52 protein-coding genes (1 of these 52 running past the window's edge) are annotated in these 56,154 nt (G+C 75.4%); 32 read left to right on the top strand and 20 right to left on the bottom strand.

Annotated elements, in window-relative coordinates; genetic code table 11:
• Positions 1 to 145 precede the first annotated feature (145 nt).
• Together HOP40_RS09455 and HOP40_RS09450 are read right to left on the bottom strand one after the other, a co-directional pair.
• Positions 146 to 1,447, bottom strand: a complete 1,302-nt coding sequence (locus HOP40_RS09455; protein ID WP_172156766.1) for an amidohydrolase family protein — start codon at positions 1,445 to 1,447, stop codon at positions 146 to 148.
• Positions 1,444 to 2,073 (bottom strand): NYN domain-containing protein, encoded by a 630-nt coding sequence (locus tag HOP40_RS09450; RefSeq protein ID WP_172156765.1) that lies wholly within the window; start codon positions 2,071 to 2,073, stop codon positions 1,444 to 1,446. The genes HOP40_RS09455 and HOP40_RS09450 overlap by 4 nt, the downstream gene beginning before the upstream one ends.
• Before the next feature lie 43 nt (positions 2,074 to 2,116).
• Between HOP40_RS09450 and paaI the strand changes: the two genes are divergently transcribed.
• On the top strand, positions 2,117 to 2,551 hold the full coding sequence (paaI, locus tag HOP40_RS09445; protein WP_172156764.1) for a hydroxyphenylacetyl-CoA thioesterase PaaI: 435 nt from the start codon (positions 2,117 to 2,119) through the stop codon (positions 2,549 to 2,551).
• A 48-nt stretch (positions 2,552 to 2,599) separates the two neighbouring features.
• On the opposite strand, the gene HOP40_RS09440 is transcribed toward paaI, so the two are convergent.
• Both HOP40_RS09440 and trmB read right to left on the bottom strand, forming a co-directional pair.
• Positions 2,600 to 3,730 (bottom strand): nitric oxide synthase oxygenase, encoded by a 1,131-nt coding sequence (locus HOP40_RS09440; RefSeq protein WP_172156763.1) that lies wholly within the window; start codon positions 3,728 to 3,730, stop codon positions 2,600 to 2,602.
• A 92-nt stretch (positions 3,731 to 3,822) separates the two neighbouring features.
• Positions 3,823 to 4,533 (bottom strand): tRNA (guanosine(46)-N7)-methyltransferase TrmB, encoded by a 711-nt coding sequence (gene trmB, locus HOP40_RS09435; RefSeq protein ID WP_240157766.1) that lies wholly within the window; start codon positions 4,531 to 4,533, stop codon positions 3,823 to 3,825.
• A gap of 540 nt (positions 4,534 to 5,073) precedes the next feature.
• Here trmB and HOP40_RS09430 point away from each other — a divergent pair.
• From HOP40_RS09430 to HOP40_RS09405, 6 genes are all read left to right on the top strand, one after another.
• Complete coding sequence (locus tag HOP40_RS09430; protein WP_172156760.1) at positions 5,074 to 5,469, top strand: hypothetical protein; 396 nt, start codon at positions 5,074 to 5,076, stop codon at positions 5,467 to 5,469.
• Complete coding sequence (locus HOP40_RS09425) at positions 5,459 to 5,734, top strand: hypothetical protein (RefSeq protein WP_172156758.1); 276 nt, start codon at positions 5,459 to 5,461, stop codon at positions 5,732 to 5,734. Before HOP40_RS09430 ends, HOP40_RS09425 begins: the two co-directional genes overlap by 11 nt.
• A gap of 68 nt (positions 5,735 to 5,802) precedes the next feature.
• Positions 5,803 to 7,707, top strand: a complete 1,905-nt coding sequence (locus HOP40_RS09420) for a DUF2339 domain-containing protein (protein ID WP_172156756.1) — start codon at positions 5,803 to 5,805, stop codon at positions 7,705 to 7,707.
• 41 nt (positions 7,708 to 7,748) lie between these two features.
• Positions 7,749 to 9,254: a TldD/PmbA family protein gene (locus HOP40_RS09415; RefSeq protein WP_172156754.1), complete on the top strand. Its 1,506-nt coding sequence runs from the start codon at positions 7,749 to 7,751 to the stop codon at positions 9,252 to 9,254.
• Positions 9,251 to 10,627, top strand: a complete 1,377-nt coding sequence (locus HOP40_RS09410; protein ID WP_172156752.1) for a metallopeptidase TldD-related protein — start codon at positions 9,251 to 9,253, stop codon at positions 10,625 to 10,627. Before HOP40_RS09415 ends, HOP40_RS09410 begins: the two co-directional genes overlap by 4 nt.
• A 235-nt stretch (positions 10,628 to 10,862) precedes the next feature.
• A complete protein-coding gene (locus HOP40_RS09405; protein ID WP_172156750.1) occupies positions 10,863 to 11,201 on the top strand; it encodes a hypothetical protein in 339 nt (112 codons plus the stop codon).
• A gap of 1,011 nt (positions 11,202 to 12,212) precedes the next feature.
• On the opposite strand, the gene HOP40_RS09400 is transcribed toward HOP40_RS09405, so the two are convergent.
• Entirely contained in the window at positions 12,213 to 12,758 is a 546-nt protein-coding gene (locus HOP40_RS09400; protein WP_172156748.1) for a TetR/AcrR family transcriptional regulator, read from the bottom strand.
• Positions 12,759 to 12,841: 83 nt separating this feature from the next.
• On the opposite strand from HOP40_RS09400, the gene HOP40_RS09395 reads away from it, so the two are divergent.
• A complete protein-coding gene (locus HOP40_RS09395; protein WP_240157598.1) occupies positions 12,842 to 14,392 on the top strand; it encodes an MFS transporter in 1,551 nt (516 codons plus the stop codon).
• Here the strand turns inward: HOP40_RS09395 and HOP40_RS09390 are convergent.
• Both HOP40_RS09390 and HOP40_RS09385 read right to left on the bottom strand, forming a co-directional pair.
• Positions 14,373 to 15,836 (bottom strand): TIGR03560 family F420-dependent LLM class oxidoreductase, encoded by a 1,464-nt coding sequence (locus HOP40_RS09390; protein ID WP_205347137.1) that lies wholly within the window; start codon positions 15,834 to 15,836, stop codon positions 14,373 to 14,375. The genes HOP40_RS09395 and HOP40_RS09390 overlap by 20 nt on opposite strands.
• Before the next feature lie 4 nt (positions 15,837 to 15,840).
• Complete coding sequence (locus HOP40_RS09385) at positions 15,841 to 16,290, bottom strand: hypothetical protein (RefSeq protein WP_172156744.1); 450 nt, start codon at positions 16,288 to 16,290, stop codon at positions 15,841 to 15,843.
• A 327-nt stretch (positions 16,291 to 16,617) separates the two neighbouring features.
• Between HOP40_RS09385 and HOP40_RS09380 the strand changes: the two genes are divergently transcribed.
• The 4 genes from HOP40_RS09380 (at position 16,618) to HOP40_RS09365 (ending at position 22,703) form a co-directional block, all read left to right on the top strand.
• On the top strand, positions 16,618 to 18,435 hold the full coding sequence (locus HOP40_RS09380) for a phosphoenolpyruvate carboxykinase (GTP) (protein ID WP_172156742.1): 1,818 nt from the start codon (positions 16,618 to 16,620) through the stop codon (positions 18,433 to 18,435).
• Positions 18,436 to 18,618: 183 nt separating this feature from the next.
• Positions 18,619 to 18,906, top strand: a complete 288-nt coding sequence (locus tag HOP40_RS09375; protein WP_172156740.1) for a DUF3311 domain-containing protein — start codon at positions 18,619 to 18,621, stop codon at positions 18,904 to 18,906.
• The gene (mctP, locus tag HOP40_RS09370; RefSeq protein WP_172156738.1) at positions 18,903 to 20,546 is read left to right on the top strand and encodes a monocarboxylate uptake permease MctP; all 1,644 of its coding nucleotides are present in this window, start codon (positions 18,903 to 18,905) and stop codon (positions 20,544 to 20,546) included. Before HOP40_RS09375 ends, mctP begins: the two co-directional genes overlap by 4 nt.
• 255 nt (positions 20,547 to 20,801) lie before the next feature.
• Complete coding sequence (locus tag HOP40_RS09365; RefSeq protein ID WP_172156736.1) at positions 20,802 to 22,703, top strand: hypothetical protein; 1,902 nt, start codon at positions 20,802 to 20,804, stop codon at positions 22,701 to 22,703.
• On the opposite strand, the gene HOP40_RS09360 is transcribed toward HOP40_RS09365, so the two are convergent.
• Entirely contained in the window at positions 22,688 to 22,990 is a 303-nt protein-coding gene (locus HOP40_RS09360) for a DUF3024 domain-containing protein (protein ID WP_172156734.1), read from the bottom strand. The two genes, HOP40_RS09365 and HOP40_RS09360, sit on opposite strands and share 16 nt — an antisense overlap.
• Positions 22,991 to 23,025: 35 nt before the next feature.
• Here HOP40_RS09360 and HOP40_RS09355 point away from each other — a divergent pair, with 35 nt between their 5' ends.
• The 3 genes from HOP40_RS09355 to HOP40_RS09345 are packed head-to-tail and all read left to right on the top strand — an operon-like array spanning position 23,026 to position 25,109.
• On the top strand, positions 23,026 to 23,610 hold the full coding sequence (locus HOP40_RS09355; RefSeq protein ID WP_172156732.1) for a peroxidase-related enzyme: 585 nt from the start codon (positions 23,026 to 23,028) through the stop codon (positions 23,608 to 23,610).
• Between the two features lie 13 nt (positions 23,611 to 23,623).
• Positions 23,624 to 24,244, top strand: a complete 621-nt coding sequence (locus HOP40_RS09350) for a hypothetical protein (protein WP_172156730.1) — start codon at positions 23,624 to 23,626, stop codon at positions 24,242 to 24,244.
• Between the two features lie 28 nt (positions 24,245 to 24,272).
• Entirely contained in the window at positions 24,273 to 25,109 is an 837-nt protein-coding gene (locus tag HOP40_RS09345; protein WP_172156728.1) for an alpha/beta fold hydrolase, read from the top strand.
• Here HOP40_RS09345 and HOP40_RS09340 read toward each other — a convergent pair.
• The 3 genes from HOP40_RS09340 to HOP40_RS09330 are packed head-to-tail and all read right to left on the bottom strand — an operon-like array spanning position 25,075 to position 27,513.
• On the bottom strand, positions 25,075 to 25,899 hold the full coding sequence (locus tag HOP40_RS09340; protein WP_172156726.1) for an amino acid ABC transporter ATP-binding protein: 825 nt from the start codon (positions 25,897 to 25,899) through the stop codon (positions 25,075 to 25,077). The two genes, HOP40_RS09345 and HOP40_RS09340, sit on opposite strands and share 35 nt — an antisense overlap.
• The gene (locus HOP40_RS09335) at positions 25,896 to 26,702 is read right to left on the bottom strand and encodes an amino acid ABC transporter permease (protein ID WP_172156724.1); all 807 of its coding nucleotides are present in this window, start codon (positions 26,700 to 26,702) and stop codon (positions 25,896 to 25,898) included. Before HOP40_RS09335 ends, HOP40_RS09340 begins: the two co-directional genes overlap by 4 nt.
• Before the next feature lie 7 nt (positions 26,703 to 26,709).
• Entirely contained in the window at positions 26,710 to 27,513 is an 804-nt protein-coding gene (locus HOP40_RS09330) for a transporter substrate-binding domain-containing protein (RefSeq protein WP_240157597.1), read from the bottom strand.
• A 215-nt stretch (positions 27,514 to 27,728) separates the two neighbouring features.
• Here HOP40_RS09330 and HOP40_RS09325 point away from each other — a divergent pair, with 215 nt between their 5' ends.
• From HOP40_RS09325 to HOP40_RS09310, 4 genes are all read left to right on the top strand, one after another.
• On the top strand, positions 27,729 to 28,100 hold the full coding sequence (locus HOP40_RS09325) for an antitoxin (RefSeq protein WP_172156722.1): 372 nt from the start codon (positions 27,729 to 27,731) through the stop codon (positions 28,098 to 28,100).
• A gap of 190 nt (positions 28,101 to 28,290) precedes the next feature.
• On the top strand, positions 28,291 to 29,481 hold the full coding sequence (locus HOP40_RS09320) for a thiamine pyrophosphate-dependent dehydrogenase E1 component subunit alpha (protein WP_172156720.1): 1,191 nt from the start codon (positions 28,291 to 28,293) through the stop codon (positions 29,479 to 29,481).
• A gap of 1 nt (position 29,482) precedes the next feature.
• A complete protein-coding gene (locus HOP40_RS09315; protein WP_172156718.1) occupies positions 29,483 to 30,457 on the top strand; it encodes an alpha-ketoacid dehydrogenase subunit beta in 975 nt (324 codons plus the stop codon).
• A gap of 23 nt (positions 30,458 to 30,480) precedes the next feature.
• Complete coding sequence (locus tag HOP40_RS09310; RefSeq protein ID WP_172168114.1) at positions 30,481 to 31,950, top strand: dihydrolipoamide acetyltransferase family protein; 1,470 nt, start codon at positions 30,481 to 30,483, stop codon at positions 31,948 to 31,950.
• A gap of 40 nt (positions 31,951 to 31,990) precedes the next feature.
• Here HOP40_RS09310 and HOP40_RS09305 read toward each other — a convergent pair whose 3' ends face one another.
• Positions 31,991 to 32,626, bottom strand: a complete 636-nt coding sequence (locus HOP40_RS09305; RefSeq protein WP_172156716.1) for a hemerythrin domain-containing protein — start codon at positions 32,624 to 32,626, stop codon at positions 31,991 to 31,993.
• A gap of 96 nt (positions 32,627 to 32,722) precedes the next feature.
• Here HOP40_RS09305 and HOP40_RS09300 point away from each other — a divergent pair, with 96 nt between their 5' ends.
• From HOP40_RS09300 to HOP40_RS09280, 5 genes are all read left to right on the top strand, one after another.
• Positions 32,723 to 33,082, top strand: coding sequence for a GNAT family N-acetyltransferase (locus HOP40_RS09300; RefSeq protein WP_172156708.1), 360 nt, complete (start codon positions 32,723 to 32,725; stop codon positions 33,080 to 33,082).
• A 31-nt stretch (positions 33,083 to 33,113) separates the two neighbouring features.
• Entirely contained in the window at positions 33,114 to 36,392 is a 3,279-nt protein-coding gene (locus HOP40_RS09295; protein WP_172156707.1) for an ATP-binding protein, read from the top strand.
• Between the two features lie 119 nt (positions 36,393 to 36,511).
• Positions 36,512 to 37,078 (top strand): DUF4333 domain-containing protein, encoded by a 567-nt coding sequence (locus HOP40_RS09290; protein ID WP_172156706.1) that lies wholly within the window; start codon positions 36,512 to 36,514, stop codon positions 37,076 to 37,078.
• Positions 37,075 to 38,436 (top strand): FAD-binding oxidoreductase, encoded by a 1,362-nt coding sequence (locus tag HOP40_RS09285; protein WP_172156705.1) that lies wholly within the window; start codon positions 37,075 to 37,077, stop codon positions 38,434 to 38,436. The genes HOP40_RS09290 and HOP40_RS09285 overlap by 4 nt, the downstream gene beginning before the upstream one ends.
• Before the next feature lie 57 nt (positions 38,437 to 38,493).
• Positions 38,494 to 38,979, top strand: a complete 486-nt coding sequence (locus HOP40_RS09280; RefSeq protein WP_172156704.1) for an FxsA family protein — start codon at positions 38,494 to 38,496, stop codon at positions 38,977 to 38,979.
• Positions 38,980 to 38,998: 19 nt separating this feature from the next.
• Here the strand turns inward: HOP40_RS09280 and HOP40_RS09275 are convergent, their stop codons facing one another.
• Together HOP40_RS09275 and HOP40_RS09270 are read right to left on the bottom strand one after the other, a co-directional pair.
• Positions 38,999 to 39,418, bottom strand: coding sequence for a hypothetical protein (locus HOP40_RS09275; RefSeq protein ID WP_172156703.1), 420 nt, complete (start codon positions 39,416 to 39,418; stop codon positions 38,999 to 39,001).
• Between the two features lie 30 nt (positions 39,419 to 39,448).
• A complete protein-coding gene (locus HOP40_RS09270; RefSeq protein WP_172156702.1) occupies positions 39,449 to 40,060 on the bottom strand; it encodes an SIMPL domain-containing protein in 612 nt (203 codons plus the stop codon).
• A gap of 87 nt (positions 40,061 to 40,147) precedes the next feature.
• Here HOP40_RS09270 and HOP40_RS09265 point away from each other — a divergent pair, with 87 nt between their 5' ends.
• From HOP40_RS09265 to HOP40_RS09245, 5 genes are all read left to right on the top strand, one after another.
• On the top strand, positions 40,148 to 40,984 hold the full coding sequence (locus HOP40_RS09265) for a DUF1206 domain-containing protein (protein ID WP_172156701.1): 837 nt from the start codon (positions 40,148 to 40,150) through the stop codon (positions 40,982 to 40,984).
• A 122-nt stretch (positions 40,985 to 41,106) separates the two neighbouring features.
• Positions 41,107 to 42,297, top strand: coding sequence for an ATP-binding protein (locus HOP40_RS09260; protein ID WP_172156700.1), 1,191 nt, complete (start codon positions 41,107 to 41,109; stop codon positions 42,295 to 42,297).
• 219 nt (positions 42,298 to 42,516) lie between these two features.
• Positions 42,517 to 42,810, top strand: coding sequence for a GroES family chaperonin (locus HOP40_RS09255; RefSeq protein ID WP_172168112.1), 294 nt, complete (start codon positions 42,517 to 42,519; stop codon positions 42,808 to 42,810).
• Positions 42,811 to 42,878: 68 nt separating this feature from the next.
• Entirely contained in the window at positions 42,879 to 45,632 is a 2,754-nt protein-coding gene (locus tag HOP40_RS09250) for a VanW family protein (protein ID WP_240157596.1), read from the top strand.
• A gap of 95 nt (positions 45,633 to 45,727) precedes the next feature.
• A complete protein-coding gene (locus HOP40_RS09245) occupies positions 45,728 to 46,153 on the top strand; it encodes a CBS domain-containing protein (protein WP_172156698.1) in 426 nt (141 codons plus the stop codon).
• Positions 46,154 to 46,194: 41 nt separating this feature from the next.
• Here HOP40_RS09245 and HOP40_RS09240 read toward each other — a convergent pair whose 3' ends face one another.
• The gene (locus tag HOP40_RS09240) at positions 46,195 to 47,172 is read right to left on the bottom strand and encodes a sigma-70 family RNA polymerase sigma factor (RefSeq protein ID WP_240157595.1); all 978 of its coding nucleotides are present in this window, start codon (positions 47,170 to 47,172) and stop codon (positions 46,195 to 46,197) included.
• 55 nt (positions 47,173 to 47,227) lie between these two features.
• Here HOP40_RS09240 and HOP40_RS09235 point away from each other — a divergent pair, with 55 nt between their 5' ends.
• The gene (locus HOP40_RS09235) at positions 47,228 to 47,668 is read left to right on the top strand and encodes a nuclear transport factor 2 family protein (RefSeq protein ID WP_172156694.1); all 441 of its coding nucleotides are present in this window, start codon (positions 47,228 to 47,230) and stop codon (positions 47,666 to 47,668) included.
• On the opposite strand, the gene HOP40_RS09230 is transcribed toward HOP40_RS09235, so the two are convergent.
• Positions 47,665 to 49,497: an acyl-CoA dehydrogenase gene (locus HOP40_RS09230; RefSeq protein ID WP_172156684.1), complete on the bottom strand. Its 1,833-nt coding sequence runs from the start codon at positions 49,495 to 49,497 to the stop codon at positions 47,665 to 47,667. The genes HOP40_RS09235 and HOP40_RS09230 overlap by 4 nt on opposite strands.
• Positions 49,498 to 49,719: 222 nt before the next feature.
• Between HOP40_RS09230 and HOP40_RS09225 the strand changes: the two genes are divergently transcribed.
• Positions 49,720 to 50,694, top strand: a complete 975-nt coding sequence (locus HOP40_RS09225) for a peptidoglycan recognition protein family protein (protein WP_172156682.1) — start codon at positions 49,720 to 49,722, stop codon at positions 50,692 to 50,694.
• Between the two features lie 29 nt (positions 50,695 to 50,723).
• Here HOP40_RS09225 and HOP40_RS09220 read toward each other — a convergent pair whose 3' ends face one another.
• The 3 genes from HOP40_RS09220 to HOP40_RS09210 all read right to left on the bottom strand — a co-directional run bounded on the left by HOP40_RS09220 (position 50,724) and on the right by HOP40_RS09210 (position 52,660).
• Positions 50,724 to 51,521: a glucose-1-phosphate cytidylyltransferase gene (locus HOP40_RS09220; protein WP_172156680.1), complete on the bottom strand. Its 798-nt coding sequence runs from the start codon at positions 51,519 to 51,521 to the stop codon at positions 50,724 to 50,726.
• Complete coding sequence (locus tag HOP40_RS09215) at positions 51,521 to 52,219, bottom strand: IspD/TarI family cytidylyltransferase (protein WP_172156678.1); 699 nt, start codon at positions 52,217 to 52,219, stop codon at positions 51,521 to 51,523. Before HOP40_RS09215 ends, HOP40_RS09220 begins: the two co-directional genes overlap by 1 nt.
• An 84-nt stretch (positions 52,220 to 52,303) precedes the next feature.
• On the bottom strand, positions 52,304 to 52,660 hold the full coding sequence (locus HOP40_RS09210; protein ID WP_172156676.1) for a hypothetical protein: 357 nt from the start codon (positions 52,658 to 52,660) through the stop codon (positions 52,304 to 52,306).
• A 24-nt stretch (positions 52,661 to 52,684) separates the two neighbouring features.
• On the opposite strand from HOP40_RS09210, the gene HOP40_RS09205 reads away from it, so the two are divergent.
• Positions 52,685 to 54,844 carry a helix-turn-helix domain-containing protein gene (locus HOP40_RS09205; RefSeq protein WP_172156674.1) on the top strand — a complete coding sequence of 720 codons (2,160 nt, stop codon included), beginning with the start codon at positions 52,685 to 52,687 and terminating at the stop codon, positions 54,842 to 54,844.
• A 9-nt stretch (positions 54,845 to 54,853) separates the two neighbouring features.
• Here HOP40_RS09205 and HOP40_RS09200 read toward each other — a convergent pair whose 3' ends face one another.
• Positions 54,854 to 56,154: the 3' portion of a dynamin family protein gene (locus HOP40_RS09200; RefSeq protein ID WP_172156672.1), read on the bottom strand. Its footprint extends 166 nt past the window's final position; only the last 1,301 of its 1,467 coding nucleotides appear in the window; its start codon lies beyond the right edge, outside the window; the stop codon is at positions 54,854 to 54,856.

Below are 56,154 nucleotides of genomic sequence, written 5' to 3'. Positions count from 1 at the left end.
GCGGACCGCACGCACGACCAGGGGCCGGTGGCCCGCGGGGAACGGCGACGACGGACCGCCGTGCACCCCGCGGGGCGCCGGCCTCCGTGCGTCCCGGGGCTCCGCGCGTCCCGGGCCCGGGCCCGGGTTCGGGGGCCGCACCCCCTCAGGGACGCAGGCGCGCCGCCACCCCGCGGATCGCGGCCGTGGTGTCCGACCGCCGCACGCGCGTCGGCTCGCCGTCGGCCACGACCTGCTCCCCGGCCACCCACACGTCCCGCACGAGCCGGGAGCCGCCGGCCCACACGAGGTTCGACAGGAGCTGGGCGTCGTCGGCGGGGTCGGTGAAGACGGGGTCGTCGAGGTCGACGTGCACGAGGTCGGCGTGGCGGCCGGGTTCCAGCGCTCCGAGGTCGTCGCGGCCGATCGCGGCGGCGCCGTCGCGGGTGGCCATCAGCAGCAGCTCGGACGCGGTGAGGGCGGCGGCGTCGCCGCTCGTCACGCGTGCGAGGAGGCCGGCGAGGCGGGCCTCGGCCCAGACGTCGAGGTCGTCGCCGGACGCGGGCCCGTCGGTGCCCAGCCCGACGCGCACGCCGGCGCGGCGCAGCGCGGTGACCCGCGCGACCCCGGCCGCGAGCTTGGCGTTGGAGCCCGGGCAGTGCGCGACGGCGGTGCCGCGCGCGCCGAAGAGCGCGATGTCGTCGTCGGAGAGCTGGATCGAGTGCGCCGCCAGGACCCGGCCGTCGAGGACGCCGAGCGAGTCGAGCAGGGCGGGGACCGAGCCGTGGGAGGCGCGGGCGGCCGCGTCCTCCTCCGCCGCCTCGGCGACGTGCACGTGCAGCAGCGCGCCGCGGGCCCGCGCGTGCTCGCCGATCGAGGCGAGCGCCTCGGGCGGCAGCGTGTACGCCGAGTGCGGGCCGTAGCCGAGCTCCACCCGCCCGTTCACGAGCCCGTCGGCGTCGATCCGGGCGGAGATGTCGTCGCGCATCCGCTCCCAGGAGCCGAGGCGGTCCCAGCCGGGTGCGGCGATGACGCCGGGCGTCAGCAGGACGCGGGAGCCGACGGCGTCGACGGCGTCGAGCACGGCCTGGGTGTGGAAGTACATCTCGACGCTCGTCGTGCAGCCGGTGCGCAGCATCTCGACGCCGCCCGCGGTCATCGCGACGCGCACGTCGTCGCCGGTGAGGCGGGCCTCCATCGGCCACATGACCTCGTGCAGCCAGCGCAGCAGCGGCAGGTCGCCGCCGGCGCCGCGCAGCGCGAGCATCGGGGTGTGCGCGTGCGTGTTGACCAGCCCGGGCAGCAGGGCCCCGGACAGCGCGCGCACCGCGTCACCGGTCGGCGGGGCGTCCGCGCGCGGGCCGACGAACGTGATGCGGCCGGCGTCGTCGACGTCGACGACCCCGTCGCGCAGCACCGAGCACGCCGGGTCGCAGGGGAGCACGACCGGCGCGGTGAACCGGGTCACCTGCGGGGCTCGAGCAGCGAGCGCAGCGACCGGAACGGGGGCAGCCAGGCGCCGCCGTCGGGCAGCGAGTCGAGCGTGATCCGCGGGAGGGGCTCGCGGAAGACGCCGTCGATCTCCTCGAGGTCGACGAACTCCATCACGTCCGACGCCACCGCGAACGTCGCGTGCTCGCGGAACCCGATGACCGTGACGTACGTGCCCTTGGCCCGCAGCTCCTCCAGCGGCTCGCGGAACGCGCGGCCGTCGCCCGAGGCCACGACGACGTGCTCGAGCAGGCCCTCGTCGGCGCGCAGGCGGATGTGGGCGAGCATGTCGTCGTCGACGTCGGAGTCATCGGTGATCTTGGGCTTGGCGAAGACCGCGAAGCCGACGTTGCGCAGCGCCTCCACCCACGGGCGGACGACCTCGGTGCTGCCGGGCACGACGTTGGTGAAGACGGTGGCCTCGGCCAGCGCGTCCGGCCCGGCGAGGTCGAGCAGCCAGCGGCCGACCGCGTCGAACCGCGGGCGGAACGCCGCCGTCGGCCGGGCACCGAGGAGCGAGCCCAGGCTCATGTCCATGTTGGGCGCGTCCCAGACCAGCAGCACCCGGGGTGCGGGCGGCGAGGTCGGCGCGGGGCTCGTCATGGCCGCGACCCTATCCCCCGGCCCGGGATAGGGTCGCGCCACGATGGACGATCTCCCCGACGCCGCCGCGGTGGCCCGCCGCACCGCCGACGCGATGGCCCGCAACGACTCCGCCGCGCGCGGGGCGGGGGTCCGGCTCGTCGACGTCGAGCCGGGTGCGGCGAGCGTCGCGATGGTGGTCACCGAGCAGCACCTCAACGGCCACGGCATCTGCCACGGCGGGTTCCTGTTCCTGCTCGCCGACGCCGCGCTGGCGTACGCGGCGAACAGCCACGGCGTCTCCTCGTTGGCCCAGGGCGCCGACATCGCGTTCCTGCGGCCCGGGGCCCTGGGCGAGGAGCTCGTGGCCACGGCCGTCGAGCGGGCGGTGTCCGGGCGCTCCGGGCTCTACGACGTCACGGTGCGGGCGGGCGACGCGGTGGTCGCGGAGCTCCGGGGCCGGACCCGCCAGGTGCCGGGGCTGGCACCGCCCACCTGACCCGTGAGCGGATACGGGTGCCGGAGCACTCGTAACCACTCACGGGGCTCAGGGGGTGAGGTAGGCCGGGCGGGTCGCGGGGTCAGGCTCGTCGTAGTACCGGTGGTACACCGGCGTCAGGCCCCCGCTCACCGGCGGCACGATCCAGCTCCAGTCGGCGGGGCACTTCCGCCCCGCGTTCTCCTCGCGCGCCACGTGGGTGAGGAAGCGCTGGGACTCGGTGTGGTGGTCGGCCATCGTCACGCCGGCGCTGTCGAACGAGTGCTGGACCGCCCGGACCATCTCCACCATCGCGCGGTCGCGCCACAGCGTCCGCTCGGAGCTGGTGTCGAGGCCGAGGCGGTCGGCGATGGCGGGCAGCAGGTCGTAGCGGTCGGCGTCGACGAGGTTGCGGGCGCCGATCTCGGTGCCCAGGTACCAGCCGTTGAACGGGGCGGCGGGGTAGGTGATGCCGCCGACCTCCAGCGGCATGTTGCTGATCGCGGGCACCGCGTGCCAGCGCAGGCGCAGGTCGGCGAACCACGCGTGGTCGGGGTGGTGGAGCGGCACCTCGAGCACGGCGTCGGCGGGGATCTCGTGCAGCTCGGGCTCGGCGTCGCCGCGGGAGACCACCAGCGGCAGCACGTCGAAGCGGCCGAGCGGGTCGGGCCGCTGCCAGCCCATCGCGACGACCCGGTCGGTGAAGTCGGCGTACCGGCCGTCGCCGCGGACCTGCCCGCTCGCCGTGCGGTGCCCGGCGTAGCGGATGAGCTGCTCGTTGTGGATGCGCGGCCCGGGGTCGCCGGGGCGGTCCGGCGCGAAGACGGTGAGGGTGGAGCGGATGCGGCCGTCGCGCCCGGCGTCGCGCAGGTGCGCGACGCACTCGGCGGCGACCTCGGCGGGCTCGGTCACCGTGCGGCGGTCCCGGACGCGCAGGCTGTTCCAGTAGAGCCGGCCGATGCAGCGGGCCGCGTTGCGCCACGCCACCCGGGCGCCGAACGTCAGCTCGTCGGTGGTGTGGACGTAGGTGCCGGTGTCCTCGATCTCGCGGCGCACCTCGTCGAGGCGGCCCTCCAGCGTCTGGGCCGGGGTGGTCTCGTCGTGGAACTGCGCCAGGAACGTCGTCGCCGCCTCGACCAGCGCCGACTCCGCCAGGGGCTCGGACGCGTGCCTGACCGGGCAGGTCCGCGGCGCCGGCACAAGGGTGTTCCCATCCACCAACGCCGTCACGCACGCCCCGCTCTCGCTCTAGCCCGTTCCCCCGTACCGGGGCCGTTGACCTTCCTACACGGTCACGAAGCGTGATCGCCAGTGCGCTCGGCGCAACGACGCCTATAGACGAGGTCGTGCACGTCGCGGCCCTCCTGGTGCGCACGGTGCTCGAACTTGGTCACGGGGCGCCAAACCGGGCGCGGCGTCCACCCACCCGGCTCGGCCGCCGCGGTGTTCTCCAACAGGTGTTCGCCGTCACACACCGTGCGCATCTGGGTGGCGTAGTCGTCCCAGTCCGTGGCCAGGTGCAGGGTGCCGCCGGGCACCAGACGGGAGGCGACGAGCGCCGCCACCTCGGGCTGCACGAGGCGCCGCTTGCGGTGCTTGCGCTTGGGCCAGGGGTCGGGGAAGAAGATCCGGACGGCCGCGAGCGACGCCTCCGGCACCCGCGTCCGCAGCAGCTCGACGGCGTCGCCGCGCAGCAGCGCGAGGTTGGTGAGCCCCAGCTCCTCGACCCGCATGAGCAGCTGCGCGAGGCCGGGCTCGAACACCTCGACGGCGAGGTGGTCGCGCTCCGGGGCCGCCGCGGCCAGTGCCGCCGTCGACTCGCCCATGCCGGAGCCGATCTCCAGGACCAGCGGCGCCTCGCGGCCGAACCACGCCGCCGGGTCGTAGGCGACGGTGCCCGCGACGAGGTCGGCCACGTCGCGGCCGAGCACCGGCCACGAGCGGTCCCAGGCCCGCTGCTGACCCTCGGTCAACCGCGCGCGGTGGTGCACGAAGCTCGTGATGCGGGCGGTGGGCCGGGCCTCGGTGGGCGCGCCGGTCGGCGGGCGCGTGGACACGCGGGCTCCTTCGTGACGGGGCGGGGGGCCGTTCACGATCGCACACCGTTCTCCCGATCGGCCCCGCGCCGGTCCCCGCCCTGCCACCCTGCCCGCCATGCCCGACCGCTTCGCCGACGCCGTGCGCGCCCGGCGCCGGGAGCTGCGCGAGCGCCTCGCGCTGCTGACCCCCGCCCGCGCCGATCTCCGGGACGCCCTCGCCGCCGCCCGCGTCACGACGCTCGCGCAGGCCGCGGCCGATCTCGCCGACGTCCGGCGCACCCTCGACGGGCACCCCGCCGCCGCGGTGGCCGCCGCGGCCCGCGCCGTCGAGGTCGCCGCCTGTGCCGACTGGTCGGCGCGCGCCGTGGCGGCCGAGCGCGGCACGGCCGCCGACCGGGGCGTCGCGCTGCCGGCGCCGCCGGAGGACCCGCTCCCGCCGCGCACCCCGGACCCGCCGGCGCCGCCGCGCACGCGCGTCGTCGAGGTCCTCGCCGACGCGGGCACGTGGCGGCGCCGGCGCCGCCGCGCACGCGCGTCGTCGAGGTCCTCGCCGACGCGGGCACGTGGCGCCTGGCGGTGCTGCCGCTCGCGGTCGCGCCGCTGTCGGGGTTCGCGGGGCCCGCGGTGCTGCTGCCCGCTGTCGGGGCGGCCGTGCTGGTGCTCGTCGCCGTCGTCCGCGCGCGCCGCGCCGCCGCCGACCGGGCCCGGCTGCACCGCTGGGGCACCGACCTCCTGGCGGCTGCGCACGCCCGCCTCGACGCCGAGCTCGCCCGCCGCACCGCCGTCCGCACCACGGCCGCGGCCGCCCGCCTCGACGCGGCGCTGGCCCGGTGCCGCGCGGAGGCCGGGGCCGAGCTCGCCCTGCTCACCCCCGCCCGGGAGGCCGCCGATGTCCCGTGATCCCCGTTCGGTCCCGGACGACGAGCAGCCGCCCTGCGCCGACGTCACCGACGGCCTCGACACCGACGGCGACGGCGATGCCGACTCGGTGTTCACCGAGCACCCGGCGGGTGACCTGCTGCTGCACGTCGACCTCGACGCCGACGGCCTCGCCGACCGCACCTTCGCCCTGCGCGCCGACGGCACCACCGGCGTCCGCGACTGCGACGACGAGCCGCCGAGCCTGGTCGACGTGCTCCTGCGCCTGCTGCCGCGGTGGCCGTGACCGATCCGTGACCACGGGCGCGTAGCCGTACGCATCCCCTCGCGCCCGCACGGACCGATCATGGCGCCATGACCAGCACACCCGACCTCGCCGCGGAGCTCGCGAGCCTGGGCCGGCGGCTCGACAGCGTCGAGGCCCGGCTGCAGGCGTTCGGCGTGCCGGAGGCGGGGCCGAGCGCCCCCGTGGGGGCCGCCGACGCTCCCTCCGACGCCCCGGCCGGAGCGTCCGCCGACGCCGTTATGAGCGTGCTGGAGCGCCCGGCCGCGCCCACCGCGCCCCGGGGAACGCCTGCGGCTCCGGCGTGGGGACCGCCGTCCGGGGCTCCGGCGTGGGGACCGCCGCCCTCCGCGCCCTGGGCGCCCCAGCCGCAGCCTCAGCCGCAGCCGGCAGCGCCCTGGTCCACCGGCCTGCCCGCCGGGTGGGGCCGCCCGCCCGTCGCCGCGCCGGGCGCCCCCGCCCCGGCCTCGCGGGCCACCGCGGGCGGCGCCCGGCTCCTGGCCTGGACCGGCGGCGCGATGACGCTGCTGGGCGTGGTGCTGTTCCTGGCCCTGGCCGCGTCGCGGGGCTGGGGCACGCCGGCCGCACGCGTGTGGTCGGGCGCCGTGCTCGGCGTGGTGCTGGTGGCGTTCGGGACGTGGATGCACCGCGTCGAGACGCGCCGCGGCGGGGCGCTGGCGGTGGCCGGCACCGGGTTCGCGGCCCTGTACCTGGTGGTCGCGGCCGCGAACCGGCTGCTCGGGCTCGCCGAGCCGCTCGCCGTGCTGCTGGCCCTGGTCGTCGCCGCGGCCGGGCTCGCGCTGGCCGACCGCTGGCGCTCGGCGCTGCTCGCGTCCGGCATCGTCGTCGGGGGTGCGGTGCTCGCGCCGGTGCTCGTCGAGGGTCCGCTGCTCGTCGCGCTGCTGCTGGCGCTGCAGGTCGCGGTGGCCGCCGTGGCGCTGCGCCGCGGCTGGTCCTGGCCCGCCCTGCTCGCCGCGGCGGGTCCCGCGCTGACCGCGTCGGTCGTCGTGTTCGACAGCGACCCGTGGCGGATCCTCGCGGTCCTCGCCACCGCGCTGCTCGGCCTGGCCGGCGCCGCCCTCGCGGTGCGCCGTCTGCCCGACGGCGTGGTCGGCGGGCTCGTCGCGCTGGCCGTGCTGCCCGCGCTGGTGCTCGGCCCCGAGGTCGACGGCTGGGGCGGCGCGGGCATCGCGGCGGCCGCCGGGCTGCTCGCCCTCGCCCTGCTGGCGGTGCCCGGAGTCGGGTCGCGGCTGCGCGCCGCGCTCGTCGCGGTCGCCGCGGTGGCCGTCCTGGAGGCGGTGCTGGTCGCCCTCGACGGCCCGGTCGCCACGGGCACGCTGCTGGTGGTCGCGGTCGCGCTGGCCGGCACCGCCGTGGCCGTGCGCGACCGGCTGCCGTTCGTCGTCGCCGGTGGGTTCTGGCTGGTGGGGACACTGCTGGCGATCGCCGTCGACGCCCCGATCGCCGCGCTCGTCGACTTCCCCCAGTACCCCTACCTCGTCGACGGCCGGGGGCAGACGGCCGAGCTCGTCGGCGGGATCGTGGTGTCGCTGCTGGTGCTGCTCGCCTCCGTCGCGCTCACGGTGGCCGGCGGGCGGCTGCGGCTGGTGCGCCCCGACTCCGCGACGGCCGGGATCTGGGTGCCGCTCGGCGTCGCCGGCCTCTACGGCACGGCCGGGCTGATCGTGACGCTGGCGCTGCTGGTCTCGCCCGAGCGCACCGCGTTCACCGTCGGGCACGCGATCGTCACCGTGTCCTGGACGGTGGTGGCGCTCGTGCTGCTGGCCCGCGGCCTGCGCCGCCCCGCGCTGCGGGTGACCGGGCTGGTGCTGGTGGCCGGCGCCGTCGCCAAGCTGGTCCTGTTCGACCTGGTGGTGCTCGACGGGCTGGCGCAGGTCGCCGCGTTCCTCGGCGCCGGGCTGGTGCTGCTGGCCGCGGGCACCCGCTACGCGCGGATGGTCGCCGAAGCGGGATAGGGCCGGGGCGGGACGGGTCCGGCGCCGGATAGGTTCGGGGCATGCCAGACCTGGACCCGGTGTTCGCGGGCCTCCCGCTCGCCGCGCTCGCCGACGCCGCCCTCTCCCGCGCCCGCGACCTGGGGGCCCAGCACGCCGACCTGCGGGTCGAGCGGATCGTGTCGCAGTCGGTCGACCTGCGCGACGGCCGCGTCACCGGCGTCGCCGACGACGTGGCCGTCGGGCTGGCGGTCCGCGTGATCGTCGACGGGGTGTGGGGCTTCGCCTCGCACGGCGACCTCACCCCCGACCGGGCCGCCGCCACCGCCGAGCGCGCGGTGGCCGTCGCGCGGACGCTGGCGCCCGTCGCGATCGAGCGGGTGGAACGGGCCGACGAGCCGGTGCACGCGGGCGTCGAGTGGATCTCCGCCTACGACGTCGACCCCTTCGACGTCCCGACGCGCGACAAGGTCGGGCTGCTCACCGAGTGGTCGCAGCGGCTGCTCGCCTCCGACGGCGTCGACCACGTCCACGCGGGCGTCGCGCAGGTGCGGGAGAACAAGTTCTACGCCGACCTCACCGGCACCCGCACCACCCAGCAGCGCGTGCGGATCGCGCCGGCGTTCACCGCCACCGCCGTGGACCGCGGCGCCGGGGCGTTCGAGACGATGAGCAGCCTCGCCCCGCCCGCGGGCCGCGGCTGGGAGTACCTGACCGGCACCGGGTGGGACTGGGACGCCGAGCTCGCCGAGGTGCCCGCCCTGCTGGCCGAGAAGACGAAGGCGCCCAGCGTCATCGCGGGCGCGTACGACCTGGTCATCGACCCGACGAACCTCTGGCTCACCATCCACGAGTCGGTCGGGCACGCCACCGAGTACGACCGCGCGATCGGCTACGAGGCCGCCTACGCCGGCTCCAGCTTCGCCACGCCCGACCTGCTCGGCACGCTGCGCTACGGCTCCGAGCACATGCACGTCACCGGCGACCGGACCGTCCCGCACGGGCTCGCCACCGTCGGCTACGACGACGACGGCGTCGCCACCACCGAGTGGGACCTCGTGCGCGACGGCGTGCTGGTCGGCTACCAGCTCGACCGCACGTTCGCCCCGCGCCTGGGGCTGGAGCGCTCCAACGGCTGCGCCTTCGCCGACTCGCCGCACCACGTGCCGATCCAGCGGATGGCGAACGTGTCGCTGCAGCCCGATCCCGTGCGCGACACGTCGACCGAGGAGCTCGTCGCGGGCGTCGAGCGGGGGATCTACGTCGTCGGCGACAAGTCGTGGTCGATCGACATGCAGCGCTACAACTTCCAGTTCACCGGCCAGCGGTTCTACAAGATCGAGAACGGGCAGCTGGCGGGGCAGCTCCGCGACGTCGCCTACCAGGCCACGACCACCGACTTCTGGGGTTCGCTCGACGCCGTCGGCGGCCCGTCGACCTGGGTCCTGCACGGCGCGATGAACTGCGGCAAGGCCCAGCCCGGGCAGGTGGCGGCGGTGAGCCACGGCTGCCCGTCGGCGCGCTTCCGCGGCGTCACCGTGCTCAACACGCAGGAGGAGGGCTCGTGAGGGCGCAGGAGATCGTCGAGCGGACGCTGGCGGCGGCCGCGCACCTGCACGGGTGCGCCGTGCTCGTGCAGGAGTCGAGCGAGGCCGTGCTGCGCTGGGCCAACTCGACGATGACGACCAACGGGCACACGACCGCGGCGCGCGTGAGCGTGGTCGCGCTGGTGGCCGTCGAGGGCGGCACGGCGGCGGGCGTCGTCAGCACCGGGGTGACGATCACCGACCCGGCCCGGCTCGACGAGCTGGTGGCCGCCGCGGAGGCCTCGGCGCGCGACGCCGGCCCCGCGCAGGACGCCATGCCGCTGCCCGGGCCCACCACCACCGACGCGGCCTGGGACGACCCCGCGGTCGAGACGTCGATCGGCGTGTACTCGGCGTTCGCCGAGGGCCTGGCCGAGGTGCTCGCCGGGCCGGAGCGCCAGTACGGGTTCGCCAGCCACGAGCTGACGACCACCTGGCTCGGCACCTCGGCCGGCGTGCGGCGCCGCTGGGTGCAGCCGACGGGCTCGGTGGAGCTCAACGCGAAGACGCAGGACCTGTCGGGGTCGGCGTGGGTGGGGGCGTCGACGGCCGACTTCACCGACGTCGACGTCGTCGACCTCGCGGCGCAGGCCGCCCGCCGCCTCGAGTGGGGGAAGCGGCGCGTCACGCTGCCGGCGGGGAAGTACGAGACGCTGCTGCCGCCGTCGGCGGTGTCGGACCTGATGATCTACCTGGCGTGGTCGATGGACGGGCGCCCGGCGCAGGAGGGCCGCAGCGCGCTGTCCGGCCCGGACGGCCCGCGCGTCGGCGAGCGCCTGACCGACCTGCCGCTCACCCTGGCCTGCGACCCCGCCGCGCCGGGCCTGGAGTACGAGCCGTTCGTGTCGACGACCCGCTCCGGCGACGCGGTGTCGGTGTTCGACAACGGCGCGCCCGTGCGGCGCGTCGACTGGGTCCGCGAGGGCGTCATCAGCGAGCTCGGCTACTCCCGCGCGGAGGCCGCCGAGTTCGGCACGACGTTCACCCCGGGTGGCGACAACCTCCTGCTCACCGGCGGTTCGGACGCGTCGCTGGAGGACATGGTCGCCCGCACCGACCGCGGCCTGCTGCTGACCTGCCTCTGGTACATCCGGCTCGTCGACCCCGCCACGCTGCTGCTCACCGGCCTCACCCGGGACGGGGTGTACCTCGTGGAGGGCGGCGAGATCGTCGGCGAGGTCGACCACAACTTCCGCTTCAACCACTCCCCGCTCGACGTCCTGCGCTCGGCCACCGAGGTCGGCGCCACCGGGCGGACGCTGCCGCGGGAGTGGAAGGACTGGTTCACGCGCGCGGCGATGCCGCCGGTGCGGGTCCCGGACTTCACGATGTCGTCGGTGTCGCTGGGCCGTTGAGTCACCGGGCCGGTGAGACATCGGCCGGTGAGCGGTCCCGCCGACGGGGGCCACCCGTCCGGCGATCCGCCCCTCACCCGACCAGGCTGACCGGTTGCACACAGCGCGTGATGGACACCATCGGGCGACGATCGGCGTGCCGGAGGCGACCCGGGCGGGGTCGGTGTCGTTGACTGTGCGAGCGCGCCGACGACGTCGCGGGAATCCCGGTTCGAGCCCGAGAGGGGCCCTGCCCGTGTCCTACGAGATGGTCAGCGCCTACACGCTGCTGGTCGGCCAGACCGACGGCGAACCCACCGTCAGCGTGCACACCACCGCCGACGACGCCTGGCGCACGCTGGACCGCGAGGTCCGCGAGCGCTGCGGCATGCGCCCGCGCCCCCGCCGCCGGGCCGACGCCGACGCCATCGCCCGCCTGGCCAACGCGTGGCGGGCGGGCGACCCGGAGAGCCGGTACTGGAACGTCACGACCCACCGCCTGCCCATCCCGGTGCCGGAGATCGCCCGGCGTCCGGTGCCGGTGGAGCCGGCCCCGTCCCTGGTCCGGGCGACGTCGAGGTGGATCTTCGGGTAGGGCGCGCCCGCGACCCCCTTCCCCCCGCCTCGGCACCTCCTCCCCACCTCGGCACCCCCTCCCTACCGCGCCCCCCGCCGCACCCGCTCGGGCCCGCACGCCCCTGGGCGCCGCACCCCCGCCGAGCGCCGCATCCCCTTGGCCGCCGCACCCCTGCCGCGCCCCGCACCCTCCTGGCCGCCGCGCTCCTGCCACGCCCCGGGCGGCCGGTGATCAAGGGCGGATGGTCGCTCGTTGATCTCCGACCGCGACCATGTGCCCTTGATCGCGGGGCTCGGCGGCGTGCGCGTGGTCGACTGGTGGGACGGGTCGGCGAATCGGGGCGACGCGCGGGCGACGGGGCGCGAACTGCGCAGCAGCCTGCATCCCGCGCTGACGACCGACGGTCGTGCATGCAGCGAGCCTCAGCGTGGGCGTCGGCGCGCGATCCGCGTTCCGCGGAACGCCGCGAACCGCGCACCAGCCGGCATTCGCGCAGGTGGTGGCGCCCCGCGCACGTGCGGACGTGTGCGAGCAGCCAACAGGTGCGCAAGCCACTGGTGGGCGTTGAAAAACCACGAGTGCAGACCGTGGCTCGCACGACTGTCGCTGTGCGATCGCGTTCCGCGGAACGCAGCGAACACGCACCTGCCGTGACCCGCGCAGGGCGTGGGGCCCGCGTACGCGCTTCTGATCAACCGGTGCGCGAACCGCCGGCGGGTGCGCGGCCGGGAGGCTGCGCGCGGGTGTCACGCACGACCGCGTTCCGCGGAACGCCGCGAACTGCGCACCAACCCGCCGTCCCGCGCATGTCCGGACGTGCGCGAACGGCCAACAGGGAGGCGCGAAGCCCGGTCCGCTCCCGCTGCGCCCGCCCCACTCCCGGCCCGTCCCGCCCCGGCGCTCATCAAGGGCGAAAGGCCGCGTCCGGAGATCATCGAGCGACCATCTCCCCTTGATCACCGGTTGGGCAGGGCGGGCGGAGCGGGGGCGCGACGGGACGGAGGCGCGACGGGCGGGTGGGGGCGAATGTCAGGCTTCCGCCGCCGGCAGGTACCGCCGCATCCTCGCCAGCAGGTCCTCCACCCCCAACCCGGGCGGTAGGGGGGTGCCGGTGAGGGTGCGCAGGTACAGGCCGTCCCCCACGAGCTGGGCGAGCCAGGCCAGCACCGGGTCCTCGAGCTCGTCCCGGAGCGCGGCGAAGGCGTCGGCGTCCACCACCGCCAGCGCGTCGCGGACCTCCTGACCGGTGGAGCTGCCGTCGGAGATGCGCAGGACCGCGAGGTAGGTGCGCGTGACGCCGCCGGGGGTGCCGCCGCCGGGTGCGGAGGTGCGCAGGTAGTAGGCGACGGCGCCGTCGGGGGCGCTGCGGATCGCGTCGGCGTCGGCGGCGCTGCGCTCGCGCAGGCGGTCGAGCAGGCCGGTGACCAGCGCGTCCTTCGACGCGAAGTGGTAGAGCAGCCCGCCCTTGGAGACCTCCGCCGCGGCGGCGACGGCGTCGAGCGTGGCCGATCCGGGGCCGTGGTCGATCAGGAGCGTCTCGTAGGCGTCGAGCACGCGGTCCCGGGCTCCGGTCATCGTCGGAGTCTAGGAGGGGTGGGGTGCGCCACGACGGCGCCCGGCCGGGAATGTCTATACCGTCCAGACGGTACAGTCCTGACGTGACCGCCACCGTCCTCTCCCCCGCCGCGCCGCCGCGCGCCGGTGCACGCGCCTGGCTCGGCCTCGCCGTGCTGTTCCTGCCCACGCTGCTGGTGGCGATCGACAACACCGTCCTGGGCTTCGCCCTGCCCGCGATCAGCGAGGCGCTCGCGCCGTCGGCCGTGCAGCAGCTGTGGATCGTCGACGTCTACCCGCTCGTCCTCGCCGGCCTGCTCGTCACGATGGGCACGCTCGGCGACCGCATCGGGCGCCGCCGCACGCTGCTGATCGGGGTCGCCGGGTTCGGCGCGGTTTCCCTGGCCGCCGCCTTCTCCACGGACGCCGCGCACCTCGTGGCCGCGCGCGCCCTGCTCGGGTTCTTCGGCGCCATGCTCATGCCGGCGACGCTCGCCCTGCTCCGCACGCTGTTCCCCGACCGCGGGCAGCGCCGCCTGGCCGTCGCGATCTGGGCCACGGGCTTCGCGGCGGGCGCGGCCGTCGGCCCGATCGTCGGCGGCCTGCTGCTCACCCACTACTGGTGGGGCGCCGTGTTCCTGGTGAACGTGCCGCTGATGCTGCTGATCCTGGTGCTCGGCGCGGTGCTGCTGCCCGAGTCGCGGATGGCCGCGCCGGGGCGGCTCGACCCGCTCGGCGTGCTGCTCTCGCTGCTCGCGATGGGCCCGGCCGTGCTGGCCGTGAAGACCGTGGCGCACGACGGCATCACCGCGACGGCGGTGCTCGCGCTGCTCGTCGCCGCCGCCTCGGCCGTGCTGTTCGTCCGGCGGGCGAGGGCGCGGATCGCGGCGGGCGAGGAGCCGCTGCTCGACGTCACCCTGTTCGCGTCCCCGGTCCTGCGCCTGTCGGCACTGGCCAACGCCACGACGATGTTCGCGCTGACGGGCCTGCTGTTCTTCTCCGCGCAGCACCTGCTGCTCGTGGCCGGCCTCGACCCCCTCGACGCCGGGCTGGTCCTGCTCCCCGGCTTCGCGACGACCATGGTCGCCGGTCTGGTGGCCAGCCGGCTCGCCCGGCGCTTCCCGCTGCGCGTGCTCGTGCCCGCGGGGCTGCTGCTCGCCGCGGCCGGCTACCTGCTGGCCGCGACGCCCGAGGTCGGCCTGCTCGCCGTCGCGGCGGTGCTCGTGGGCGCCGGGATCGGGCTCTCGGAGACGATCACGAACGACGCCATCCTCGCCGCCGTCCCGGCCGACCGCGCGGGCTCGGCGTCGGCGGTGTCGGAGACGGCCTACGAGATCGGCGCCGTGCTCGGCACCGCGGTGCTCGGCAGCGTGCTCGCCGCGGCGTACCGCGCCGGCGTGGTCGTGCCGACCAGCATCGGCCCGGACGGGGCCGACGCCGCCCACGAGACGCTGGGCGGGGCGGTCGGCACCGCCGCCCGCGTGCCCGGCCACGACGGGCAGGCGCTGCTGGACTCGGCCCGCGCCGCGTTCGACGCCGGGGTCGGCGTCACCGCGCTCGTCGGCGCGGCGGTGATGGTCGCGGTCGCCGCGGTGGTGGCGCTCGGCCTGCGCCCGGGGGTCAGCAGGACGGGGGTCAGCGGAACGCCGCGATGACCGGCGCCATCCGCTCCAGCGGCGCGGCGTCGACCAGGCCGGGCAGCCGCACGACCACCTCCCCGACGCCCGCCTCGGCGAGCTCCCGGAACCGCCCGACGTGGTCCTCGACGGTGCCCGCGTGCACCGAGGCCGCGTAGCGGGCCGGGTCGGCGCCGCGCGGGCGCAGCCGGTGCACCAGCGCGTCGACCTCGGCGGCGTCGGTGCCGACCAGCGCCGTCGACAGGTGGGAGAGCGCGACCTCGCGCCCGCTCTCCGCGCAGTGCGCGCGCAGCACCGCGGCCTTGCGGGCGACCGTGGCGAGGTCGCCCAGCACGTTGGCGACGTCCGCGTGCTGCGCGGCGAGGCGCAGCGTGCGCCGCTCGCCCCCGCCACCCAGCACGATCGGGACGCGCTCCTGCAGGGGGCGCGGGTACGCGGCGGTGTCGGGGAGGTCGAGCACCCGCCCGCGGAACGGCGCGCCGCCCGGGCCCCACAGCACCGGCAGCGCCCGCAGCGCGTCCTCCAGCAGCGCGTAGCGCTCGGCCACCGGCGGGAACGCGTAGCCGTAGGCGCGGTGCTCCGCGGCGAACCAGCCGAGGCCCAGCCCGCACACCGCGCGCCCGCCGCTGAGCACGTCCAGCGTCGCGACGATCTTGGCCAGGAGACCGGCGTTGCGGTGCGTGACGGCGGTGACGAGCGTGCCCAGCCGCACCCGCTCGGTGCACGCGGCCAGCCAGGCGAGCGTCGTCCAGCTCTCGCAGAAGTCGTCCCACGCGCGGCCCACCTGCGGGATCTGCCGGAAGTGGTCCATCACGTACACCGCGTCGAAGCCGACGGCCTCCGCGGCGACGGCGATCTCGCGCAGCCGGGTCCGCAGCGTCGCCGCGCCGCCCCCGAACTCGCCGAGGTGCAGGGCGAAGCGCAGCTCGACCGGCCGCTCGGCCTGCCGCGCCGCGGCCTCCCCGCTCCTCGCGAACGCCGGCGGCACCACCCGCACGGGCTCCGGCGCGAGGACGTCGTCGAAGCCCTCGGCCCCCAGGGCGTCGCGGACGGCGGGCCAGGCGCGCAGCTGCGCGGTGAGCGCGGCGGCCGGGACGGGGTGCGGACGGGCGCGGTTGCGGGCCCGGCACACCGCGGCGGGGGTGTCGAAGGCGACGGCCACGCACGCCGTGCCCCGCGCCCGGGCGAGGTCGCGCCAGCGGGCGCGGCGCTCGGCGTCGAGCCCGGTCGTGTCGACGACCGTGGTCAGCCCGCGCGCGACCCGGCGGGCGACGACCTCCTCCAGCAGCGCGAACGCGTCGGCGCTGGCCGCGATGTCGTCCTCGCCCGCCCCGACGACGGCGCGCAGCCGGTCGGAGGACACGACCTGGTCGACGGGGAAGTGCGCCGCCGCCCACGTCGACTTCCCGGATCCGGGCGGCCCGGCCAGCACCACCAGGCACGGCGCGGGGAGCCGGACCACCGGCTCAGATCTGGCGCTTCGGGATCACCGGCTGGGTGCTGATCTGCGGCTCGACGACGGGCCGCGGGGCGGGCGCCGAGCGCTCGGCCAGCCGCTCCTGCACCTGCTCGGAGACCTGGTCGGCGCGGCGGCGCTCCCGCACGCGGATGAGCACGAGCATCGAGATGCCGTAGGCGATGCCCAGCACGAGCAGCACCACCCCGAGCTTGACGACGAACGTCTGCAGCGGCTCCTCGCCGTCGGCGAAGTCGGCGACCGAGATGATCGCCAGCACGCCGAGGGTGATCAGGTGGAACAGCACGGACAGCAGCAGGTTCACCGACCGCGTGACCTTGGCGTCCTGGAACACCTCCTGCAGGAAGGGTTCGCCCGCCGTGACCAGGAGCCGGCCCACCAGGAACGTGAGCGCGATGGACACGACGAGCAGCGTGACGTACATGCCGGTGTCGCTCATGGTGTGCGCGCTCCCTCGGTGCGACCGGATACGCACGAAACGCTACGCGGGGCGACGGCGGCGGTCCACACGGAGCGCGCACGGCGGCGGCACCGCCACAACGTCGCGCTCGTCACTACGGCGCCATCGGGAATAGCGCGCTGACCACTTCTGAATCGATTAGTTGATCGGTCCTGTGAGTCAATCGACATCGGCCAGCGGTGGGGAAAGCCGGACACCGCCGGTACCGTCGCTATTCATCTTCGACAGGCACGTCCGACCCGTTCCGGCTCGGGCGTGCGCAGCGTTCCCGCAGAACCCGGTCCGCCGGTGAGGAGACAGGACGACATGACAGCAGCCACCGTGCCAGGGCTCGACGAGGCGCCGACCGACAACACGCGACTGCTCTCGTGGGTCCGCGAGGTGGCCGAGCTGACCACGCCGGACCGCGTCGTGTGGGTCGACGGGTCCGAGGAAGAGTGGGAGCGGATGACGTCCGCTCTCGTCGAGGCCGGCACCTTCACGCGACTCGAGAAGAAACCGAATTCTTTCTACGCGGCTTCCGATCCCGATGACGTGGCGCGCGTCGAGGAGCGCACGTTCATCTGTTCCGCCGAGCCGTCGGGTGCGGGCCCGACGAACAACTGGGTCGATCCGGCCGAGATGAAGTCGACGATGTCGGAGCTCTACCGCGGCAGCATGCGCGGGCGCACGATGTACGTCATCCCGTTCTGCATGGGCCCGCTCGACGCGACCCCGCCGATGCTGGGCGTGGAGATCACCGACTCGGAGTACGTCGTCGCGTCGATGAAGATCATGACGCGGATGGGCGCCACCGTGCTCCCGCTGTTCTCCGACCGCGGCGACTCCTTCGTCAAGTGCGTGCACTCCGTGGGCGCCCCGCTCGAGCCCGGCCAGGCCGACGTCGCGTGGCCCTGCAACGAGACCAAGTACATCTCGCACTTCCCCGAGACCCGCGAGATCTGGAGCTTCGGCTCCGGCTACGGCGGCAACGCGCTGCTGGGCAAGAAGTGCTACGCCCTGCGCATCGCCTCGGCCATCGCCCACGACGAGGGCTGGATGGCCGAGCACATGCTCATCCTCAAGCTCATCTCGCCGGAGGAGAAGGCCTACTACATCGCCGCGGCGTTCCCGTCGGCCTGCGGCAAGACCAACCTCGCGATGCTCCAGCCGACCATCCCCGGCTGGCGCGCCGAGACCGTCGGCGACGACATCGCCTGGATGCGCTTCGGCGAGGACGGCCGGCTCTACGCCGTCAACCCGGAGTTCGGCTTCTTCGGCGTCGCGCCGGGCACCAACTGGAAGACCAACCCCAACGCGATGCGCACCATCGAGGCGGGCAACGCGCTGTTCACCAACGTCGCGCTCACCGACGACGGCGACGTGTGGTGGGAGGGCCTCGAAGGCGATCCCCAGCACCTGACGGACTGGAAGGGCAACGACTGGACGCCCGAGTCCGGCACCGACGCCGCGCACCCCAACTCCCGCTACACCGTGCCGATCGGGCAGTGCCCGGTCGTCGCGCCGGAGTGGGAGGACCCCAACGGCGTGCCGATCTCGGCGATCCTGTTCGGCGGGCGCCGCAAGACCACGGTCCCGCTGGTCTCCGAGGCCCGCGACTGGCAGCACGGCACCTTCATGGGCGCCACGATGTCGAGCGAGAAGACCGCGGCCGCGGCCGGCGGGCTCGGCCAGGTCCGCCGCGACCCGATGGCGATGCTGCCCTTCCTGGGCTACAACGTCGGCGAGTACTTCCAGCACTGGGTGAACATCGGCAAGGGCGCCGACGCCGACAAGCTGCCGAAGATCTTCTACGTCAACTGGTTCCGCCGCGGTGACGAGGGCCAGTTCCTGTGGCCCGGGTTCGGCGAGAACAGCCGCGTCCTCAAGTGGTGCATCGAGCGCATGGAGGGCACGGCCGCGGCCACCGAGACCGCGATCGGCTACGTCCCGACGTCCGACCAGATCGACCTCGAGGGCCTCGACGCCGCCGTGGCCGACATCGACGCCGCGCTGACCGTCGACGTCGAGGAGTGGAAGGCCGAGATCCCGCTCATCGAGGAGTGGTTCGACAAGATCGGCGACGGCCTGCCGACGTCGATGCGCGACGAGCTGGAGGCTCTCAAGCTCCGCCTCGGCGCCTGACCGACCCGCACGGCCCACCGGCCCGCCACGCACCCGCGTGGCGGGCCGGCGCGCGTCCGGGGTCCGGCGACGGGCCCGGACGGTTGATCACGGTGCCGCGACGATGGCGCGACAGCGTCGGTGGTCGGACCTACTATCCCTGGCGACCACCGATCGTCGCTGCGATCCAGCGGGAGCAGACGCATGTCAGAGTCGACCAGCCGACCACCCCGTGACCAGGACGGGCTCCGCGTCAACGCGTGGAACCTGCTGCTCCTGGTGCCGTTCCTCATGCTCGTCACGCCCTGGTTCAACTCGGTCGAACCCGAGCTGTTCGGCATGCCGTTCTTCTACTGGTCCCAGTTCGCCTGGGTGCCGGTCGGCGTCGTCTGCGTGGCGATCGTCTACGTGATGACCCGCGACGAGCCCGCACCGGTCGCCCCCGGCACCGCGGCCGACGTCGACGACCTCGACGAGGGGGCCCAGCGATGATCCAGTGGACCGAGCTGATCGTCTTCGCGGTGCTGTTCCTGGTGGTCACCGTGATGGGCTTCCTCGCCTCGCGCTGGCAGCGCGGCGACACCCTGGAGCACCTCGACGAGTGGGGCCTGGGCGGGCGCAAGTTCGGCGCCTGGATCACCTGGTTCCTCGTCGGCGGCGACCTCTACACCGCCTACACCTTCGTCGCGGTGCCCGCGCTGCTGTTCGGGGCGGGCGCGATGGGCTTCTTCGCGCTGCCCTACACCGTCGTCCTCTACCCGCTGGTGTTCCTGCCGGTGCTGCGGCTCTGGTCGGTCTCGCGGGTGCACGGCTACGTCACCCCCGCCGACTTCGTGCGCGGGCGCTACGGCTCGTCGCTGCTGGCGTTCCTCGTCGCGATCACCGGACTGCTGGCGACGATGCCCTACATCGCGCTGCAGCTCGTCGGGCTCGAGGCGGTGCTGCGCACGATGGGCCTCAACGGCAGCGGGCTGCTCGGGCACCTGCCGCTGCTCGTCGCGTTCATCATCCTGGCCGTCTACACCTACCAGTCGGGCCTGCGGGCACCCGCGCTGATCGCGTTCGTCAAGGACATCCTGATCTACGTCGTGATCCTGGTGGCCATCGTCTACCTGCCCGCGAAGTTCGGCGGCTGGGGCGCGATCTTCGACGCGGCCGACGCGAAGTTCCAGGCCACGGAGTCGCCCGCCGACGGCGTGCTGCTCACGGCCAACAACCAGCTGCAGTACATCACCCTGGCGCTGGGGTCGGCGCTGGCGCTGTTCCTCTACCCGCACTCGCTCACGGGCATCCTGGCCTCGCGGGGGCGCAACGTGATCAAGCGCAACATGATGGCGCTGCCGGCTTACTCGCTGCTGCTCGGCCTGCTCGCGCTGCTGGGCTACGTGGCCATCGCCGCGGGCGTCACACCGATCACCAACAACGCCACCGGCCGCCCCGACACCAACACCATCATCCCGGTGCTGTTCGACAACGAGTTCGGTTCGCTGTTCGCGGGCCTGGCGTTCGCCGCGATCGGGATCGGCGCGCTCGTGCCGGCCGCGATCATGTCGATCGCCGCGGCCAACCTGTGGACGCGCAACATCTACAAGGAGTACCTGCGCAAGGACGCGACGCCGAAGCAGGAGGCGCAGCAGGCCAAGATCGCGTCGCTGGTGGTCAAGTTCGGGGCGGTGCTGTTCATCGTCGCGGTCGACCCGCAGTTCTCCATCGACCTGCAGCTGATCGGCGGCGTGATCATCCTGCAGACGCTGCCCGCCGTGGCCATCGCGGTCTACACGCGCTGGCTGCACCGCTGGGCGCTCGTCGCCGGGTGGGTCGTGGGCATGGGCTACGGCCTGTACCTGCTCTACACGATCCCCAACGCGGCCGCGGGCCGCGCGCACTTCGGCGGCTCGGCGCTCGCGCTCGACAAGATCAACCTGCTGGGCTGGCAGCCGTTCGCCGGCTCGACGGTGCTCATCTACGTCGGGTTCGTGGCGCTGGTGTGCAACCTCGTGGTCGCCGTGCTCGTGACGTTCGCCCTCAGGGCGGCCGGCACGGCCGAGGGCAGCGACCAGACCTCGCCCGCCGACTACCACGCGGACGAGGGATCCGACCGGCTCAAGCCGGTCGCGGCCGACCTGCACTGACCGCTGGTCGCATCGGATCGACCGCCCGGCGACGTCGATGATCGACGTCGACGCGCCGTGGCGGTCGGCCGCGATGAGACGGGTGCCCCGTTGCGCCGTTCACTCGAACGAGTGGCCGGACACCGCCGAGAGTGACCTTTCGGCGGCGCGTGATTGCCCCGCCACTCGTCAGGGGTGCAACATTCTGTGGACCCCTGCGATACGAAGGGTGATCGCTGCCACGCCGGGCGGCGACAGTCGGAGGTGACCGCGGTGATGGATGTCGGACCCGGGAGCGCGCACGACCGTGCGTCCGCCGGAGAGGACGCCGAGGACCTCCTGGTGTTCGTCGACCGCCTCGCGGCGGCGGCCCAGGACGAGGCCACCACGGCCCGGGCCAAGGAGCAGATCGGCCGCACCGTCCGGGCCGGGTCCACGCCCCCCGGGCTGCGCCGCCTGGCCGAGGCACTCGCGGCATCGGTCGCGGAGGTCCCGCCCGCCCAGCGCCACCCGGTCGACGACCCGACCTCGGTGGTCGCGGCGATGCGCGGCACGGCGCTGGTCGTCCTCGACGAGGCGGGCCCGTCCGCCGTCGCCGCCGCGGTGTCCGCGCTGGTCGCCGACGGCCGCCGCGTCGTCGTCACCGCCGAGACCGACGCGGAGCTCGACGCGGTGCGCAGCGACATGGCCACCGGCCGCACGGTCGACGCCCTGCCCGACGTCCCGCACGGCGAGCTGCGCGAGCTGCGCCGCCTGCTGGCCACCTCCACCGCGGCCGCACGGGCCCGGGCCGGGCAGGACCTGCCCCCCGCCGACGCCCTGCCGCCCGTCGACGACGTGCGCCGGCTCAGCCGCCAGGCCGTGCAGGCCGGGCGCCCGGACGACGCGGGCACCGTCGTCCCCGCACTGCTCTCGCGCGTGGAGCCCGACCGCCGGGAGGCCGTCACCTCGATCGCGCGGTGCGTCACCGTGCGGCTCGACGCGCTCGGCACCCGCCGCCAGTCGCCGTGGGAGTGGGAGCTGCTCGGGCACCTGATCCACACGCGGCACCGCGCCGTGTTCGACCGCACGCACGAGGACGTCGCGCAGGCCGCGACGATCGCCCACCAGCGCCGCGACGCCCCGCCGGTGTCGTTCCTCGGCCCGCTCCCGGCCGACGCCGTCGACCTGCTGTGCAACTACTACGAGTTCCTCGAGTCCGGCGGCCGCGCCCGCGCGTACTTCCGGCCCTCGGCCCAGCGCGACGTCCAGCCCGTGCTGCGGCGCATCCGCGTGGCCGACCGGGAGCCGGTCACCGCCCCGGACGTGCTGCGCGTGCTCGACCACATGGAGCTCACCGAGCGCCTGGGCCGGATCGTCGCCGGGTGCGCCGAGATGGGCGTCCCGGCCCCGCGCGGGCCGCTCGACCTGGCCCCGCTGGCCGAGCGCCTGGCCCTGGTGGGGGCCGCGGCCCGCTCCGTGGGCTCACTGCGCCACGACGTGCTGTTCCTCGCCGCCGACTCGCCCCTGTCGGTGCCCGACGTCGACTCCGCGGCGCGCGTCTCGGCCGCGATCCTCGACTACGAGGAGCACGGGTCGGCCGCGGAGGCCGCCCACAAGCTCGACACGATGGCCGACCGGCTCGCCGAGCGCGCCGCCGGCACCGTCACCGCCCCGGAGCACCACCAGGCCGTGGCCGCCCTGCGCCGCCGCGACGCCGACGCGTACGAGCAGGCCGTCGACGCGCTGGGCGCGGCCCGGCGCGAGCTGCGCGACGAGGTCCGCCGCACGACCCTGCTCGGGCGGCTGCGGGCCACCGCGCCCGCGCTGGCGGCCGCGTGGGACGAGCTGCACGAGCACGACTCCGGCGCCTACGGCCTGGCCTGCTTCGTCCGCAGCCAGACCCTGCTCGGCGCGCTGCCCGCTCCCGACAGCGCCGACGTCGTCGTCGTCCTCGGGGCGGCCCAGCTCGGCGTCGAGCGGCTCCTGCTCACGGCCGTCGCGCCGCGGATGATCGCGGTGGTGGCGCCCGACGATCAGCCCGAGGGCTCGCCGTCGCTGCTCAGCGTGCTGCAGCGCGCGTCGGCGCTGCTGATCCAGGGCCGTCCGGCCGAGCCGTCGCCGGCGGGCCGGGTCGTGCAGTTCCACCCGGGCGGGCGCGCCGGGGCGGTGTCGGCGGTGGGTCAGGCCGGCGCCTGAGCCTCCAGCAGGGCGATCGGGTCCGCGCCGTCGGAGGTGCGGGCCCACCCGCCGTCGACGGGGCGGTACAGCGTCCAGTGGCCGGCGCCGTCGACGCGGAGCCGCGCCAGCGGCCTCGACGACCACTCCACGTCGAGCTCGGGACGGGCGGGGGCGCGGCGGTCGAGGATCGTCACCTCGCTGCCGTGCACGGTGTAGCCGATCCGGCGGTGCTCGCGCTCCCGCTCCGGGATCCGCGCGGCGCACCACCGCGACAGCGCGTGGCGGATCTCCTCCGGCAGGTCCATGACGAGCATGCTCCCCCGGCACTACGGTCGACGCCATGGGAGAGACGCACGAGGTGAGCCGGTTCGGGCACGTGGAGCTGGCCGACATGCCCGACGACCTGCGCGAGCGGATCGGGGCGATCGCGGAGAAGTCGGGCTTCGTGCCCAACGTGTTCCGGGCGCTGGCCCGGCGGCCCGCGGAGCTGCGCGCGTTCCTCGACTACCACGACGCGCTGATGGAGTCCTCCGACGGGCTGAGCAAGGCCGAGCGCGAGCTCGTCGTCGTCGCGACGTCGGGGGCCAACAGCTGCACGTACTGCGTGGTGGCGCACGGCGCGATCCTGCGGGTGCGCACCAAGGACCCGGAGATCGCCGACCGCGTCGCCACCAACCCCTACGGCGTGGCGCTGTCGCCGCGCGAGCGCGCCATCGTCGACCTGGCCCTGCTGATCGCGGTCGACTCCGCGGCGCTCACCGACGCCGAGCTCGACGACGCCCGCCTGGCGGGGCTGTCGGAGGACGAGATCTGGGACATCGGCGCGATCACCGCGCTGTTCGCCATGTCCAACCGGCTCGCGCACCTGACGGCCCTGCGACCCAACCCGGAGTTCTTCCTGATGGGGCGGCTCCCCCGCACGTGACCGCGCCCGTCGGATGACCCGGCGCAACCGCGTCGACCCGTGGGGCGACCTGCACGCCGACCCGGCGCGCGGGAGGTTCACCGGCAACCGCGGCTGCCTGGTCGACGACGACGGTGCGCTGGTCCGGCACCACCGGGGGCACCTCTGGATCGCGTGCGTCACGCGGTTCCGGGACCGGCGGGTCGGGCTCGCCCGGCCCGGCCGGTGGACGCCCCTGTTCTTCCTCGACGACGCCGTGGCGCTCGCCGCGGGCCACCGGCCCTGCGGCGAGTGCCGCCACGGCGCCTACCTGGCCTACCGCGAGGCGGTGGCCGCGGCCGTCGGCGCCCCGGTGCGGGCGGGCGACCTCAACCGGGCGCTGGCCGCCGAACGCCTGGACCGGGAGCGGCTGCACCGGGGCCGGGGGTGGGGCCTCGACCGGGCCGCCCACCGGCGCACCTGGCTCGGCGCCGACCTGCCCGACGGCACCGTCGTCGTCACCGACGGGCCGCGGCTCGTGCGGGGCGGGCGGCTGCTCGCCTTCTCCTTCGACGGCTGGCACGACCCCGTCCCCCGGCCCCGCGGCGCGCTGAGGGTCCTCACCCCGCCGACGTCGGTGGCCGCGCTGGCCCACGGCTACGTGCCCGAGGAATAGGTCGCGCACGACATGGTTGGGTCGGGACATGGCCTACGTGAACGTCGGTACCGAGAACTCCGCCCCGATCGACCTCTACTACGAGGACCACGGCTCCGGCCGCCCGGTCGTCCTGATCCACGGCTGGCCCCTGTCGGGCCGCTCCTGGGAGGCCCAGGTGCCCGCCCTCGTCGAGGCCGGCCACCGCGTGATCACCTACGACCGGCGCGGCTTCGGGAAGTCGTCGCAGCCGTGGGACGGCTACGACTACGACACCTTCACCGAGGACCTGCACCAGCTGCTGGTCCACCTCGATGTCACCGACGCCGCGCTCGTCGGGTTCTCGATGGGCGGCGGCGAGGTCGTCCGCTACGCCGCGAAGCACGGCGACACCGGCCGCGTGAGCCGGATCGTGCTGGCCGGCGCCGTGCCGCCGTACCTCTACAAGAGCGACGACAACCCCGACGGCGGCCTCGACGACGCCACCATCGAGGCCTTCGAGAACGGCGTGCGGACCGACCGCCTCGCGTTCCTCGAGAACTTCACGACGAGCTTCTTCTCCGCGAACGGCGCGCTCACGGTGAGCGAGGACCAGCGCGTCTACGCCAAGGCCATCGCCGCCGGCGCCTCACCCAAGGGCACGCTGGACTGCATCACCGCGTTCGGCCGCACCGACCTGCGCGAGGACGTCGCCGCGATCACGCTGCCCACGCTCGTGATCCACGGCGACGCCGACGCGATCGTGCCGTTCGAGGTCAGCGGCAAGCGCAGCGCGGAGGCGATCGACGGGAGCGAGCTGGTGGTGATCGAGGGCGGCCCGCACGCGATCAACGCCTCGCACCCCGAGGAGTTCAACCGAGCGCTGCTGGAGTTCCTGGCGAAGTAGGGTCCACCGGCTTGTGCAGCACCCGGGCCAGGAACTCCCTGGTCCGGGGCTCGCGCGGGTTGCCGATCACGTCGGCGGGCGGGCCCAGCTCCACCACGAGTCCCCCGTCGATGAACAGGACGCGGTCGGCCACCTCCCGCGCGAACTGGATCTCGTGGGTGACCACGAGCATCGTCATCCCGTCGCGCGCGAGGCCGCGCATGACGTCGAGGACGTCGCCGACCAGCTCCGGGTCCAGCGCCGACGTGGGCTCGTCGAACAGCATCACCGACGGGTCCATCGACAGCGCCCTGGCGATCGCCACGCGCTGCTGCTGACCGCCCGAGAGCTGCGAGGGCTGGGCCGAGCCGCGCTCGCCCAGGCCGACCCGGTCGAGGTTGGCGCGGGCCACCCGCTCGGCCTCCGCGCGGTCGCGCCCGAGCACCCGGCGCTGCGCGATCGTCAGGTTGTCCAGCACCGACAGGTGGCTGAACAGGTTGAACGACTGGAACACCATCCCGACCGACCGGCGGGCCTCGTCGATCTCGCAGTCGGGGTCGGTCATCTCCCGGCCCTCGACGACGACGGACCCGCTGGTCGGCGTCTCCAGCAGGTTGACGCAGCGCAGCAGCGTCGACTTGCCCGAGCCGGACGGCCCGATGATGCAGACGACCTCGCCGGGGGCGACGGTGAGGTCGATGCCGCGCAGCACCTCGACCGACCCGAACGACTTGTGCAGGTCCGTGATCTGCACCGCGGCGTCCGCGGTGCCGGTGCTCGTGCCCCCGGCGCTCCTGCCCGCGGTGCTCATACCTCTGCCCCCTTCGGCGTCCCCGCGCTGCCGTACCGGCGCTCCAGCCGGCGGGCGAGGTAGGAGAGCGGGATGGTGATGATCAGGTAGCACAGCCCGACGACGAGCAGCGGGGTCATGCTGCGCACCTGGTTGAGCGCGGCCCGCCCGAACTGCGCCAGCTCCTGCTGCTCCAGCGTCGTGCCGAGCAGGAACGCGAGCGACGAGTCCTTCGTCAGCAGGATCAGCTCGTTGGTTAGCGGCGGCAGGACGGTGCGGAAGGCCTGCGGGATCACGATGAACGCCATCGTCCGCGTCGGCGACATGCCCAGCGAGCGCGCCGCCTCGACCTGCCCGGCGGGCACCGCCTGGATGCCCGCCCGGATCGTCTCGGAGATGTAGGCCGAGCCGACGATGCCCAGCGCCAGCGTGATCGACAGCGTGCGGTCGAGGTTGGACCCGAACGCCAGCGGGATGCCGAACCCGATCGCGATCACCACGAGCAGCGCCGGCAGCCCGCGGAAGAACTCGATGTAGGCCCCGGCGGCGTAGCGGTACACGCGCACCGACGACAGCCGCATCAGCGCGAGGACCAGGCCCAGCCCGAGCGCCAGCAGGAACCCCAGCGCCGTGAAGACGATCGTGTTCTTCAGCGCGACGGTGAGGACGTCCGGGAACAGGCTCGCGGCGACCTCGAGGTCGAAGAACGACCGGCCGATCTGCGCCCAGTCGGCGGTGAACGCCACGACCAGCAGGATCGCGACCGCGATCGCGTACTGGACGCCGCGCCCGGCCCGGGCCCGCTGGCGTCGGGTGAGTGCCATCGGTGGGTCAGCCCTGACCGGCCGCGGGGAACCACTTGGCGAACAGCTCGTCGTACGTGCCGTCGGCCCGGGCGTCGGCGATGGCGCCGTTGATCGCCTCCAGCAGCGCGGTGTTGCCGGTCTTGACCGCGTAGCCGTACTGCTCGCCGGTGTCGAACTCGGTGGTGACGGCGAAGCCCGGGTTCTTGCCGGCGAAGTCCAGCAGCGGCGCGTTGTCGTTGATCGCCGCGTCGACCTCGCCGGTCTGCACGGCGGTGAGCAGCAGGCCGATGTCGTCGAAGGTCACGAGCTCGGCGCCGGAGAGGTTCTCGGTGGCGTACTGCGCGCCGGTGGTGCCGTTCTGCACGCCGAGGCGGCGGCCGGTGAGCTGCTCGGCGCCGGCGATGTCCGAGCCGGGCGGCACCAGCAGGGCCTGGGTGGCGTCGAAGTAGGGGTCGGAGAAGTCGAGGTTCTCGTCGCGCACCGGGGTGATCGTCATGGCCGCGGCGCCGAGGTCGCAGAGGTTGGTGTCGAGCGCGATCCCGGACTGGATGTTGTCGAACGGGGTCTCGACGATCTGCTGGGTGACCCCGAGGCGCTTCGCGACCAGGTCGACGAGGTCGACGTCGAAGCCGACGATCTGGTCGCCCTGGCGGAACTGGAACGGCTCGTAGGGCAGCTGGGTGCACGTCGTGAGCTGGCCGGACTGGATGAGCTCCACGCCACCGGCGGCGGCCGGGGCGGCCGTCTCCCCTCCGCCGCACCCCGCGAGGGTGACGGCGAGAGCGGCCGCCAGTGCGGCCGGGGCGGAGCGACGGAGACGGACGGGCACGGGGACCTCCACAGTGGTGTGAGTACCGCCGGGATGGTGCCACCCCGTCACGTTCGCGACACCCTGGAGCCGGTCACCGTTGGGTGAAGTCACTGTCCGTGATCCCTTCGGGCGCGCGTGTGATCTGCGGGGCAGGAACGGGTATGCCGGGGAACCACGCGGCGCCACACGGGCGTTGACCGTCGTGAGTGCACCATTCCCCACTGGAGGACGACATGGCCCTGATCCGACGACTCGCCACCCTGGCCACCGCCGCCGAGGCGGCGCGCCGGTACGCGAAGAGCAACCCGGACAAGGCGGGCAAGTACCTCGACCAGGCGGCCGCCTTCGTCGACAAGCAGACGAAGGGCCGCTACCGCACCCAGATCGACGGGGTCGCGAAGAAGGCCAAGGGCGTGGCGGGCCTCCCGACCGGCCCCGGCGCCACGGGCAACGGCCACGGCCCCTACGCCCAGAACCCCCCGGCGTACGGCCCGCCGCCCACCTACGGCCACGACGCCCCCACCCAGGTCACGCCGCCCACCGGCGACCCGACCACCCCGGGGTACCGCCCGCCGCAGCCGGGCCCGCGCGAGCACGGCGCCTGACCGGCGCGTCCCCCGGCCCGGGTGCGGGGCCGGGGGACCGCGGTGCTCCCCCGCGGGCGTCCGCTCGTGCCAGGATGTCGGGGAAGAGCCGACACGTGTGCGGGCCCACACCCCGGTGCCCGCGCACGCCGGCCCCGCCGTCCCGCGCCCGGCCACGAACCGGTCCGGGCCGAACCAGCGAGGAGCACCCGTGTCCGCACCGCAGGACTGGACGCCGCCGACGTCGTCCACCCCGTCGTCCCGCCCGGGCCCCGATCACGTCGTCGCCGGACTGAAGGGCACCGACGAGGGCGGAGCCGACCTCGTCCAGCTGCTCACGCCCGAGGGCGAGCGGGTGCCCGACCCCCGCTTCGACTCCTACGCGGCCGACGTCGACGTCGAGGCGCTGAAGGACCTCTACCGCGACCTCGTCCTCGTCCGGCGCTTCGACCGCGAGGGCAACGCGCTGCAGCGCCAGGGCCAGCTCGGGATCTGGGTGCCGCTGCTCGGCCAGGAGGCCGCGCAGATCGGCGCCGGCCGGGCGATGGCGCCGCAGGACATGGCGTTCCCGTCCTACCGGGAGCACGGCGTCGCCTGGGCGCGGGGCGTCGACCCCACCGAGCTGCTCGGGATCTTCCGCGGCACCGACCACGGCAGCTGGGACCCGAAGGCCACCGGCTTCCACCTCTACACGATCGTCATCGGCAACCAGTGCCTCAACGCCACCGGGTACGCGATGGGCCAGAAGTTCGAGGGCAAGGTCGGCGACGGCCCCGACAGCGAGGCCACCATCTGCTTCTTCGGTGACGGCGCCACCAGCCAGGGCGACGTCCACGAGGGCTTCGTGTGGGCCGCCGTCTACGACGCGCCGGTCGTCTTCTACTGCCAGAACAACCAGTGGGCCATCTCCGAGCCCACCGAGCGCCAGACCCGCGTGCCGCTCTACAAGCGCGCGCAGGGCTACGGCTTCGACGGCATCCGCGTCGACGGCAACGACGTGCTCGCCTGCCTCGCCGTCACCCGCTGGGCGCTGGAGGAGTGCCGCACCGGCAACGGACCGGTGCTCATCGAGGCCTTCACCTACCGGATGGACGCCCACACCACCTCCGACGACCCCACCCGCTACCGCCTCGCCGACGAGCTGGAGCTGTGGAAGCTCAAGGACCCGATCGAGCGGGTGCGCGTGCACCTGGTGCGCTCCCTCGGCGTCGAACCGGAGTTCTTCGACGGGGTGCAGGCCGAGTCCGACGCCCTCGCGGCGCGGTTCCGGCAGCACTGCGTCGACATGCCCGCGCCCGGGCCCGAGCGGATGTTCTCCCAGGTCTACGCGGAGGGCTCGCCCGCCGTCGACGCCCAGCGCGAGGCCTTCCTGGCGTACCACTCGTCCTTCGAGGGGGTCTGACATGGCCGTGCTGACGATGGCGAAGGCGATCAACGACGGGCTGCGCGCCGCGATGGAGCGCGACCCCAAGGTGCTCGTGATGGGCGAGGACGTCGGCAAGCTCGGCGGCGTCTTCCGCGTCACCGACGGGCTGCAGAAGGACTTCGGCGAGCAGCGCGTGCTCGACACCCCGCTCGCCGAGAGCGGCATCATCGGCACCGCGGTGGGCCTGGCGATCCGCGGGTTCCGGCCGGTGTGCGAGATCCAGTTCGACGGGTTCGTGTTCCCCGGCTACGACCAGATCGTCTCCCAGCTCGCGAAGCTGCACTTCCGCTCGCAGGGCAGGGTGCCGGTGCCGGTGGTCGTGCGGATCCCGTTCGGCGGGGGCATCGGGGCCGTCGAGCACCACAGCGAGTCGCCCGAGGCGCTGTTCGCGCACGTCGCGGGGCTCAAGGTCGTCGCCTGCTCCAACGCGAGCGACGCCTACTGGATGATCCAGCAGGCGATCGAGAGCGACGACCCGGTGATCTTCTTCGAGCCCAAGCGGCGGTACTGGGAGAAGGCGGAGGTCGACCTCGCGGCCACCCCGACGCCGCTGCACGCCTCCCGGGTGGTGCGCCCCGGCTCGTCGCTGACGCTCGCCGGGTACGGCCCGGTGCTCAAGACCTGCCTGGAGGCCGCGTCGGCCGCCGAGGCCGACGGCCACGACCTCGAGGTCATCGACCTGCGCACGCTCTCGCCGCTCGACCTCGGCCCCGTGTTCGACTCGGTGCGCCGCACGGGCCGGCTCGTCGTCGTCGCGGAGGCGCCGTCGGAGACGTCGGTGGCCTCCGAGGTCTGCGCGCGCGTGCAGGAGGAGTGCTTCCACTCCCTTGAGGCGCCGGTGCTGCGGGTGACGGGGTTCGACACCCCGTACCCGCCGTCGAAGTGCGAGGAGGACTACCTCCCCGACCTCGACCGGGTGCTGGACGCCGTCGACCGCTCGATGGGCTGGTGACGGCCGTGTTGCGCGAGTTCGCCATGCCCGACGTCGGTGAGGGGCTCACCGAGGCCGAGGTCGTCACGTGGAACGTGGCCGCGGGCGACGTCGTCACCGTCAACCAGATCCTGTGCGAGATCGAGACGGCCAAGGCGGCCGTCGAACTGCCGTCGCCGTACGCGGGGACGGTCGGGCAACTGCTGGTGGAGCCGGGCCAGACGGTCGCCGTCGGGTCGCCGATCATCAGCATCGAGACGGGGGAGGCGGCGCCGGCGGCCGCCCCGTCCCCGGCGCCCGCCGCCGCGGACGAGGAGCAGGGCGCGAAGATCGGGGAGCCGGGCAAGGACGGCCGGATCGCCAACCTGGTGGGCTACGGCCCGCGGCCCGGGGCGTCGACCCGTCGGCCGCGTCGGGGGGCGCCGGCCGCCGCACCCACCCCCGCCGCCGCCGCAGCCGCTCCCGCCGCACCCACCCCAGCCCCCGCCGCCGAGTTGCAGGAAAGCCACGTTCACGCAACGGGGCTGCATGAACGTGGCTTTCCTGCAACGGGGGCGGGCGGGGCCGCGACGGGCGGGGCCTCGACGGGCGGGGCCGCGACGGGCGGGGCGGGCGCGGGGACGGGCGGGGCCGCGAACGGCTCCGCCGTGCCCCTGGCCAAGCCCCCGGTCCGCAAGCTCGCCCGCGACCTCGGGGTGGACCTGCGCACCGTCACCCCCACCGGCCCCGGCGGCGTGATCACCCGCGAGGACGTGCAGGCCCACGTCGCCGCCCCCGCGGCCCCGGCCCCCGCCACCGCCCCCGCGGCGTCGACCGGCGGCGTCCGCCGCGAGCCGATCCGCGGCGTCCGCAAGCACACCGCCGCGGCCATGGTGAGCAGCGCGTTCACCGCACCGCACGTCACGGAGTTCCTGGCCGTCGACGTCACCGCGACGATGGCGCTGCGCGACCGCCTCCGCGCCACCCGCGAGTACGCCGAGGTGAAGCTGACGCCGCTGGCGTTCGTCGCCAAGGCCGTGTGCCTGGCGGCGCGCCGCACCCCGGAGATCAACGCGAGCTGGGACGAGGCCGCGGGCGAGATCGTCTACTACGACCGCGTCCAGCTCGGCATCGCCGCCGCCACGCCGCGCGGGCTGATCGTGCCCAAGGTCCGCGACGCCGACACGCTCACCCTGCACGGGCTGGCGCAGGCGCTCGGCGAGCTGACGGCCACCGCGCGGTCGGGGAAGACGCCGCCCGCCGACCTGGCCAACGGCACGTTCACGATCACCAACGTCGGCGTGTTCGGCGTCGACACCGGCACGCCGATCCTCAACCCGGGCGAGGCCGGGATCCTGGCCGTCGGCGCGATCAAGCCGACGCCGTGGGTGGTCGACGGCGAGCTGGCGGTGCGCACGGTGTGCCAGCTCGCGCTGTCGTTCGACCACCGCCTCGTCGACGGCGAGCAGGGCTCGCGCTTCCTCGCCGACGTCGGCGCGCTGCTCACCGACCCGGCGCTGGCCCTCACCTGGTAGCGCCGGTCACCTGGTAGCGCCGGTCACCTGGTAGCGCCGGTCACCTGGTAGCGGCGGTGACGAGCGGTCGCCGGTGCCGCGGGCCGGGCACGAGGCAGTGCCGCCCGTGGACCGGCGCCGGCCGTCGGCGCAGGAACCCGGCCCGGGCGGGCTCCGGCTGCGGAGCGAACGCCGTGCCGAGCACGGCAGCGCGCTCCACCAGCGCCGGCTCCACCGCCGCCCACCGCTCGGCGGGGACGCGGTGGCGCAGCACCGGCAGCACGAGCTGCTCCTCGGCGGCGAGGTGACGGCGCAGCTGCGTGTCGAGGCGGGCGAGCGCCGCGGCGGCCGCGCCGCCCGACCCGCCGGGCCGGGCCAGCTGCTCCAGCCCGGCGGCGACGGCGGCGAGGTCGGCGTCCAGCCGCGCGCGCTCGGCCCGCAGGCGCTGCACCTCGCCCGCCAGCTCCGGGACGAGACCCAGCACGAGGGGCCAGAGGTCGGCGTCGGCGGCCTGGTGGTGGCGCTGCACCGCCCGCGTGAACCCGGCCCACGCGCGGACGGCGGCGCGGGCGCCGCGGCGGTCGCCGGGACGCAGGGCGCGGATGTGCCGGGCCGCCTCGGGGACGACGGCGCGGATCCGGTCGTGCACGAGCAGGAGGCCCCGGACGTCGTTGCCGGCGCGGTCGGTGGTGGTCATGGCGCAGAGCGTGCGGGCAGGCGCTTGCCGACGGCTGCACGCGCGGGCGCCGGTGCGCCTCAAGTCGGCCACAAGTCGCCCGGGCACACTGCACGCATGACCGCGGCCGAGTCGCACCTCATGCGTCGCACCCCGCGCCACGGCACGGGGGCGGGCGGCGTCGTGGTCTACACGCTGGAGGACATCGGCTCCGCGGCGGGCGAGGACCCCAAGGCCACCATCGAGGTCCACCGCGCGGGCGACGTCGCCACGGTCGTCGGCGGCGGCGTCCCCGAGCACCACCGCGGCCGGGGCTACGGCCCGCGGCTCGCGCGCCAGGTCACCACGGCGGTGCGCGCGGAGGGCTGCCGGATCGCGCGCATCCCGGACCCGGGCACCGACCAGGGGCGGCGGATGCTCGTCGGCCTGGGCTACACGCAGCTCCCCGGCGGCGGGACCTGGGAGATCACCCTGTAGCGGGAGCCGCCGCCGCACTAGTCTCCTGCGGGTGCTGTTCCGCGTGCTGGGGCCGCTCGAGGTCGCCACGGCCGACGGGCGGTCGGTCGACCCCGGGAGCCCGAAGCTCCGCGCCCTGCTCACACTGCTGCTCGCCGACCACGGCCGCGTCGTCCCGCTCGACCGGATCAACGAGACCCTCTGGGCCTCCGAGCCGCCCGCCACGGCCACCGGCACCCTCCAGTCCTACGTCTCGCAGCTGCGGCGCCTCCTCGAACCCGACCGCGCCCCCCGCTCGGCGCCGACCCGGCTGCTGACCCGCCCGCCCGGCTACCTGCTGGCCGTCGGCGACGACGAGCTCGACGTGCTGCGGTTCGAGGCGATGCTCGGCGAGGGCCAGCGCCTGCTCGACGCCGGGCGCGCCCGCGATGCCGACGACGTGCTGATCGCCGCGCTGGGCCTGTGGCGGGGCGAGCCCTACGCCGACCTGGGCGACGGCGCGTCGGCGGTGCAGGCCGACCGGGCCCGCCTCGCCGAGCTGCGCGCGGTCGGCCTGGAGCGCCACATCGAGGCGATGCTCGCCGACGGGCGCCCGGAGAGCGCCGTCCCCGAGCTGGAGCGCCTGGTCGCCGTGCACCCGATGCGCGAGCGGCTCTGGGGCTCGCTGATGCTCGCGCTCTACCGCACCGGCCGCCAGGCCGACGCGCTGCGCGCCTTCGCCACCTGCCGCGACCTGCTGCGCGACGAGCTCGGCATCGACCCCGGCCCCGAGCTGCGGCGCCTGGAGCGGGCCGTGCTCACCCAGGACGCCGGCGTCGACGGCCCGCGGGCCCCGCAGCCGCTGCCCGCCCCCGTCGCCGCGCCGGCCGCCGACCCGCCGCGGCGCTCCGGGTTCGTCGGGCGCCGCGCCGAGCTGGCGGCCCTGGAGGCCCGGCTCGCGGCCGCCGCGTCCGGCACGGGGTCGGTGGTGCTCGTCGGCGGCGAGGCCGGGATCGGCAAGACGCGCCTGGCCGAGGAGGTCGTGGCCGCCGCGGAGCAGCGGGGCGCGCGGGTGGCGTGGAGCCGGTGCGCCGACGAGGCCGCCGCGCCCGCGCTCTGGCCGTGGACGCAGGTGCTGCGTGCGCTCGGCTCCGCGGCCGGCACCGCGGCCGCCGAGGGCCCCGGCGACTCCGACAGCCGCCGCGCCGAGCTGTTCGAGCGGATCGCCGCCGCGCTGCTGGCGGCCGCCGCCGAGCGCCCGCTGCTCGTCGTCCTCGACGACCTGCACGGCGCCGACCCGCTCTCGCTGCACCTGCTGCGCTTCCTCGTCGGCCGGATCGCCGCCGCCCCGGTGCTGGTGCTCGCCACCCTGCGCGACACCGCCGACGAGCGCACCGACGCGCTCGTGCACACCCTCGCCGACCTCGCGCGCGAGCGCGCCGTCACGCGGCTGGCGCTGGGCGGGCTGCCCGCCGCCGAGGTCGGGGAGCTGCTGGTCGACCGCGGCCTGGCCGACCCCGCGCTGGCCGGCGACCTGCGCCGGCGCACCGAGGGCAACCCGTTCTTCCTGGTGGAGCTGATCGAGCTGCTGCGCAGCGAGCGGCGCCTCGACGCCCGCCCCGGCGCCGCCGACATCCCCGCCTCGGTGCGCGACGTGCTGGAGCGGCGGATGGGCCGGCTGCCCGCCGACACCCGCGCCCTGCTGACGATGGCCGCGGTGATCGGGCGCGAGTTCCCGCTCGACGTGCTGGAGGCCGCCTCCGAGGTCGACGCCGAGCAGATCGCCACGCTGCTGGAGCCCGCCGTCCTCACCGGCGTCGTGGTCGAGGAGGGCGACGGCTGGGTGTGGCGCTTCGGCCACGAGCTCGTGCGCGAGACGATCGTCGCCGGGCTGACGCGGCTGCAGCGGGCGCGGCTGCACCGCCGCATCGCCCAGGCGCTGGAGGGGCTCCCGGTCGCCGGGAACCTCGACGCGCTGGCCCACCACTCCTACCTCGCCGGCCCGTTCGCCGGGCCGGGCACCGCGCTGCGGCACGCGCTGGCCGCGGCGGACGCCGCCCGCGACCGCCTCGCCCACGCGACGGCGGCCGAGCACGTCGCGCGCGCCGTCGAGCTGGCGGACGGCGACCCGCGCGAGCTGCTCGTCGTCCTGGGCCGCGACCGGCGCGCCGCGGGCGACCTCGTCGGGGCGCAGGCGGCGCTGTCGAGCGCCATCGAGCTGGCCCTCGCGGTGGGCGACACCGACGGCGCCGCCGAGGCCGCGGGCGTGTTCGGCGGCGTCGCCCTGTGGAACTGGCGCGCCTACGGCACGAGCGACGCCGCGGTGATCGCCCGGCTCGACGAGCTGCTCGCCGTCACGACCGTCCCGCTGCGGCGCGCGGAGCTGCTCGGCACCCTGGCCTGCGAGGTCAGCTACACCGACCGGCGCGCGGAGGGCACCGAGGCCGCCCGCGAGGCCGCCCGGATCGCGCGCGACCTCGGCGACGCCCCGCTGCTGGGCCGCGCGCTGAACAACTTCTACCTCGCCGCGTGGGTGCCCGGCGCCGAGCGGGAGCGCCGGGCGGCGCTCGACGAGTCGCTCGCGCTGGTCGGCGCCGGGCTGCCCGCGCACACCGAGGCCGTCGCCCGGCTGCACCGCGGCGCGCTGGCGATGCGGTTCGCCGAGCTGGAGCTCTCCCGCTCCGACCTCGACCGCGCGTCGCGGCTGGCCACCGAGCTGGGGTTCGCCGAGCTGCGCGCGCAGGTCAGCTACCAGGAGGCCGGGCACGCCACGCTGCGCGGCGACTGGGACGCCGCCGAGCGGCACGCCGACGAGGCCGACGCCCTGCAGCGGCGGACGAGCCTGTGGGGCGCGCGCTGGTGCCGGATCGTGCAGCGGATGACCGTGCGGCGCGGGCAGGGCCGCCTCGCCGAGGTGGTGTCCGAGCTCGTCGACGACACCGTGGACGAGTTCGCGACGCTGCGCCCGGTGGCGCTGCTGGCACTGGTCGAGGTGGGCGCGGCCGAGGAGGCCCGGCGGCTGCTGGAGCGCACGGAGGTGAGCGTCCCGGCCGACTGGAGCACCGACTTCCTGCTCTGCGCCTGGGGCGAGGTCGCCGCGGCGCTGGGCGCGCCCGACCCGGCCCGGCTCTACCGCGACCTGCTCCCCCAGGCCGCCGAGCTGGTGGTCGCGGGCACCGCCAACGCGACCTGGGGCTCGGTGCACGGCGTGCTCGGGCGCCTCGCGACCCGCCTCGGCGACCTGCCCGCGGCCCGCGCCCACCTCGCCGAGGCCGTGCGCGTCGACTCCGCGCTGGGCGCCGGCACCTGGGCGGGCCGGGCCCGGGACGAGCTCGCGCGGATCGGTTCCTAGGGAACCTCCGGTCCGGACCGGAGCCCGCTCCAAGTCGGCTCCAGTCGTCCGCAAGTCCGGGGGGCCACGGTGGGCCCACCTCGGCAGCCGACCGGCCGCCGACCGGAAGCGGAGACCCGATGAACCCCCCCTCCTCCCGACACCGCACGGCGGCCCTGCTCGCCGGGGCGTGCGGGCTCGCCCTCCTCACCGCGTGCGGCTCCGTCGCGCCCGCCGACTCCGTCGAGCAGCAGATCGTGGCGCAGCTCGGTGCCGTCACCGCCGACTGCCCCGACGACCTCGACGGCACCGTCGGCTCCACCCTCACCTGCGCCGCGACCGACGGCGACGGCCCGTTCGACGTGACGGTCACCGTCACCTCGCTCACCGACGGGGACATCAACTTCGAGATGGAGCGCGTGGGCGGCGCGGCCGCGGCGCCCACGGCCGAGCCCGCCGCCGAGCCGGCGGTCGACGTCGTCGACGGGGCCGAGGTCGCGCAGAGCGTGTTCGACCAGCTCACCGCGACGGTCGGCACCGAGCCCGACGAGGTCGCGTGCCCGGACCTCCCCGCGGAGGTCGGCGCCACCGTGCGCTGCGACCTCACCGCCGACGCCGAGACCTACGGCGTCACCGTCACCACCACCTCCGTCGACGGCGGCCAGGTCGCCTTCGACATCGCCGTCGACGAAGCAGGTACCTCGTGAACGCCCCCGCCCCCACCCTCACCGACCTCGTCACCGGCCCCGTCCTCGAGGGCGACGACCCGCGCGTCGCCGCGGAGGTCGCCGGCTTCAACACCGCCCACACCCCGCGGCCGGCGCTGGTCGTCGGCGCCACCTGCGCGGCCGACGTCGCCGTCGCCGTGCGCTGGGCGACCGCCCACGGCCTGCGGGTGTCGGTGCAGTCCACCGGCCACGGGCTCACCTCCGACCTGGCCGGCAGCGTCCTGGTCACGACGCGGCGGATGTCCGGCGTGGTCGTCGACCCGGTGTCGCGCAGCGCCCGCGTCGGCGCCGGCGTGCGCTGGGCGCAGGTGATCGAGGCCGCGGCCCCGTTCGGGCTCGCGCCGCTGTCCGGTTCGTCGAGCGCGGTCGGCGTCGTCGGCTACACCCTGGGCGGCGGGCTGGGCCCGCTCGCCCGCCGGTACGGCTTCGCCGCCGACCACGTCCGGTCGGTCCAGCTCGTGACCGCGACGGGCGAGGTCCGCCACGTCGACGCCATCGGCGACCCGGAGCTGTTCTGGGCCCTGCGCGGCGGCAAGGGCAACTTCGGCATCGTCACCGAGATCGAGTTCGGCCTGGTGCCCGTCGCGACCCTCTACGGCGGCGGCATCTTCTTCCCCGGCGCGGCGGCGGCCGACGTGCTGCACGCCTACCGCACGTGGGTGGACACCCTGCCCGAGGAGACGACGACCTCGGTCGCGCTGCTGCGGCTCCCGCCGCTGCCGGAGCTGCCCGAGCCGCTGCGCGGCCAGTTCGTCGTGCACCTGCGTGTGGCCCACCTGGGCACCGCCGACGAGGGCGCGGCGCTGCTCGCCCCGATGCGGGCGGTCGCCGCGCCGCTGATGGACCTCGTCGCCGAGATGCCGTTCGCCGCCGTCGACTCCATCCACATGGACCCCACCGAGCCGATGCCGGTCTGGGACCGCGGCGCGACCCTGCGGGAGCTGCCCGCCGAGGCCGTCGACGCGCTGCTCGCCGTCGCGGGACCGGACGTGCAGGTGCCGCTGATCATGGTCGAGGTGCGGCACCTCGGCGGCGCGGTGGGACGGCCGGCACGCGTGCCCAGCGCGGTGGCCGGGCGCGACGCCGCGTTCTCGCTGCTCGCCGTCGGCCCGATGGCCGGGCCGCTGGCCGAGACGATGCCGTCGATCACGCAGGCGGTGGTCGACCGCATGGCGCCCTGGGCGGGCCGGGGAGCCCTGCTCAACTTCCTCGGCCAGGCCGGTCCCGAGCGCGTCGCCGCGCTCTGGGACGACGCCGACCGCGCCCGCCTGCTCGCCGTCCGGCGGGCGCTCGACCCCGACCGCGTGTTCTCCCCGGGCCAGGCCCTTCCCGGGTGACACCAAGTCGTGACACGTCGACGGGAGCACGAACGGCACCTCGCGCGTTGGAGAGGTATGCCGTTCGTGCTCCTGTACCTCGTGGTCGAGATCGTCGCGCTCGTCGCGCTCGGCTCGGTGATCGGTCTCGGCTGGACGATCGCGGTCCTGCTGATCGGCTCCCTGCTCGGGCTGTGGCTCGCCCGCCGGGAGGGGGTGCGGGCCGCGCAGGCGCTCGCCGAGGCGGTCAACAACCGGCGCGTCGCCCACGCGGAGGTCACCGACGGCCTGCTCGTCGCCGCGGGCGGGGTGCTGCTGTTCGTGCCGGGCCTGGTCACCGACCTGGCCGGGCTGCTGCTCGTGTTCCCGCCCACCCGGGCGCTGGTCCGGCGCCGGCTCGTGGCGGCGGCCGAGCAGCGCGCGCCCGGCCTGCGCACGGCGCGCATCCACTCCGAGGGCACCGTCGTCGACGGCTCGGTGGTGCGCGACGAGCAGCGGCCGGTGATCGAGGGCACGATCGTCGAGGGGACGGTCATCGACCCCGAGGACCGCAAGGCGTCCTAGCGGTGCACCGAGGCGCCGGCTAGAAGTCCCCGCTGACGCGCCCGCTCCACACCGGCTCGACGCGGGCCCACTCGGCGGCCCAGCGGTCGCTCTCCCGGTCGTCGAGGCGGCGGCGCCCGATGGTCCCGGCCGAGGCCACCAGCGTCCAGCCGACGAGCAGCGTGCCGAGGGCGGCCAGCGCGCCGTCGCCGACGGCGCCCCCGTCGGTGACCGACGGCGAGGAGACCGGCGACCCGACCATCGACGCCGTGGCCGCGACCTCGGGCAGCACTGCCGCCGCCGACGGCCGGTCGGCGCCGATCACGCGGGCGTCGACCTGCCCCTGCACGAGGTGCCCCACGAGCACCGCCCCGAGCACGACGCCGGCGGTCAGCGCCAGCTGGGCCCAGCCCAGCGTGCGTCGCAGCCCGGCGGTGGGTCGTCGAAGCGGGGAGTCCACGACATGCTTGTCGGGACTCCGGCCGCGGTGTTACGCCGACGTGGCCCAGGTCGTCGTGCACTGCACGGTCACCCGGACGGGCTCGGGCTCCAGGCCCAGGTCGCGGACGTCCGGCGCGGCCGCCTCGGCCCGCGCCGCCATCCGGTAGGCGATCGGGCCGCCGTGGTGGTCGGCCGCCTCGGACAGCCGCAGCAGCTCCCCCAGCCCGACGCCGAGCGCCGACGCGTAGCCCTCGGCGCGGTCGCGGGCGTCGGCGACGGCACGGCGCTGCGCCTCGCGGCGGGCGGCGGCCGGGTCGGCGAGCACCCAGCGGGGCCCGTCGAGGCTGGTGGGCTCGGCGCCGATCAGCGCGGAGAGCACCTGCTCGAGCACGGCGACGTCCTCGACGACGAGCCGCACGTCCTCGGCGGCCCGGCAGCCGACGACGCGGTCGCGCCGCCACTCGTTGTGCACCCACAGCCGCCGGTGCGCGACGCGGAGCCCGGTGGCCTCCAGCGCGGGCGCGGCGGCGGCGACCTTCTGGCCCAGCGCCGTCACCGCGGCGGACCGGGTGCGGGCGGAGGCGGTGAAGCCGACGTCCAGCTCGGCGCGGTCGCCGGGCTGCTCGAACCAGCCGCTGCCCTCGGTGACGATCTCGGTCATCGGCCCACCCTTCCAGATCGGACCCTCTTCGAGGATCTACGGTCCGCGCTAGACAGTCGGATAGAGAGCTCGGGGAACAATGGTCGGGTGACCGGTCCCCTCGTCCGCCTGCGCCGCCTCGTCCGCGGCGGTCCGTCCGACGCGCCCGGCGTCGTCGTCGACGCGCTGGGTCGGGTCGGGCTCGTCGGGTACGGGCTGGTGCACGTCCTCGTGGCCTGGCTGGCCCTGCAGGTCGCGTTCGGCGTGCCGGACGCCCCGGCCGACCCGGACGGCGCCGTGGGCACGGTCGCCCGCACCCCGGGCGGCTTCGCGGCGCTCGCGTTCGGGGTCGTCGGCCTCGTCGCGTTCGCCGTCTGGCAGGTCACCGCGGCGGCGCTCGGCTTCCGCTGGGTGGAGGGCGGCGAGCGGGTCCGCAAGCGCGTCGGCGCCGTGGCGAAGTCGATCGCGACCACCGGGCTCGCGCTCGTCGTCGTCGACTACCTGCTCGGTGTCCGGCGCGAGGGCGGCGACACCGCCGCGCGCACCCTCGCCGCCACCGCGCTGGGCCTGCCCGGCGGTCGCCTGCTGCTCGGCGCCGCCGCCGTGGTGATCCTCGTGCTGGCCGTGGCGATGACCTACACCGGCGTGCGCCGCACGTTCCTCGGCGACCTCGACCTGAGCCGCGTCGGCCCGCTCGCCCGCGCCGCCGTGGAGTGGCTGGGCGTGGCCGGGCACCTGTCGCGGGCGCTGGCGCTCGGCGCGATCGGCGTGCTCGCCGCCCGGGCCGCCTTCTCGGCCGACCCGCAGCGCGCCGGCGGCCTCGACGCCGCGCTGCGCGTCATCGGGTCGTCGGCGCCCGGGGCCAGCCTGCTGATCCTCGTCGCGGCGGGGATCGCCGCGTTCGGCCTGTTCTGCATGGCCGACGCCGCCACCCGGCGGGCGTAGCGGAGCATCACGCTCTCTCGCTCCTCCGCTAGAGAGCTGCATACACCCCGATCGACGACACGCCATCGCGTTCGCTAGCGATGTCTACGGTTCCGGCAAGAACCGCGGATACCGTCCGATCCGTGGATCCCGTGCGCAACCCCTTCGCCCCCGGCGCCGGTCAGCGGCCGCCCGAGCTCGCCGGTCGCGACCGCGAGCTCGACGCGTTCGAGATCGTGCTGGAGCGCGTCGCCCGCGGACGCCCGGAGCGCAGCCTCGTCCTGACCGGGCTGCGCGGCGTCGGCAAGACGGTGCTGCTGGGCGAGCTGCGCTCGATGGCCGTCCGCGCCGGCTGGGGCGCCGGCAAGATCGAGGCCCGCCCGGACGCCGACCTGCGCCGTCCGCTCTCGGCGGCGCTGCACCGCGCGGTCCGCGACCTCGCCGTCCGCCACCCCGACGGCGAGCGCGTCGCCGAGGTGCTCGGCGTCCTCAAGGCGTTCGCGCTGCGCTCGGCCCCCGCCGACGCCAAGCTGCGCGACCGCTGGCAGCCCGGCATCGACGTGCCCGTCCGCACCGGCAAGGCCGACTCCGGCGACATCGAGATCGACCTCGTCGAGCTGTTCACCGAGGTCGCGACGCTGGCGGCCGACCTGGAGACCGGCGTCGCCATCCTCATCGACGAGATGCAGGACCTGCGCCCCGACGACGTGTCGGCGCTCTGCGCGGCCTGCCACGAGCTGTCGCAGAGCCGCTCGCCGCTCGTCGTCGTCGGGGCGGGGCTGCCGCACCTGCCCGCCGTGCTGTCGGCGTCGAAGTCCTACTCCGAGCGCCTGTTCCGCTACGCCCGCATCGGCCAGCTCGACCGCGCCGACGCCGACTTCGCCCTGCTCGCCCCGGCCGAGCGCGAGGACGCCACGTTCGAGGTCGACGCCCTCGACGCCCTCTACGAGCGTTCCGGCGGCTACCCCTACTTCGTGCAGGCCTACGGCAAGGCCGCGTGGGACGCCGCCGCGCGCACCCCGATCAGCGCCGCCGACGTGAAGGTCGCCGCTCCGGACGCGGAGGCCGAGCTCGCCGTCGGCTTCTTCGGGTCGCGGTTCGAGCGGGCCACCCCGGCCGAGCGCGAGTACCTGCGGGCGATGGCCGAGCTGACCGACGGCCGCGACGAGCCCGTCGGCACCTCGGGGATCGCCGAGCACCTGCAGCGCCGGGCGTCGTCGCTGTCGCCGGCCCGCGACAGCCTGCTCAAGAAGGGTCTCGTGTTCTCCGCGCAGCGCGGCCAGATCGCGTTCACGGTGCCCCACTTCGGGCGGTACCTGCTCGCCCAGACGTGATCTGGTACACCCGAACGGGTGAAAAGGTCCGCCGGTGGGCGCGCGCGTTAACGAACGCCCCCCGGGCGGCGATTCCACGTACAGCCTCGCGGTGCTGTCGGACCCCCGACCTGACAGCACCGCGGGGCTTTCTCGTTCCGGAGGCCCCCGCGGGGCGCCGGGAGGGCGTCGGCGGCGGCCCGTAGCATTCGGCCGGTGCAGGGCGAGCTCGAGATCCAGATGCTGCACGACCGCGTGATGGTGCGGGACACCGAGGGCACGGGGGAGCGCCGGAGCAGTGCCGGCATCGTCATCCCCGCAACCGCGACGGCTGCCAAGCGTCTGGTGTGGGGAGAGGTGTTCGGTATCGGGCACCACGTCCGGACCGTCACCGTGGGGGACCGCGTGCTGTTCGCGCGGGACGACCAGTACGAGGTGGAGGTCCAGGGCTCGACGTATCTCGTGATGCGGGAGCGCGAGCTGCACGCCGTCGCCACCGAGCGGACGGAGCACGGCACCGGGCTGTACCTGTAGCCGGTGCGACGGCGGTGACGACCGGAGCCAGGGGGCCCGGTCACGTGTTTGAGGGGAAGACGGACCACATGCCCGAGCGGCAGCCCTCGCCCGGCGAGGCGACGACCCGTCCAGCGACGGACGGATCGACCAACGGCAGCTCCACCCACACCCACGACGGGCCGCGGGACGGCGCCGGCTCCGGCGCGGTGAACGGCGCCCCGGCGGCCGGCGGCGCCCCGGCGGCAGGCGGCGCTCCGGCGCCGGTGGCCGAGCAGGTCGCCGACCAGGTCGCGGCGGAGCCCGAGGCCGTCGACCCCGCGCCCGCGGGGCCCGGTGACGGGGCGCCCGACGGGGGCGAGCCGGTGATGACGGGCGAGCGCGCCGTCGACATCGCCGACGACGGCCACGACGGTCCGGCGCTGCGCAAGGCCGCGGCGTCGTCCTCCCTGTTCGACCCGATCACCCCGCCCGGCGACGGCCCGTCGATGACGCCGGGGAGCGCCGCCGCGGCCGACTCCCCGACCAGCGCCGTCCCGTCCGCCGCCGGCCCGACCACCGCCGCCGCGTCCGACACCGTCCCGTCCGCCGGCGCCGCGTCCGACACCGTTCCGTCCGCCACCGGCCCGTCCGCGCCTGCGGACGCGCCACCCGCCGCGGCCGGGTCGTCCCCCGTGGAGGCCACCACCACCGCGGTGCCCGCCGCCTCGCCGCGGCCGCGGCCCCGGCCGGCCCCCGCGGCCGACGCCACGGTCCGCACCCCGGTGCCGGCCGCCGAGGACGGGCCCACGCGTCCCACCCCGGCCCGGGCCGACGCCGTTCCCGCCGCCACCGACGCGCCGACGGTCGCCGTGGCCGCCGCGGGTGCCGGTGCCGCCTCGGGTGCCGGTGCCGCCGCGGGTGGGGACGCCGACGCCACCCGCGTCGACACCCCGCGGCCCGACACCGCTCCTGCCGAGGCCGCCCCCGCCGAGGCCGAGCGCCCGCGCAGCTGGGACGCCGAGGCCACGCAGGTCATCCCCGTCCGCGCGGGTGCCGCGGCCGGCACCTCGACGGGCGCCACCGCGGCCGTCGACCCGCTCGACCCGCCCACCGAGCGCATCCCCGTCACGCCCGGGGCCGGTGGCGGGCCGCCCTCGCGCCCGTCGGGCGGCGAGCCGCCGCGGCGCCGCCGTCCCCGCCGCCTGCCGCTGCTCATCGCGGCCGCGGTCGTCGCCGTGCTGGCGCTGGTCTACGTCGCCGACCTGCTGATCAGCTCCGGGTCGGTGCCCCGCGGGGTCACCGTCGCGGGCGTCCCGGTCGGCGGGCTGAGCCTCGCCGACGCCGAGCAGACCCTGCGCACCCAGATCGAGCCGCGCACCACGGTGCCGGTGCAGGTCACCGTCGGCGAGGTCGGCACGCAGATCGACCCGACCACCGCCGGCCTGGCCGTCGACTGGGAGGGCACCCTGGACCGCGCGGGCGAGCAGCCGCTCAACCCGATCACGCGGATCACCTCGTTCTTCACCCAGCGCGAGATCGGCGTGGCCACCTCGGTCGACCGCGCCGCCGTCGACGGGGCGCTGGGCGAGCTCGGCCCGATCGTCGACCGGGCGCCGGTCGAGGGCACGGTCCGCTTCGACGGCGTCACGCCCGTCGCCGTCGACCCGGTCCCGGGCCAGCAGCTCGACAAGGAGCACGCGCTCGACGTGCTGGCGCGCGACTGGGCGTCGGGCCGGCCGGTGAACCTGCCGCTGTTCCCGCTGCCCGCGCTCACCACGCCCGAGGACGTCGCCACGGCGATCGAGGAGGTCGCGCGGCCCGCCGTGTCGGCGCCCGTCACCGTGATCGGCGAGGAGGGCTCGCAGGGCGTGCTGGAGCCCGCCGTGATCGCCGCGGCGCTGAGCTTCGAGCCCGCGCCCGAGGGCGGCCTGAAGCCGGTGCTCAACCCGACCGTCGTCACCGACGCCCTCGAGGACCAGCTCGCCGGGTCCGAGCGCGAGCCCGTCGACGCGAGCCTGGACTTCTCCACCAACCCGGCGACCGTCGTCCCCTCGCAGGACGGGCGCGGCGTCGACTACGAGGCCACCCTGGCCGACCTGCTGACCGTGCTCACCGGCTCCGGCCCGCGGGAGATCACCGCGGTCTACTCCGACCAGCCCGCCGACGTCACCACGGAGGACCTGCAGGCCCTGGGCACGGCCGGCGTCATCAGCGAGTTCCAGACCGGCGGGTTCGCGGCCGACTCCGGCATCAACATCCGTCGGGCCGCCGAGCTGATCAACGGCATGATCGTCGGCCCGGGCGAGACGTTCAGCCTCGACGCCGCCACCGGGCCGCGCACGCCCGCCAACGGGTACGTCGAGGCCGGCGTCATCGACAACGGGCAGCCGGCGCGCGGCATCGCGGGCGGCGTCTCGCAGGTGTCCACGACGCTGTTCAACGCGGCCTACTTCGCCGGGCTCACCGACGTCGAGCACCGCGCGCACAGCTTCTACATCAGCCGCTACCCCCCGGGCCGCGAGGCGACCATCTCCGACGGGGCCATCGACATGCGGTTCCGCAACGACACCCCCACCGCGGTGCTGATCCAGACCGTGTGGACGCCGTCGTCGGTGACGGTCCGCCTGCTCGGCACCAAGTACTACGAGGTGGAGTCGGTCACCGGGCCGCGCACGAACCCGACGAGCCCGAACACCGTCAACGTGCCCGAGGGCGAGCAGTGCGCCCCGAGCCAGGGCGCGCCCGGGTTCACCATCACCGACACCCGGCGGGTCACCGACGTCCGGACGGGTGAGGTGCGGACCGACCCGACGACCACCACCCGTTACAACCCGTCCCCGCGGGTGGTCTGCGGGGGCTGAGCAGCGCTGTTGCCGTAGCCCGTCCGTGGCCGGGGTCTTCCGCGACCCCGGCCGCGTTCGTACCCTCGGGGGTCCAACGACGGATCGGGGACGCCATGCGCATAGCGGACGTACTACGGAACAAGGGCTCCGAGGTGGTGACCGTCGCTCCGACGGCGACGGTGGCCGAGCTCCTGGGTCTGCTCGCCGAGCGCAACGTCGGCGCCCTGCCCGTCGTCGACGCCGCGGAGCTGATCGGGATCGTCTCCGAGCGCGACGTGGTGCGCCGCCTGCACGACGGCGGGGCCGCGGTGCTGGAGGCGCGGGTCGCCGACATCATGACGACGTCCGTTACCACCTGCGCCCCCGACGACGACGCCGCCGGCCTCGCGGCCGTCATGACGAAGGGCCGGTTCCGGCACCTGCCGGTGGTGGTCGAGGGTGCGCTCGTCGGCATCGTCAGCATCGGGGACCTGGTGAAGACCCGCATCGACCTGCTGGAGCAGGAGCGCGCGCAGCTGCAGAGCTACATCGCGAGCTGACACCCGTGAGCGGGAACCGTGGCCCTGGCCACGGTTCCCGCTCACGAGGGTGGGGTCACGACACCGCCGCTCCCGAGGTCGGCCGGCAGCCCGAAGCGGGTGAGGTCGGCGGTGAGGAACGCGGTCACCTCGGCGACCCGCCCGTCCCGCAGGGTGAGCACGTCGAGGCCTGCGGACACGTACCGGCCCGCCTCGTCGTCCCACCGGTAGGTGCCGAACGCGACCTGCCCGTTGGCCGTCGTCGGCAGGAACCGCCACCGCATCAGCAGCGGGCCGCTCAGGAGGAAGGCGCGGATGTCGTCGCGGCCGCGGAACCACTCGGGCAGCGGTGGCATCGACCAGCGGGCGTCGGTGGCGAGCAGGGCGACGATCGCGTCGACGTCGGCGGCGTGCCAGGCGTCGGCCCAGCGCGCGACGAGCGCGGCGACCGCCTCGTCGCCGAGCTCGCGCAGCGCGTCGCGCTGCGGCGGGGCGGCAGCGGGGTCGAGCGCCTTGCGGGCGCGCTGCAGGGCGCTGTGCACCGCGGCGGGGGACGTGTCGAGCTGCTCGGCCACCTCGCTCGCCGAGAACCCGAGGACCTCGCGCAGGATCAGCACCGCGCGCTGGGTGGGCGACAGGCGCTGCAGCGCTGCGACGAACGCGAGCTCCACGTCCTCTCGGGCGAGGTACCCCGCCTCGGCCGAGGGGTAGGGCTCCAGCCAGCTGATCTCCGTGGCCGGGGTGTCGGGCAGGACGTCGACGGGCAGCTCGCGCCGACCGCGCCGCTCCAGCGCGGTGAGGCAGCGGTTGGTGGCGATCCGGTGGAGCCACGCGCGGACGTGGCCGCGGTCGTCGAGCCGGCCGATGCCGCGCCACGCACGCAGCAGGGTCTCCTGCACCGCGTCCTCGGCGTCGTGCAGCGAGCCGAGCATCCGGTAGCAGTGGGCCCTCAGCTCACCGCGGTGCGGTGCGACGAGCTGCTCGAACGCGCCGGCGTCCCCCGAGCGGGCCGCGTCGAGGAGTGCGGCGGGCGCGGTCACGGCCCCATCCTGGCCACCCGCGATGGATCCGGGCAACGGGCGGGGTTGAACCTGCATGAGCGACACGCAGCAGACCGACACGCAGCAGACCGACGCACAGCAGATCCGCGACCTCGTCGAGCGCTGGGCGGCCGCCGTCCACGACGGCGACCTGCCCGCGGTGCTGGCCGACCACGCCGACGACATCGTCATGTTCGACGTGCCGCCGCCCGAGCAGGGCGTCCGCGGACTGGCCGCCTACGAGCGGAGCTGGCCCCTGTTCCTCGCCTGGCAGGCGTCCGGGGCGTCGTTCGACATCGAGTCCCTGGAGGTCACGGCCGGCGCCGACACGGCGTTCGCCTTCGCGCTCCTGCGCTGCGGCACCGCCGACGAGCTGGCCCGCGAACCCGACCGCCGCCTGCGCCTCACCATCGGGCTGCGCAAGGACGACGGCCGGTGGACCGTGACCCACGAGCACCACTCGTTCGCCGACGTGGGCGAGGACGCCCCCGCCTAGAACGCCGCCTCGGACAGCTCCATCAGGCTGTTGTCGGCCTGCTCGAGGATCACGCGCTGGCTGGTGAGCAGCGGCAGGTGGGTCTTGGCGAAGAACCGGGCCACGCCGACCTTGCCCTCGTAGAACGCCTGGTCCTTGGCGCTCACCTCGCCGCCGAGGGCGGTCAGAGCGACGTCGGCCTGGCGCAGCAGCAGCCAGCCGACGAGCAGGTCGCCCAGCGCCATCAGCAGCCGGACGCTGTGCTGCCCGACCTTGTAGATGCTCGACGGGTCCTGGGCGCTCGCCATGAGGTAGCCGGTGAGGGCGCCGAGCATGCCCTGCACGTCGGCCAGCGCGGTGGCGAGCAGCGCCCGCTCCTCCTTGAGGCGACCGTTGCCGGACTCGGCGTCGAGGAAGGCCTGGATCTCGCCGGTGACGTGCCCGAGCGCCTGCCCGTTGTCGCGGACGATCTTGCGGAACAGCAGGTCGAGCGACTGGATCGCCGTGGTGCCCTCGTACAGCGAGTCGATCTTGGCGTCGCGGATGTACTGCTCGAGGGGGTAGTCCTGCAGGTAGCCCGAGCCGCCCAGGACCTGCAGCGCCTGCGGCAGCTGCTCGGTGGCGCGCTCCGAGCCGACGCCCTTGACGATCGGCAGCAGCAGGTCGTTGACCCGCTCCTCCAGCGAGACGTCCTCGCCCGCGTCCTTCCCGAGCCGGATCCGGTCCTGGAAGGTGGCCGTGTAGAGGTACACGGCGCGCAGGCCCTCGGCGTAGGCCTTGTTCGTCATGAGCAGGCGGCGCACGTCGGGGTGGTGGGTGATCGTGACGCGCGGCGCGGTCTTGTCGAGCATCTGCGGGAGGTCGGCGCCCTGGACGCGCTCCTTGGCGTACTCCAGCGCGGCGAGGTAGCCCGCCGAGAGCGTGCCGATCGCCTTCGTGCCGACCAGCATCCGCGCGTGCTCGATGACCTCGAACATCTGTGCGATGCCGTCGTGCACCTCGCCCAGCAGCCAACCGACGGCCGGGGTGCCGTGCTGGCCGAACGTCAGCTCGCAGGTGGTGGAGGCCTTGAGGCCCATCTTGTGCTCGACGCCGGTGACGAAGGCGCCGTTGCGCTCGCCGGGCTCACCGGTCTGCGTGTCGAAGTGGAACTTGGGCACCAGGAAGAGCGAGAGGCCCTTCGTGCCGGCCTTCGCGCCCTCGGGGCGGGCCAGGACCAGGTGCATGATGTTCTCGGACATGTCGTGCTCGGCCGAGGTGATGAAGCGCTTGACGCCGTCGATGTGCCAGGTGCCGTCGGCCTGCTGCACGGCCTTCGTCCGGCCGGCACCGACGTCGGAGCCCGCGTCGGGCTCGGTGAGCACCATCGTGGCGCCCCAGGCGCGCTCGATCATGAGCTCGGCCCAGTGCTGCTGCTCCTCGGTGCCGTTGCGGTGCACGACGGAGGCGAAGTTGGGGCCCGCCATGTACATGAACGCGGCCGGGTTCGAGCCGAGGATCAGCTCCGCGGCGGCCCACTGCACGGTCGGCGGGATGCCGTAGCCGCCCAGCTCGACGGGCAGGCCCAGGCGCCACCACTCGCCGTCCCACAGGACCTTGTAGGAGTCCTTGAACGACTGCGGCAGCGTGACCGAGAACGTGGCCGGGTCGAACACCGGCGGGTTGCGGTCGGCGTCGGCGAAGGGCTCCGCCAGCGGCCCGGTGGCCACGGCGTTGAGCTCCTTGAGGGTGTCGCGGGCGGTCTGGAGGTCGACGCCGTCGAACGGCCCGCTGCCGAGCCGCTCCTGGACGCCGAACACCTCGAAGAGGTTGAACTCGAGGTCGCGCAGGTTGCTCCTGAAGTGGCCCATGGCCCCGTGTCTCCTTCTACCCGTCGGTAACCCCAGCGTATTACCCATCGGTAACCAGGACAAGAGGGGGTACCGCCCGCCGCTCTCCACCTGCCGGGTGATCACACCTTGGTGTCCCGCCGTTGTGCACGGTGCGTGAGGGACAGAGGGTTCTCCTGGTTCGGATGGTGCACGGGGGGAGTAACGATGAGTGCAACGCGCATCACGCGGCGTAGCCTTCTGGTGGGCGGGGCCGTCCTGCTGGCCGGCGCCGCCCTGCCCGGCACCGCGCACGCCGCGGCGCCCGCGCCCCCGATCCTCGACTGCGCGGCGTGGGGCGCGCGGCCCAACAGCCGCATCGTCAACGTCGTCACCCAGAGACCGGTGAAGATCCTCGTGCACCACACCGCCACCCCGAACGTCACCGACCTCTCCCGCGGCGCCGCGGACTCGCTGGCCCGGGGGATCCAGGACTTCCACATGGACCGGCGGGGCTGGCTCGACTCCGGCCAGCACTTCACGATCAGCCGGGGCGGGTTCGTGCTGGAGGGGCGCCACCGCAGCCTGGAGGTCCTGCGCGGCGGGCGCCAGCAGGTGGAGGGCGCGCACTGCACCGGGCAGAACTTCGTCGCCGTCGGCATCGAGAACGAGGGCACCTACACCGACACCGAGCCGACGGGCGTGCTGTGGGACCGGCTGCGCGAGATGTGCGCCTACGTCTGCGGCCAGTACGGCATCGCCCCGACCGAGATCTACGGCCACCGCGACTTCAAGGACACGCTCTGCCCCGGTGACGTCCTCTACGGCATGCTGCCGCGGCTGCGCGGCGAGGTCGGCGACGCGCTCGGGCGGCGGCTGGAGGGCTCGTCGGTGCGGGCCGCGTCCTGGCCGGTGCTGCGCGAGGACGACCGCGGGCCGGTGGTGCGCGCGGCGCAGCATCTGCTCCGGGCGGCGGGGCGCACGGAGGTGGCCGTCGACGGGCAGTTCTCGGCGCCGATGGCCGAGTCGGTGCGCCGGTTCCAGGCCGACCACGCCACCGAGGAGGTCAACGGGATCATCGGCGGCGAGTCGTGGCCGCTGCTCGCCGCACCCGTGCGCGCGGGCGGCGGCGGGGAGGCCGAGCAGGCGGTGGAGGCGCTCGTCGCGAGCAGCTCCACCCGCCCGCCCTCGACGGTGGGCCGCCAGGAGTGGATGGCCCTCCTGACGGCCGCCCGCTGAGGGTCGGCGCCGAGGGTCGGCCCTGAGCGTCAGTCCCAGAGCTTCCAGGGGGCGTCGCCCTTGGCCCAGAGCTCGTTGAGGGCCTGGTAGTCCTTGTAGGTGTCCATCGCGGCCCAGAAGCCCTCGTGCTTGTTGACGGTGAGCTGCTCGTCGCGCGCCAGGCGCTGCAGCGGCTCGGCCTCCAGGAACAGCCCCTCGGAGTCGTCGAGGTAGTCGTCGAGGAAGCTGCGGTCGAACACGAAGTACCCGCCGCTCACCCAGCCGGTGACCTGCGTGGGCTTCTCGTTGAACTCCGCGACGACGTCGCCGTCGACGCGCATCTCGCCGAACTTCGACGTCGGGTGCACGCCGGTGACCGTGCCGATCCGGCCCGACTTCTCGTGCAGCTGCGCGAGCTGCTCGATGTCGACGGCGCTGACGCCGTCGCCGTAGGTCATCATGAAGTGCGGGGTGTCGATGTAGTCGCGGATGCGGCGCAGGCGCGCGCCCGTGCCGGCCTCGAGGCCGGTCTCCGCGAACGTGATCTCCCAGTTCTCGTCGCCGCGCCCGGAGGCGAACTGCGGCTCGTGGTCGCCGTCGGAGAGGCTGAGCGTGAAGTCGGCCAGGTGCGCGCGGTAGTCCAGGAAGAACTGCTTGATCTCCCAGCCCTTGTAGCCCAGGCAGAGGATGAAGCGCCGGTACCCGTAGTGGCTGTAGAGCTTCATGATGTGCCACAGGATCGGGCGGTCGCCGATGTCGACCATGCCCTTGGGCAGGCGCTCGCTGACCTCGCGGATGCGGGTGCCCTGGCCTCCGCAGAGGATGACGACCGGGGTCTGGGGGTCCATCAGGAGGGGTGTCCTTCCGTAGCGGGAGCGGCGCCGGCGGAGGCGATCCGGTCCAGGATCGCCAGCTCGGCCGGCGTGGTCACGTGCAGGTTCGCGGGGTCGCCGGGCACCGTGTCGACGCGGTGCCCGCGTTCGACGAGCAGGCCCGAGTTCTCCACCGGCCGGGGCCGGTCGGCGTGCACCTCGCGCAGCACCTCGGCGCGGAACGCCTGGGGCGCCTGGGTGAGCACGAGGTCGTGCTTGGGGAGCGTGGCGGTGACGCGCCCGCCCTCGACGCGCTGCACCACCTCCAGGATCGGCAGCACCGGCACCGCCCCGTCGGCCCCGCGCCGCACGGCGTCGGCGACGGCGGTGAACAGCGCGTCGGGGGCCAGCGGGTGCGCGGGGTCGCAGACGACGACGATCCCGGTGCCGTCGGGCACGGTGGCCAGCCCCGCGCGCAGCGACTCGGACTGGTGGTCGCCGCCCTCGGCGAGGGCGTCGACCGGTTCGCCGTCCCAGTCGCAGCCCGGCGGGAGCACGACCGTGACGCCGTCGCAGGTCCGGCGGGCGGCGGCCACCGTGCGGTCGATCATGCGGATGCCGCCGACCGGCTGGAACTGCTTGGGCCGGCCGCCGAAGCGCTGCCCGCTGCCGCCGGCGAGCACCAGCGCCCACACCGTGGCGTCCGCGGAGGGGGACGCGTCGGGGCTGCTCACGTCTGCGCATCCTTCCAGTGCCACCCGATCGGGCGGGGATCGGGCGGGGATCGGGCGGCGCCGCGGCCCGCAGCGTGACCGGCGCTACGCTCGCCTGCGCCCGGCAGGGACCAGCGGAGGGGGAGGCGGACACTGAACGCGTCGACGCTCGCCGACGGTGCCGAGGTCGCCCTGCGCGACGTCGCCACCGACCCGGTCACGACCCGCCGCATCGACGTCGTCGGTCCGGGCGGGTACGGCAAGACCGCGGTCCTCACCGCGCTGGCCGCCACCTGGACCGCCGCGGGCGTCCCCGTCCGCCGCGACGCCCCCGAGCCCGGCGAGCCGCTCGACCCGGGCACCGCGCTCGTCGTCGACGACGCCCACCTGCTGCCCGACGACCGGCTGCGCCACCTCACCGCGCTCGCCGCGGGCGACGCCGGCCGGATCGTCGTCGCCCACCGGCCGCACCCGGAGTCCCGCGCCATGGCCGCGCTCGGCGCGGAGCTGTCCCGGCACGGCCGGCCCGTGGTGCTCGACGTGCTCGACCGCGGGGCCCTCGCCGTCCGCGCGCAGCGGCTGCTCGGCCACGTCCCCGACCCGGACGTGCTCGACACCGTGCTGCTGCGGTCGGCCGGCATCCCCGCGCTGGTCGACCTGCTGCTCGAGCTGCCCGGCACCGGCGAGCTGCCGGCCGACCTGCTCGCCCAGCTCGGGTACGCGCTGGAGGAGCTCGCCCCGGGCGTGCGCGAGCTCCTGCTGGCCCGCGCCGTGGGTGCCCCGCGCGACGCCGAGGTCCTGGTGCCGCTGCTCGGGCTGCCCGGCGCCGACGCCCTCGACGAGCTCGTCGTCGCGGCGTGGGCGGAGGGGCGGCTGCTGGCCGACGGCGGCGCCGTGCCGCTCGTCTCGGCCGCCGTGCTGGCCCGCACGCCCCCCGCGGCCGCGATCGAGGTGCGCCGCGCGCTGGCCGAGATCGAGCTGGAGCGCGGCGGCGACGTGCTGACCGCCGCCCGGGGGCTGCTGCGGGCGGGCGGCACCGGGAAGCGGGTGGCCGCGGTGTTCGCCGCCGCCGCCGACCAGGCCGTGCGCACCGGCACGGGCCCCGCGGACGAGCTGTACGAGGCCGCGATCCGTGCCGGTGCCGCGCCGCTGGAGCTGGCGCCGCGCCGGGCCGAGGCCGCCGTCATCGCGGGGAAGCTCGACCTCGCGCTCGACCACGCCGACCGCGTCCTGGACGCCGTCGACGGGCCGGGCACCGCGGTCCCCGACGCCGACGCCCGCCGCGCCGGAGCCGTCGCCGCCGCCGTGCTCGCGCGCCGCGGCAACCTCGCCCGCAGCGCCGACCTCTACCGCTGGACGACCTCGCTCGGCGCCTCGCCGGTGCTCGCCGTGCCCGCGCTCGTCGGCACCGGCGCGCTGGACGAGGCCCGCGCCGCCCTCGCCGCGCCCGCCGCCCCCGGCCGCCGCCCGCCGACGCTGCGCTCGGGCGCCGAGGAGCTGACGGCGCAGGGCGTGCTGGAGTCGGTGGTGGGCGCCCCGACCGGCGCGATGTCGAAGCTGGTCCGCGCCGCCGGGCTGCTGGAGCCGCCCAACCGCGCCGCGCTGCTCACCGACACCCCGGCCGCGCTCGCCGCCCTGGTCGCCGTGCAGTGCGGGGAGCTGGCCGTCGCGCAGTCGGTGCTGGAGCGCGCGGAGCGCGTCGGCCTGGGCGGCTGCGGCGCGGCCGCGCGGCACCGGCTGCTGCTGGGGTGGATCGCGATGTACCGGGGCGAGAAGTCCGCGGCCCGCGCGGCCCTCGACGTCGGCACCCGGCTCGAACCGCGCGACGAGCTGCTGGCCGCGGCGCTGGAGGTGGCGCTGGCCCGGCGGGCGAGCGACCCGGCGGCGCTGATGGTCGGCTGGGCGCGGGCGCGCGAGGCGATCGTGCACCACCCCGTCGACCTGTTCGTCCTGCAGCCGCTCTCCGAGCTGCGCGTCGCCGCGGCCCGGCTGCGCGAGCAGAGCTGGGTCGCCCCGCACCTCGACGAGGCCGCGGCCCTGCTCGCCCGCCTGGGCAACCCGCTGCTGTGGGCCGCCCCCCTGCACTGGGCGGGCGTGCACGCCGCGATGTTCGCCCAGAACCCCGACGCCGCCGCGCCCGACGTGGCCGCGCTGGAGGCCGGCTCGTCCACCAGCCGCTACGCCGCGGCGATGGCCGTCGGGGCGCGGCAGTGGCTGCTCGTGCTGCGCGGCGAGGTCGACCCGGCGGCGGTGGAGGCCGCCGCGCGGGGCCTGCACGCCGTCGGCCTGTCCTGGGACGGCGGACGCCTGGCCGGACAGGCCGCGATCCGCACGCGCGACAAGACGGGCATGGCGTCGCTGCTGGGCACCGCCCGTGCGCTGCAGGTCGTCGAGCAGGCGCCGGAGCAGGCGCCCTCGGACCCGGCCGGGGCGACGCAGGCGCCCCCGCGCGACGACGTGCTCAGCGACCGCGAGCGCGAGGTCGCCGCCCTCGTGCTGGAGGGCCTGACCTACAAGCAGATCGGCGAGCAGCTGTTCATCTCGGCGAAGACGGTGGAGCACCACGTCTCCCGGATGCGCCAGCGCCTCGGCTCCGGCAGCCGGGGCGAGCTGTTCGCCCACCTGCGCGGCATCGTCGGCACCTGATCCCTCCCGCTAGCGCGGCAGCGACGCCAGCAGCCCCTCGCACGTGCGCACCAGCGTGCGGGCCGTACCGACCTGGGAGCGGTCCGACAGCGGGCTCTCGGCCCGGCGCTGCCACCCGCCCAGTGCGGCGAGGGCGGCCTCGCGCAGCTGCGCCGGGTCGGCCGACGGGTCGAGCCCGAGCCGGGCCGCCGGGGTGCCGCCGTCGCCGCCGAGCAGGCGCTCGGCCTCGGCCCTCACGTCCTTGGGCAGCGTCACGACCCGCGTGCGCAGCGCGGTGAGCAGCCGCAGCTCGGTGAACTCGTGCGCACCTGCGGTGATCCGCTCGACCTCGCGGGCCAGCGGCACCGAAGCGGGGATCGGCTCGCGCGCCAGCACGAGCTCCAGCGCCAGCAGCGCCGAGCGGGACTTGAGCAGGTCGCGGCGCTCGGTGAACTGCGTCGTCAGCACCGTGCGCAGCTCGTCGAGCCCGCTGCGCTTGACGAGCTCGGCCGACAGCGCGCCCGGGTCGTCGGTGCCGCGGCGGATCAGCGTGATGCCCAGGCGGACGCCGAACAGGCCGAAGCGGTCGAGCAGCGCGGCGCGGGTCTCGGGGTCGAGCGGGGCCGTCTCCGACGCCCGGACGAACCGGTCGGCCGAGAGCAGCAGCGGCTCGGTGTCGGACGCCTCGGCCTTCGCCAGCGCCGACAGCGCCGTGAACTCGGCCTGGCGCATCGTGCGTCCACTCTGCGCGAGCAGCCCGGCGACCGCGACGACCGTCTGGCACAGCGAGCGCAGCTTGTCGTCGCGGCGGTAGCGCCCGGCGATCTGGCGGGCCGAGGCCATCGCGTCGAGGCGCCCGACGCCGATCTCGTCGGCCCGCGACAGGATCGCCACCGTGTTGACCGGGGCCGCCTTCGCCACGCCCTGGTCGTGGAAGGACTCCAGGAACCGCACGTCGGAGACGTGCAGGTGGCGCATGAGGTAGAGCACGGCGTCGGCCGGGGCGGGCGCGTCCTCGGGCACCAGGAACGCCCCGGCGCGGGCCGAGGTGTCGGCCGACATCGAGGCGATGCCCGGGGTGTCGATGAGCGAGGTCGCGCGCAGGCTCTGCGACGGCCAGTCGACGACGAGCCGGTCGACGCGCTCGGCCGGCGTGCCCCCGAGGTCGATGGTCAGCGCGCCGTCGCGGCGGGCCACCGTCAGCGGCCGCGGCCGGCCCTCGCGCGGGATCATGATGACCTTGGGGCTGGGCCCGTCCTGGTACCAGGTGACGACCCGCGTGCACTCCCCCGCGTCGGTGGGCGCGATCTCCTCGCCGACCAGCGCGTTGA

Origin of the sequence: Pseudonocardia broussonetiae (genome assembly GCF_013155125.1) — a bacterium.
In the GTDB taxonomy this organism is placed as follows: Bacteria; Actinomycetota; Actinomycetes; order Mycobacteriales; family Pseudonocardiaceae; genus Pseudonocardia; species Pseudonocardia broussonetiae.
The sequence above is the reverse complement of the archived record's forward strand: the minus strand, read 5'-3'. Positions and strand labels throughout refer to the sequence as shown.

Excerpts from the sequence above, each read along its gene's own strand:
- HOP40_RS09450 (WP_172156765.1), bottom strand. The coding sequence starts at position 2,073 with ATGACGAGCCCCGCGCCGACCTCGCCGCCCGCACCCCGGGTGCTGCTG.
- paaI (WP_172156764.1), top strand. The coding sequence starts at position 2,117 with ATGGACGATCTCCCCGACGCCGCCGCGGTGGCCCGCCGCACCGCCGAC.
- HOP40_RS09425 (WP_172156758.1), top strand. The coding sequence starts at position 5,459 with ATGTCCCGTGATCCCCGTTCGGTCCCGGACGACGAGCAGCCGCCCTGC.
- HOP40_RS09420 (WP_172156756.1), top strand. The coding sequence starts at position 5,803 with ATGACCAGCACACCCGACCTCGCCGCGGAGCTCGCGAGCCTGGGCCGG.
- HOP40_RS09415 (WP_172156754.1), top strand. The coding sequence starts at position 7,749 with ATGCCAGACCTGGACCCGGTGTTCGCGGGCCTCCCGCTCGCCGCGCTC.
- HOP40_RS09400 (WP_172156748.1), bottom strand. The coding sequence starts at position 12,758 with ATGACCGGAGCCCGGGACCGCGTGCTCGACGCCTACGAGACGCTCCTG.
- HOP40_RS09385 (WP_172156744.1), bottom strand. The coding sequence starts at position 16,290 with ATGAGCGACACCGGCATGTACGTCACGCTGCTCGTCGTGTCCATCGCG.
- HOP40_RS09380 (WP_172156742.1), top strand. The coding sequence starts at position 16,618 with ATGACAGCAGCCACCGTGCCAGGGCTCGACGAGGCGCCGACCGACAAC.
- HOP40_RS09375 (WP_172156740.1), top strand. The coding sequence starts at position 18,619 with ATGTCAGAGTCGACCAGCCGACCACCCCGTGACCAGGACGGGCTCCGC.
- mctP (WP_172156738.1), top strand. The coding sequence starts at position 18,903 with ATGATCCAGTGGACCGAGCTGATCGTCTTCGCGGTGCTGTTCCTGGTG.
- HOP40_RS09365 (WP_172156736.1), top strand. The coding sequence starts at position 20,802 with ATGGATGTCGGACCCGGGAGCGCGCACGACCGTGCGTCCGCCGGAGAG.
- HOP40_RS09360 (WP_172156734.1), bottom strand. The coding sequence starts at position 22,990 with ATGGACCTGCCGGAGGAGATCCGCCACGCGCTGTCGCGGTGGTGCGCC.
- HOP40_RS09355 (WP_172156732.1), top strand. The coding sequence starts at position 23,026 with ATGGGAGAGACGCACGAGGTGAGCCGGTTCGGGCACGTGGAGCTGGCC.
- HOP40_RS09350 (WP_172156730.1), top strand. The coding sequence starts at position 23,624 with ATGACCCGGCGCAACCGCGTCGACCCGTGGGGCGACCTGCACGCCGAC.
- HOP40_RS09345 (WP_172156728.1), top strand. The coding sequence starts at position 24,273 with ATGGCCTACGTGAACGTCGGTACCGAGAACTCCGCCCCGATCGACCTC.
- HOP40_RS09340 (WP_172156726.1), bottom strand. The coding sequence starts at position 25,899 with ATGAGCACCGCGGGCAGGAGCGCCGGGGGCACGAGCACCGGCACCGCG.
- HOP40_RS09335 (WP_172156724.1), bottom strand. The coding sequence starts at position 26,702 with ATGGCACTCACCCGACGCCAGCGGGCCCGGGCCGGGCGCGGCGTCCAG.
- HOP40_RS09325 (WP_172156722.1), top strand. The coding sequence starts at position 27,729 with ATGGCCCTGATCCGACGACTCGCCACCCTGGCCACCGCCGCCGAGGCG.
- HOP40_RS09315 (WP_172156718.1), top strand. The coding sequence starts at position 29,483 with ATGGCCGTGCTGACGATGGCGAAGGCGATCAACGACGGGCTGCGCGCC.
- HOP40_RS09310 (WP_172168114.1), top strand. The coding sequence starts at position 30,481 with ATGCCCGACGTCGGTGAGGGGCTCACCGAGGCCGAGGTCGTCACGTGG.
- HOP40_RS09305 (WP_172156716.1), bottom strand. The coding sequence starts at position 32,626 with ATGACCACCACCGACCGCGCCGGCAACGACGTCCGGGGCCTCCTGCTC.
- HOP40_RS09300 (WP_172156708.1), top strand. The coding sequence starts at position 32,723 with ATGACCGCGGCCGAGTCGCACCTCATGCGTCGCACCCCGCGCCACGGC.
- HOP40_RS09290 (WP_172156706.1), top strand. The coding sequence starts at position 36,512 with ATGAACCCCCCCTCCTCCCGACACCGCACGGCGGCCCTGCTCGCCGGG.
- HOP40_RS09280 (WP_172156704.1), top strand. The coding sequence starts at position 38,494 with ATGCCGTTCGTGCTCCTGTACCTCGTGGTCGAGATCGTCGCGCTCGTC.
- HOP40_RS09270 (WP_172156702.1), bottom strand. The coding sequence starts at position 40,060 with ATGACCGAGATCGTCACCGAGGGCAGCGGCTGGTTCGAGCAGCCCGGC.
- HOP40_RS09255 (WP_172168112.1), top strand. The coding sequence starts at position 42,517 with ATGCTGCACGACCGCGTGATGGTGCGGGACACCGAGGGCACGGGGGAG.
- HOP40_RS09250 (WP_240157596.1), top strand. The coding sequence starts at position 42,879 with ATGCCCGAGCGGCAGCCCTCGCCCGGCGAGGCGACGACCCGTCCAGCG.
- HOP40_RS09245 (WP_172156698.1), top strand. The coding sequence starts at position 45,728 with ATGCGCATAGCGGACGTACTACGGAACAAGGGCTCCGAGGTGGTGACC.
- HOP40_RS09235 (WP_172156694.1), top strand. The coding sequence starts at position 47,228 with ATGAGCGACACGCAGCAGACCGACACGCAGCAGACCGACGCACAGCAG.
- HOP40_RS09230 (WP_172156684.1), bottom strand. The coding sequence starts at position 49,497 with ATGGGCCACTTCAGGAGCAACCTGCGCGACCTCGAGTTCAACCTCTTC.
- HOP40_RS09220 (WP_172156680.1), bottom strand. The coding sequence starts at position 51,521 with ATGGACCCCCAGACCCCGGTCGTCATCCTCTGCGGAGGCCAGGGCACC.
- HOP40_RS09205 (WP_172156674.1), top strand. The coding sequence starts at position 52,685 with ATGGCCGCGCTCGGCGCGGAGCTGTCCCGGCACGGCCGGCCCGTGGTG.